Raw genomic sequence first — 48838 nt, forward strand, 5'->3', positions numbered from 1 at the left:
GCAGCCGCCAATAAGCGTGTAAGCAATATATTGGCGAAGAACCCAGCGGATTTACCGGCTCAAATCAATACTGATTTATTAGTCGAAAGCCAAGAGCAGGAACTTTACAAGTTAGTCGCTGCCAAACAAACTGAACTAGCACCTGTATTTGCACAACGTCAATATAGTCAAGCGTTAGCTGCACTTGCGACTTTACGTGAGGCGGTGGATGCATTTTTTGATTCTGTGATGGTTATGGCAGAAGATGAACAAACTAAATTAAACCGTTTGTTATTATTGTCACAACTACGTGCACTATTTTTACAGGTCGCTGATATTTCTGTGCTGCAAAAATAATTGCAGCACTGTCACAGTGGTAAATGGATAGAGTTATGAATACTTTCGCAAAATGTTTGGTTGTTGCTGGTGCGGCGGTCTTGGCCAGTTGTAGCATTACCCCATATCCAGAACAAGTTAAAGTGGATGACCGCTCACAATATTTATATTTGCGCGGCAACTTTACTTGGTGGGATATTGAAGAGCATGCCAAAGTTGAGCGAGTTGAAGGGCAAGTCTACAAAGCGAAAGTTGAGTTGATTGCCGACGGCCAACCATATGAGTTTAAGTTTGCCGATGAAAATTGGAGCTTGGGCGCAAATTGTGGTTATTATGACAAAGCAGACCAGCAGGTCGTTATTGGACAAAAGTCCAATGCTAACTGCAACGCTAAATTTGAGCCGTTTAAATTTACGCCTAAGGTAACAGCGCAATATAACTTCTTTATCGACTTTTCTGATGTAAATTTACCCAAAGTTTGGGTTGAAAAAGCACCAGAAGAAAACCTTATTCAACAGTTAGTTCCTGATTTCTAACCAAGCGTAACCACTACGCTTGTAAGTTTTTACTTGCAAGCGTAGCGGATTTCCTGCCTGCCTGACTTCACTCCAATTCAGTTTTGCTTGCTCCCTGATTAATTTGCAATCGTCGTATCCTAGACTAGTGTTATTAATAGACTAATTGATTTGGATTTATAGATAAATGACCTCTAGTAGCCTCAAGGTTTTGTTTTTAGTATCCGCGATGTGTATCTGTGCCAACTATCTGGCGATTGCACAGGTGCAGGCTGCAACCAAAACTATTGTGCATGCTAAAGCAAATGATCCGAAAGAAAACTTAGTTTCAAACATCTTGAAACTCGCTTTGTCGAAAAGCGGTTCACCAGATACTTATCGTTTTCAAGAGTATCCTGATGGCATCAACGAAGCGCGTCTAATTAGTTTGTTGAAAGATGGCGCAATCACAGTGGCGTGGGCTGGGACGAAAAAGGAGTATGAAGACGAGCTTTTCCCAATTCGAGTGCCAATTTTAAAAGGTTTACTTGGGCATAGAATTTTTATTATTCGTAAAGGCACTCAGCAGATGTTTGACCAAGTTGAAACCTTGGATGATTTGCGCGCGATTAAGTTAGGTCAGGGCAAATTTTGGGGTGATACTACAGTGCTAAAGCACAACAGGATGTCAGTTGTCGATCCGGTCAAATACCCTAATTTGTTCTATATGTTAGAAGGCGGGCGCTTTGATTTTTTCCCCAGAGCTGTGCACGAACCTTGGAGTGAAGTTGCAGCTCGGCCAGAGCTCAATTTAACCGTTGAGAACAATATTCTGCTTATTTACCCGTATGCCATGTACTATTTTGTTGCACCTGAAAACGCTAAATTAGGCCGTTACATTGAGGTTGGTTTTCGTAACGCAATCGATGATGGGAGTTTTAACGAGATGTTTTTTTCTCACCCGCTTATTCGTGATGTCTTGGAAAAATCAGACTTACAAAGCCGCAAAGTGTTTCGTCTGAGCAACCCTAATATGAGCCCTCAAACGCCATTTGATGAAAAGAAACTTTGGTTAGATATTAATAATATTGAACTGTAACAGCAAGATAAGCAAAGCTGACGCGAAAAGCGTCAGCTTTGTTGTTTATTTTTTATTAAGTAAAAATTTGACTAGTGCGACGTACTCTTCTTCAGATTTTACGCTGCCTAATTCAATTTGATATTTACCGTTTACGATAAAAGTCGGCACGCTGCGAATATTAAAGCTACGTTGCTCTGTTTGCATTTGGTTAGCTCGGCCTGCAGCCATAAAGCTATTGTATGCAGAATCGTATTTAGTCGGCTCTACGCCAGCTTTGTTCACGACAACGTCGCGTACTTCAGCCATGCTCGCAAAGCGCTTTTTGTCTTTATGTAAATGATTAAAAATTGCAGCAACACCTGCGTCTTCCGCTTTTAACAACTCAAGTGCTGCTAAGCTTTTGCCTAAACCTTGAGCAACAGGTTTGTTGTTTCGAGGCATAAAATCTACATGGCTTTTTTTGAAGCTTGCGTCTGCTGGTAAGTCTTGCTTTATTTTCGCAACGATAGGCTCAAACGAGTAGCAGTGAGGGCAGTAAAATGAGAAAAACTCTTTTACTTCAGGCTGTGCAGTCGCTGCTTTTGCTAAAACCGTGTAGTGGGTACCTTCTTTAAATTGCTCTGCACAAGCCGCTAGAGGGAATAGCACCAGTGCAAATAATAAAGATGTAAGTTTTTTCATTATTTTTTCCTAGTTTGGACTAAATCTTGTTGATAAGTATAAAATAAATTTGCGTTCAAGTTACCGTATCATAGACCAGACATCAAGCGTAAAGGTTCCTCTTCAAGCGCTGCCAGTTGTTCTTTGAAGGCCAAAATTTGTTGTTCCCAATATCTTTGTTCTGCAAACCAACTAAAGCTGTGCTGAAAAGCTGGATCGGCCCAGCGTTTGGCAATCCATCCCATATAGTGAACCATACGCATTGCGCGCAGTGGCTCAATTAGTTTCAGCTCACGAGGGTCGAAAGATGAAAACTCTTCGTATCCTTCAATCATAGTTTCTAGTTGCAGCAATTGTTGGTTACGTTCACCAGATAACATCATCCAAATATCTTGAATAGCTGGGCCCATACGTGAATCGTCTAAATCAACAAAAAATGGCCCATCGCGCCATAAAATATTGCCAGCATGGCAATCACCGTGAAGGCGCAATTGCGTGTAATCAGCTACTTGATAAGCTTGGCAGCAGCGTTCAACAAGTTGCTGCACAATTGTTTTAAATGGGAGTTCAATACCTGAAGGCAGCATAGGGCACTCTAAAATGACTTTTTGCGCGTCCAATAAGTATTCTTTGGTGCTAATACTGGGGCGATGGGTAAACGCTTGTTGATGACCCACTTGATGAATGCGGCCAATAAATCGACCCATCCACTCAAGGTGGTCTAAATTATCATTCTCAAACGCACGACCACCGACACTCGGGTATAAGGTAAATCGATAGCCTTGGTGATGATGTAAGCTTTGTTGATTGATGATAAGTGGAGCCACCATTGGCACCTCAGCTTCAGCAAGTTGCTGAGCAAAAATATGTTCTTCAACAATCTGTTGGTCGGTCCAACGTTGGGGACGATAAAACTTCACAACATATCGCTTGTTGTCATCGCAGACAAACTGATATACACGATTTTCGTAGCTGTTCAGCGCAATAAGACCAGATTGAGGGTAAATGGATAAAGATTCGATTGCATCTAAAATTAAATCGGGCGTTAAACTGCTAAATGAAAAATCGTCTGACATAGGTGTGATTCCGCTGTGATTAAAACAAGCTAGATTGTTGACTTTGGTTGTCTTGTATCGTTTTTGTTAGTGTATCTGGATACACAGAGTAGCCCAAATGCTTTTTCAGTTCATCTAACCAAATTTGTGCCAGTTGGTGCACTTGGGCATTGTCGGCCGTGTGGATAAATAGGTAAGGCGTTTTACCTTGCTCCAACCAGGTTTTGAAATGTTTGAGCCAAGGTTGAATAAATTTGAGGTTGTCTGCTAATTGACTGCAGCCAATATAACGAACCATCGGCTGCTCAGCAGTCGCAATTAAATGTACTGGCACTTTAGGTTTTTTCTTTTGTGCATCTATGATGGCTTCGCTTGTCGGTGCTTGACTATGAACGGGCCGAGTGTCCATTAAAACTCGGTTTACTTTGCTTGTGATCAATAATTGATTTAGCGCTTTTTCTGTATGCGTTTTATTAAAAAAATCGGGGTGGCGAACTTCTACTGCTAGGTCTAACTCGGCATATTGATGTAAAAAGTGGCGTAAGTTGGCTAAATCAGCATAAGCGAAGTAGGGAGGTAATTGCACAATTATTTGGCCAATTTTATTGCGTTTGAATAACGGGGCCAATGTTTGCAGAAAGGTCTCCATCTCCACATCACTGTGTTTGAGTTTATTTTGGTGAGTGATTTGCTGTGGCAGCTTAAAACAAAATTTAAATTGCTCATCGGTAGTATCAGCCCAGCGCTGCACAGTTTGTGCATTGGGTAGCGCATAAAACGTAGTATTGCCTTCAACACTTGAATAAATTTGACTGTAGAAGGCTAGGTGGTTAGCACTGCTGGTGTTATCAGGGAAAAAATTTTGTTGCCATTGTGGGTGGGTCCACATGGCACAACCTAGATGGATGCGTTTGTCTAACAAAATAATACGACCGTGTTACGCTTGATATCTGTTGCTTGATACATTGAGGTCACACTCTATGATGCAACCTCAACAAAGTTTGTTATTGGTCCTGGTATACGCCTGATTCAACCAATACTCGAGCAAGTTCAACCATTTCAGCTTCGGTATTGTGCTGGTCGTCTTGCCAATCAGTACCGATACGAACGCCATCTTTACCTAGCTCTTCTAACCAAAAATCAAAGTACTCGGCAACTGGAATGCTGGTTGGTTTGTAGTCTGCCCATTCATCAGTGCATGTGGCTTGAGCTGCCTGTTGGCTGCTCCAGACTAATAGTACTTCGGTGTTTTCAAATTCTTGAGAGTCAACAACCACCCAATCTTCTTCTGCCTCATCAGCGGTTAAGCCCCACATGGTTTGGCTTTGTTTTATTTTATTGGCAAATTCGAGTAATGCTTGATGTGTTTCATTCATAATAATCTATACCTTTCAACAGGTTTGTGGTCGTGAATATCCATAGCATAGCGGATAAAAGCTGGCATTTATATTTTTTCCTGCAGTCTGTTGGCTAATATCTTCTAGTTACTTGGTGATTATTGTAAACTTCTGGTTTTTTACTTGGGGCTAAATGATGGCGAGTTTAGGAACTTTATATGTGGTTTCTGCACCGAGTGGTGCGGGAAAATCGAGTTTAATTAAGGCTTATTTAGCTGACCATGGGGATAATGCAAGTGTTTCTGTGTCGCATACAACACGCGCTCCACGTCCGGGTGAAGAAAATGGTGTGCATTATCATTTTGTTAACCACGCTGAGTTCGAAAAGCTAATTGCTCAGGATGCATTTTTTGAATGGGCCGAAGTGTTTGGTAATTATTATGGTACTTCTAAAGCTGCTATCCAGCAGCAGTTAGAGCAGGGGCTCGATGTATTTTTAGATATAGATTGGCAAGGCGCTCGCCAAGTTAAAAAACTTCAACCGAATGCAAAGACCATTTTTATTGCGCCGCCATCGCAAGCTGAATTATTGTCACGTTTACAAAAGCGCGGACAAGATAGTGACGAAGTGATAGCGAAACGGATGCAAGAGGCTCAAAGCGAAATTTCTCATTACGATGAATTCGATTTTATTGTGGTTAATGATGATTTTGCCCAAGCGTTGGCTGATTTGACTGCGATTTTACGAGCGCAACGCTGTACTCAGCAAAAACAAGCGAAAAAACATCAGGCTTTATTTAGTGATCTCTTGGCTTAAGCTTGATCATAAAGTAAACTGTTTGCCCTTTTTTAAATAATTAGCATAAATAGCGGAGTAACTATGGCTCGCGTAACGGTTGAAGATGCGGTTGAACAAGTAGGTAATCGCTTTGATTTAATTTTGGTTGCAGCGCGTCGCGCACGCCAAATTGCCTCAGAAGGTAAAGATCCTTTAGTTGATCCTGATAACGATAAAGCAACAGTGATTGCTTTACGTGAGATTGAAGAAGGTTTAATTAGCTCTGAGATTATGGACGAACAAGAACGTCGTGAAACTCAAGAGCAAGAAGCTGCTGAGATTGCAGCAGTTGCCGCGTTCGCTCAAAACAGAGAATAATCTCGCGCTAATCCCTAGCGTCTAACCATCCCATTTATTACCCCTTGTAATAAATGGGAATGGCTTCAAAAAAATAACTTGCCATTGACGTGTCCGTCGTTCAAATTTGTGGCTAAACTTAAAGTTCGTCTGTCATTTTTAGCGTTGTTTTTATTAAACTCTTTGTTTCGTGGGAAGATTAGGTGGATTTATATCAAGACTTAGGTGAGCTAGTTCGAAGTTATGTGTCACCAGAAGAAGCTGAATTGGTTGAAAAAGCATTTGTGGTTGCCAGAGATGCCCATGAAGGTCAATTTAGGTCAAGTGGTGAACCTTACATTACCCACCCTGTAGCAGTGACTCGTATTTTGGCGCATATGCATTTGGATTATGAAACCTTATGCGCGGCGTTATTGCACGATGTGATTGAAGATACTGATACCACTAAAGATGACCTTGCAGAAACTTTTGGTTCTGTAATCGCCGACTTGGTTGAAGGTGTCAGCAAGCTAGATAAAATTCACTTTAACACTAAACAAGAAGCGCAGGCGGAGAACTTCCGCAAAATGATTATGGCTATGGTGCAAGATATTCGAGTTATCTTGATCAAACTGGCTGATCGCACACATAACATGCGCACCCTCGACTCGTTGCGACCGGATAAGCGCCGGCGTATTGCCACTGAAACTTTAGAAATATATGCACCAATTGCTCATAGATTGGGTATCCACGATACAAAAAATGAGTTGGAGAACCTTGGTTTCAAAGCCATGTACCCAATGCGATACCGCGCATTAGGAGCTGCAGTCAAATCTGCGCGAGGCCATCGTAAAGACGTTATCGAAAAAATTGGTAATGAGATCCGTAAGCGCATTGGTGAAAGCAATATTGAATGTATTGTTAAAGGCCGTGAAAAGCACTTGTATAGCATCTATAAAAAGATGAAAAACAAGGAATTGATGTTCAATGATGTAATGGACATTTATGCGTTTCGAATCATAGTAAAAGACTTAGACACCTGTTATCGCACCTTTGGTATTGTACATAATTTATACAAGCCGATTGAAGGTCGTTTTAAAGATTATATTGCCATTCCTCGTATTAACGGCTACCAGTCTTTGCACACATCTTTAATCGGGCCACATGGTATTCCATTAGAAATTCAGATCCGGACGCATGATATGGAGCTTGCTGCTGATAAAGGTATCGCAGCACATTGGATGTACAAAACCACAGATGATGACGACGAAGATGGCAAGGCGCAGTCCAATATTAGCCAGTTCCAAAAAGAAGCGCAGCTGGTTGCGGGTAGCAAAGAAAAGGAAACTTGGTCATTTAAAGCTGGTGATGGTAGCACAACCGCACAGGTTCGTGCGCAACGTTGGATGAACAGCTTAGTTGAATTGCAACAAAGTGCGGGTAACTCATTTGAGTTTATTGAGAATGTAAAATCAGATTTGTTCCCAGAAGAAATTTACCTGTTTACGCCGAAGGGGCGCATTATTGAGTTACCCAAAGGTGCAACTCCTGTCGATTTTGCTTTTGCACTTCACACTGATATTGGCTTTACCTGTGTAGGCGCGACGGTTAATAATAAACCTATGCCATTAAATCAGCCTTTAGAAAGTGGCCAAACCGTGTATATCGTTACCTCAAAAGGAGCACGGCCCAATGCTAATTGGCTTAATTTTGTTATTACGCCACGAGCTCGGTTAAGAATTCGCAACTACCTGAAAAATCTTAAAGGCGAAGAGTCTGTTGATTTAGGCAAACGTTTATTGAAAGTGGCGTTAGGGGATGTCGATTTAAATGATATTCCTGAAGAAAATATTGCTACAGTTTTAAATGAAACCAAATTGCAAACTGTGCATCAGTTGTTAGCTGAAATTGGCTTAGGCAATTTAATGAGTATCGTAGTTGCACGCAAGTTGCTAAAACGCGACGATGCAGCAACAGCGCAGGGTGGTGAGTCTTATCTCGATAAAAAAGTCTCTATTCGGGGCGCTGAGGGCATGTTGGTAACGTTTGCTAAATGTTGCCGACCAATCCCTGGTGATAGTATTATAGGTCATGTCAGCCCGGGTAAGGGCATAGTGGTCCATATAGACAATTGTCACAATGTTCGAGATGCTGCTACTGAACCGTCTAAATATTTTGATGTGAGTTGGGATAATTCACCCAATGAAGAATTTGCTTGTGCGTTGCGCTTAGAATTACACAATGTTCATGGTGCGTTGGCACGTGTAACGACAGCCATTTCTAAAACAGGCTCAAATATTCAAAGCTTATACTCGGAAGAGAAAGATGACTACATCTATAACGTTGATTTGGTGCTAACAGTCACCGACCGAGTTCATTTAGCTCAAGTGATTAAGAAAGTGCGCCTTATTGAGGACGTACAAAAAGTTGAGCGTCATAAAAAGTAACCCGCGTAGGGTTAGTTAACAGATAAGAGTAGAAAATTTATGTCAAAACAAATTATTAGTACAGATAAAGCACCTTCAGCTATTGGAACTTATAGCCAAGCAGTAAAGGTAGGAACAACGGTTTATTTATCAGGGCAGATCCCATTGATCCCAGAAACTATGGAATTGGTTGATTCTGGGTTTGCAGATGAAGCGCATCAAGTGTTTAAAAACTTAAGTGCAGTTTGTGAAGCTGCAGGTGGGTGTTTAAATGATATGGTTAAGGTCAACATCTTTTTATTAGACTTAGCGAACTTTGCTCAGGTAAACGAGATCATGGCTCAGTATTTTTCTAAGCCTTACCCAGCTCGAGCAGCTATTGGCATCGGTCAATTGCCAAAAGGTGCACAAATTGAAATTGATGGTGTGTTGGAGTTGCCAAGCACTAATTAATCCAAACGCAGGATAACAACCTATTTTCTAAGGCAATTTTCCTTTGAACTTGTTGAATTCGCTAACAGCAGCTGACTACGCTAATTCGCCTTGCGCTCAGAAAAATTGCCCTCTAGAAGAAGCACGCTTGTTATCCATAGTTCAGGTTATTTGACCTGTGATGCCAGCGGTTGATGCAGCTGATGGCAAAATGTTACTAGCTATAAAACCTGCAATAAATATGACGCCAGAAAGACTCGCCCGCATTCAAACCATGTTTAGTAATCGTCAACCGGATTTGACGGTATGTTTAGAAAACGTTCATAAAACACATAATTTATCTGCTGTTGTGCGTACCGCTGACGCCGTGGGTATTCATGATGTACATGCGATTATGCACTTGGATAATCCACTCAAATCAGGGTTAAGAACGGGCACAGCTAAAGGGACTCAAAATTGGGTAAACGTGCATAAACACGATGAGTTAAGCCAAGCTTTAGCTATTTTTAAGCGCCAAGGCATGCAAATTGTTGCGACCAACTTATCTGACAGAGCAGTCAATTACACCGAAATTGATTACACCAAACCAACGGCGTTGATTTTGGGGCAAGAAAAGTATGGTATCTCGCAACAAGCTTTAGCCGCGGCCGATCATCATGTGGTCGTGCCTATGTTGGGGATGGTGCAATCGTTGAATGTATCTGTTGCGGGGGCGCTAATCTTGTACCAAGCACAGCAGCAAAGGTTAGCGGCAGGTATGTATGGTGGTGAATGTAAATTGCCGATTGCTGAGCAACAACGACTGTTATTTGAACGTGGGCATCCTATTTTTGCTGAGGCATGCCGACGCAAGGGGTTACCTTATCCTACAGTGAATCAACAAGGTGAAATTGAAGCTGATGAGCTGTGGTGGCAACAAATGCAAATGACGGACGAGGCTTGGCAGGCAAACCAAGCATAATCGTCCTTAGTGTTAGTTTGCCATATATTGCCGTTCTAGCTGGCTATAACCCAAACCATTATGTTTATTGACGCGTATTTGCACTGGTATGCGTTCTTTTAAGCTGTCTATATGGCTAATGATGCCTATCATTTTGCCACTTGCATTCAGCCTATCTAACGCATCTAACGCCAAATCAAGCGTGTCCGAATCAAGCGTGCCAAACCCTTCATCTAAAAATAAAGATTCAATATTAGTTTTGTGGCTGACCAAATCTGATAGAGCTAGTGCCAGCGCTAGGCTAACTAAAAAACTTTCTCCACCCGATAATGTTTGGGTGTCGCGCTCTACGTCATTTTGCCAAGTGTCGATAATAGCAAGATCTAACCCATCTTGTGATTTGCGAACCAGCTGATACCTGTCGTGGAGGTGTTGTAATTGTTGGTTGGCGAGGTACACCAATTGTTGCAGGGTTAAACCTTGTGCGAATTTGCGGAACTTATCACCTTCGGCAGAGCCTATCAGCTCGTTAAGCAACGCCCAGTTTTGATGTTGTATTTGTGCTTGCTCAATTTGTTTGTTTACCTCGGCAAAGTTTTGTTTTAGCTTTTCAGCATGTTGGTATTGCTGATTAATTTCGCCGAGTTGCTGCAAGCGGTTGGTATAGCTTAGCTCCAAGCTTTGTATCGCTTCAGCCAAAGTTTGTTGGTGATTGATTTGCTCAGTGTCACTGTGATCGAATTGACTGAGCTGCTGGGCAATCGGCTGTTGCGCGAGTAATTGTATCTGCTGGTCTATATTGGCTTGTTGACTTTGATACTTGAGCACATTCTGTTCAATGTTTGTTAATTGATCGGATAACGCATTTAACTCATCTTCGTTTAACAAGGCTTGCTGCCAACTGGAATGATCGCTAAAGCCATGCTCTGCTAATTTTTCATCACGGCTGCTTTTAAGTTGTTTTAGCGTTTGCTCAATTTGAGCTGATGTTTGTTGTTGGTGATTCAACTGGCTGTGTAAGCGTGATAAGTCAATTTGTAATTGACTTAGGTTTTGTTGTTGAGTTTGGAAATTTAACTCCGCTTGAGTTATTTGTGAATCAGATTTGTGCTGAATATTTACGATTGATTCGCCATCAAACCATTTTTGTCTGTCCGCTTTTTGTTGAGTGAGTTGAACTTCAAGCTCCTTAACTTGTTGCTGCAGTTGCTGTAAAACTTGTTCATCTGTTGTTCGCTGTTTAGACAAGTAATCGATTTCAGTCGCGAGTGTTTGCCGTTGTTGCTCCAATGTTTGAAACCTTTGTTGCTGATTTTGGTATTCAGTGATTTGACTGGCTGCATCGGCAATTATTTGGCTTATTGTCGTAAATTCTAGTTCAGTTAACTGTTGTTGTACGCATAACTTGCTATCAACGAGTTGCTGGCGAAGTTGTTCGGTCAGTTGCTGCTGTTTATTATGGGTTTGAGTGTTGTGTTGTTGTAGCTCTTGCTGTTGTTGCGCTAAAGCACTTTGTTGTTGTGCGAGTGAGGCTAGCTCAGCAGACAAATTATTGTTTTGTTGCAGGGTTAATTGGCATTGATGTTGAGCTTGCACAATTTGTTCATCTAGTTGCAGACTGGTGCTTAGTGAATTGAGGTGGTTTTGCAGCTGTTGTTTTACTGTTTCGAGTTGTGTTGTAGCATCCGCTGGCCATTGGTTAAATGCTTGAAGAACAAACTCGGGGCAAATAAGCTCATCAGGCCAATTCGATTTAAGGTCGATGGCTAAGCGTTTGTGTTCAATGTCGTCAAAGTTCTGTTGTTCGTTAGCCAGCTGTTGTAGTAACCAATTTTGTTGATGTTGATGTTTTTCTATTTGCGATTTTAATTCGCTCCCTTTTGCTTCTAATTCTGCTAGTTCGTGGGTTAATGTTTGCTGGCGTTGCTGCTGAGCTTTTAGTGGTTGCGCTATGTTTGGCAAATCTTTGGCAAATGGATGCTCAACCGAGCCACATAAAGGGCAAGGTTCATCTTCTTTGAGGTCATGCCTATGTGCCTCTAACGACATTATGGTCTTTTGTTGCTCAATGATGGTCGTTACATCGGTAAGTTGTTGTTTGCAATTCTTGTACTGCTGACGCAATTCTTCCAACTCGGGGGTGAGCCGGCTAATATGGTGGTTACTGTCTTCTAGTTGCTTTTGTGTTTGGGTTATTTTTTGTTGTTGACTATGTAGTTGCTGGTAAAAAACAACAATTTGCTCAAGTTGGGTAAGCGTTGTTTGTCCTTGCTGCAATAACTGTTTTTTCTGCTCTGCGGTTAAGTCGCTAAATACTTGGATTTGCTGTGCGATTAATTTCTCAATTTGTCTCTGTTGTTCACTCAAGTTATTGGTGAGTTGCTTTTGTTCGCTTTGCTTTTGTTGGTGTAGCTGGGCTAATTGTTGTTGCTGCTCGCTGATAGTTTGTATTTTATGGGTATCGCGGGCACAACTGTGTTTTAGTTCTTCAATCGTTTGTAGTTGGTTTTGCCAATATTCAAGTGTTTGTTGATTGAGGTTGTTCAAGCCAGAATTTTGTTCAAGCCAGCTTTTGCACTTGCTCAACGCTTGTTGGTTTTGTTGTTGTTTATTTTGGCTGTTTGCAAGTGCTTGCTTGTTTTGAGTGGCTGTTTGTTGGTGTTGCGTTAGTGAATGCTCGAGTTGCTGGTGTTGTTGCTCTGTCAATTGAAGCGCTTGTTCAAGTGGCCTGACATGGGTGTCGATATCTTGGTTAATCTTTTGTTGTTGGGCTTTGCTTTCATTCAAGCTGTTTTGTGCTTGAGTGACTTGTTGATGCTGTCGATCAACTTGTGCCTGTGTTTGCTCAACAGCCTGCTTTGAATGGCCAATTTGTTGCTGTATTTGTTGCTGTTGCTCTTGCTGCTCGGCGAGCTTTTCTACCACAGGTTGGCACTGCCGTGCTGCTTGTGCTCGTTCGAGCTGTCGGCTCATATCGCTTGATTGTGCCTTGGCCAATTCAGCTTGCTGTAAATCACTTTGTGCTTGCGCCAGTTGCTGGTGCAGCGAGTGCTTTTGCTCTAGCCAGTGTTGTTTTTGCCTATATTGCGCTAGCGTCGTTTTGTCGTGGTTGCTTTGTTGTTGCAAGCTATGTTTTTGCGCCAACAGCTCAGCCATCTCTTCGTCTGACAGTAAATTTAGATTGCTTTGTTGGTCGGTTAGTTTTTGTAGAGCTTGCTGACTGCTTTTATAATTAGTGAAAACTTGCTTAGATATTTGGCTGTAAATTTCTGTACCAGTGAGCTCCTCTAGCAATTCGGCTTTTTCATTGCTTTTAGCATTTAAAAATTCAGCAAATCGCCCTTGTGACAGTAATATCGATTTAGTAAAGCGCGCAAAATTCAAACCACTTAGCTGCTCTACTTGAGCTTTAACTTCGGGCAGTTTGTCTGCAATCAGCTTTTGCGATTCCAAATGATACAATTCAGCTTTGGGTGGTTGGAGTTTACCTTCGCTATCCCCCCGAGCTCTGCGCTGAAACCAACTAGCTTTATAACTATTATTTTTTATCGCAAATTCGACCTCAGCCAAACAATCTGAGGTATGCCGTGTCATAATCTGATTGTGGTTCGCTGAGACATTTAACCTAGGCGTTTGGTGGTAAAGTGCTAAACAGATGGCGTCTAACAATGTGCTTTTTCCTGCACCGGTTGCGCCGGTAATTACAAATAACCCATTGCTTGCAAAAGGCTCCTGGGTAAAGTCTATTTTCCAATCACCTTTGAGGGCATTGAGGTTTTTTAAGCGCAGGCTAAGAATTTTCATTGTCTAAGGTCAAACTTTGTTGGTAGCTATGTTGAAATAATTCGCTAAGAGCTTGCTGTTGTGCTTCGTCTAGCTCTAGGTTTTCGAGGCGTTGTTTAAATACGTCGTGCGGAGTGAGCTCGTCTAAACTAACGTTTTTTTCTTGTACTTGGGTTTGTAAAACTTTTTTACTGCGACGTACCCTTAATATTTCTAATTGCGAGTCGGCAGTGAGCAGCAGTAGTTTTTGCTGGAGGTCGCTATGGTAATCGTCACTACTGACTTCGATATCTAACCAGATGTTTTGTTGTTGAGTTGCTAGCTCAGTTAATTGCTGTTCTACCTGAGCGATATTTCCTTTTATTTGCGCTATTGCTTGGCTACACGGGATATTGAGTGTGCTAATTTTCAGCTGAGCAGGTGCACCTGACTTTTGTTGGTTTATGTTGGTATCGACCAAAACAACGGACTTTTGTTGGTTTGCTTCGTCAAAACTCATGGCAATCGGTGAACCAGAATAACGTATGTGTTGTTTATTACCGATGACTTGTGGTTGATGGATATGTCCCATGGCCAAATAGTCAAAATCAGGTAGAGCTTCGACGGGGACTGCTTCTAAACTGCCAATATAAATATCGCGCACTGAGTCTGTTACCTTAGCATTGACTATGGTTAAGTGTGCTGTGCCAATGATCGGCAGTTGTTGACCTGTTTGTTGATGTAACTGCTTTTGTTTGTCTAAGGCGATTTGGTATAACTGTTGGTAATGTTGTTGGATAGCAGGCAATAAGCGGTTTTGCGCTTGGTTGTATTCGTCTTTCGACAGCCCTAATAAATCTCTGGGACGTAAATAGGGCACAGCGACCATTATCGCTGCTTCTTTTTTGTTTTTATCATGCAAAATTTGCACTTGCTGTTGGTAATCAGATATTTGTTCTGGCTGAATCGCTTGGCTAATTAACGTGGTATTGAGGGCTTGGTAGAGGTTTTTATTTTCATTAAGAACCGCAACCGAGTCATGATTGCCGCCGAGCAATATTAGCTGGCAACCTAGTTGATTGACTTGAATGACCAATTGATTGAGCAAAGTGCGCGCGTAGCTAGGGGGCGCAGCTGTGTCAAAAATATCCCCAGCTACGATTAAGCCATCTACTTGTTGCTCTTCTATCGTATGCAATAGCCAATTAAAAAAAGCTTGGTGCTCTGCTGCACGGTTTTTGCCGTAAAAATTTTGGCCTAAATGCCAGTCAGAGGTATGAATAAAACGCAAACCAAGCTCCTTGTGTATCGGCCAGAATATTATTTATTTTTTGGGTTAGGTGTGTAAATTGGGTTTGGGAATTGGGTTACTTTGTCACCTAACGAACTTATTTTTGCTGTACCTTGTTTTTTTACTTGGTCGATGCGCAATACATTGTGCATTGGCAAGTAGGTGCTTTCAACTTGCTCAAACTCAGACTTGAGTTTTTCTTCACTGGTATCAACCACTAAAGTACCGTGGTTGTTCCAAACGAAGTCGCCAATTTCAATGAAACCAAACAAATTGCTGGTGGTTAAACGGCGAACATACAGCTCATACTTCTCACCGTTGTTGATAAATTGCACTCGGTAAATTGGATTCTTGTCAGACATAACAACTTAAAGGTTAACTACAAAGGCGGCTATTTTAATCATAGCCATGGCTAATGTCATCTTGCTCAGCTTATCGCCGCGCTTTTTCTAGTAAATCACAATGCATTTGGTAATTCATGTCTAGGTTCAGCCATTTACGTTTATTCAGTTGGGCCTTTTTAAGCACATCACCGTGAAACTTTTCAAATAGCTTGTTAAAGCTGCCATCTGCCAATGTTTGATTTAATCCCTTCAAAATTGCTTGTCCGTAGCTTTCATATGCTTGTTTACTGAGAATAAAGCGCATTTCAGCTTTATAGACAATCATCCAGTTTGGCTCAACAACAAAAGGCTCGTTGGTGTGGTGCTCTAGTTCGATGAAAATTTCAGAGACAGAGCGAGGAAAATAATCCCCATGTCCTTTGAGCAGCATATTGAATAAAGATTCATAACTAGAGGAAGTGGTGATAGGCAAGCCGTGATGCAAATAAAAACGTGTATCAGGCCAATCATGACCCATAATGGCTGTGTACTTATAAAAATCACATGGATGTTCAATTTTACTGAATTCCGCCAGTTGATCTTGGTGGATCAGAATTAGACGGTTGCCAAAAATGCCTTGGTAAATGTCAAAAGGGACCGAGTAGGGATAAGATTCACGTGTTTGATTCATCATGGTCCACATAATATCCACTAAGCCATTTTCAACAGCCCACAGTGCTCGTTGTTGCTGCATGGGGGTATTAGCGGTAACTATCTCAATTTTTTGTTCAGAACGTTCTAATGCTAGTTTGAGTAGTTCAATTGGGTAGTCGTCGCGCATATCTCTTTCATGGCGAGGTTTTGGGTAAATTAGCACTTTATCTGCATAGCTAATGATTGGCGTGAAAGAAATGACTAGAAAAATAGATAATGTCCATCTAGCTACAAACGCTTTTAGCATATCGTTTCCGAACGTGGCCAACACGGTAACTTAAGTTTAGGACAAACTATTCGGCTTTGCTAAAAACCTGAGCTCTGGATTAAAATTTGCTGGTAAGGGCAGAGATTTATCCAGAGTTCAGGTTAAACAGCATAAGCAGCATAAAAACAGCTGTGGTTAATCCGCTTTGGCAAACAAATTACCAATTTTCCAAAAACGACCACTCGATTTATTGCCTTTTTGGTCAACATAACCATGCCATAGTTGAGCTAATGCGTCTCTAGCTTCTAAGCCAAACTCAGGTTGGAGCAAAGCTAAACGAGATTGCTCTACTGATGTGGCGAGTTTTTCTGGTGGATGGCTGATTTGCCATAGCCCCAGCAGCATTGCATAACTGCGCATCAGCAGCTGAGCACAAGTTTCATGCTCTTCCAATTGTAAACGACTGGCTAAGTCTTTTGCTGTGGTGGTTAATGTTTCAAGCAAGCGGTTTTTAAAGTCGAGCAATATTTTTAAGTCAACATTTTGTTCGATAATTGAACTGCTTAAACTTGCCAATTGGAAAAATTGCGGTTGTGTTTCAATGTAGTGACACAAAGCATTGATGATTTCGTCAGCATCTGGCTTTTCTGCGCCGATGGCGCTGCGAATGTCACTAAACCAAGCGGTATAGTGTTTCTCGAGCAGTGCTAAAAATATCTCTTCTTTACTTTTAAAATATAAATAAACAGTGCCTTTGGCGATCCCCGATTGATTCGCGATGGCAGCAGCGGTTGGTAATGCTTCTGGACTTTCATCAAATAGTTCAGCGGCAGTTTGTAAAATAAGATCGCGCTTAAGAGATTTATCTTCGGCAGAGCGGGCTCGTTTTGCTGATTTGATCATGGGTAACTCCTTTCCTTGGTTATGACTTAGTGTCATCGAGAGTGGTGAATTTAACAAATCATTTGATTTCATTGTAGAACTGTAAATTACACTTGGTCAATTAATAAACTAAAACAAGATGCTATACTAAACATACTTTTGGTTATTAAGATAATTAGACATCAAGTAATTGTTCAGACTTATGCTTGCGAGTATTTATCTTTGTCTCCTAACCAGCGCTTGATTAATTGTTCGGTCACTTGATGCTGCTGTAATAGCTTACGCGCGCACTTTCTTGCTGGGCTAATGAGCTGGCTATCACGCAATAGGTCTGCAACTTTAAACGACATTTCGCCTGTTTGTCTGGTGCCTAATAATTCACCTGGACCACGTATTTCTAAATCTTTTTGCGCAATATAAAACCCATCGGTACTTTCTCGCATGACCGCAAGACGCTTTTGACCCGTTTTTGATAATGGTGATTTGTACATTAATAAACAATGGCTTGCAATGGCACCACGACCAACTCGCCCCCTTAGTTGGTGAAGCTGAGCCAGTCCTAAACGTTCAGGGTTTTCGATTATCATAAGACTAGCATTGGGGACATCAACTCCAACTTCTATCACTGTCGTAGCAACGAGCAAGTCGGTATCACCTTGTTTAAAACCTTGCATGACTTGCTGTTTTTCGCCAGCTTTCATTCGGCCATGCACCAAGCCTATACTTAAATCAGGCAAAGCTTGTTGTAATTGGGTGGCGGTATCTTCTGCTGCTTGGCATTGTAGCGCTTCAGATTCTTCAATTAAGGTACATACCCAATAGGCTTGGCGTTGTTCTTGTTTACAAGCTTGATAAACTCGTTGAATGACCTCGTCTCGGCGGCTGTCCGGCAACACGACAGTTTTGACTGGCGTCCGTCCTGGTGGTAACTCGTCAATAACGGATGTGGTTAAATCAGCGTACGCTGTCATTGCTAGTGTACGTGGAATTGGTGTTGCTGTCATAATAAGTTGATGTGGATACAATCCACTATTAATTCCTTTATCTCGCAAACTCATGCGCTGGTGAACACCGAATCTATGTTGCTCATCAATTATCACTAAGGCCAACTTGGCAAATTCAACATCTTGTTGAAACAATGCGTGTGTACCAACAACCATTTGGCTGTCGCCGTTCGCTATGCGCTCTTGAGCTTCGCGCTTTTGTTTGCCTGTAAGTTTGCCAGCCAGCCAATCGACTTTAAAACCGAGAGGTGAAAGCCAATTGGCAAAGTTTATCGCGTGTTGTTCTGCCAAAATCTCGGTTGGTGCCATTAGTGCAACTTGCAAACCCTGCTCTAGTGCTGATAGCGCTGCAAGTGCGGCAACGAGTGTTTTACCCGAGCCAACATCGCCTTGCACTAGCCGCATCATAGGATGTGGCTGTTGCATATCTTGTTGTATTTCGTGAACAACTCTTGTTTGCGCATTTGTAGGCTGAAACGGCAAACTAGCAATAAAGTTATTTAACAATGTCTGTGCGGGGGCAATTGCTACTGAAGGGTATTGTTGAGTTTGTTGACGCAGCTTTTGCATACTTAAATTATGTGCAACCAGTTCTTCAAAAGCCAACCTTTGTTGAGCAGGGTGGGTACCTGCTTCTAGTTCTGCAAGAGATACATCTGGCGCGGGTCTGTGCAGTGTTTGGATGGCCTTGGCTAACGTGTATTGTGTGGCAATGTCTGCAAGTGGAATTAGTTCGGCAATTTCGGCGGTTTTTAGTCGCTCGAGCGCTTGGTCGGTTAAGCTACGCAACGTATTTTGTTTTAAACCTTCAGTGGTCGGATAGATTGGTGTAAAGGCTTCTTCTACGTGTTGCAAGCTATCGAGATCTCCTACCTTATATTCAGGGTGGACAATTTCATAGCCGTATTTTCCACGCTTAATTTCACCGAAAGCTTTAACGTGTTTGCCAACCGAGAATTGATTCTTTTGCGCTGCAGAAAAATTAAAAAACCTTAAGGTTAAACTCTGCTGTCCGTCGGTAATTTTACAGATCAGCATGCGTTTACGACCAAACACAATCTGACAATTTTCGACTTCACCGATTACAGTCGCTGTGATTTCAGGTAATAAATCATTGATGGCATAAATTCGCGTGCGATCTTGATAGCGAAGTGGAAAGTGAAACAGCAGATCTTCAACTGAATGAACGTGTATTTGGGTTAACTTTTGCGCGACTTTGGCACCCACGCCTTTAAGTGTTGTTACCGATTGTGATGCGAGCCGCGATAAAGACATACAAATTAATATACTGTTGAAATTAACAGTATATTAAGTCGACACTTTTGCTAATTGCAAGTACTTTTCAGTTTAACGGTTAAATGCTGAAAAATCAGGCTCTAGATTATGACGCGCAGAGGTATCGACTGATGGTTAGGATCAGCTTGTTTTTATCTAGAGGCTTACTGACATAGTCTGTCATGCCTGCTTGCAGGCATTTTTCTTTATCGCCAGACATTGCATTGGCGGTTAAAGCGATAATTGGGAGGTTTTTGTGTTTATCGCCGACTGCGCCTTGGCGAATCTTTTCTGTGGTTTGGTATCCGTCTAATTCAGGCATTTGGCAATCCATTAAAATTAAGTCGAATGAAACCTCTTCATCTGTTAATTGATTCAGCGCAACTAAGCCGTTGCTTGCTATGGTAAATTTTAGATCTAATTGTGAGAGTATTTCGGCGATGACCAGTTGGTTAATTTCGTTATCTTCAACCACTAAGATGTGTTGGAAAGAAAACTTTTGTGGCAATTGGGATTGTTTCGAGCGATTAGCAGAACCATTGGCATTGGGGCTAAAGACATTGTGTAAGCTGTTGAGCAGGTCGCTCGCCAACAAGGGTTTATTTAAATAAGCACTATATCCAACTTGTTGTGCTTGATGGCGAATTTCTGCTGAAGAAAGAGAAGACGACATGATAAATTGTGTCTTGTGAGCTGGATATGCTTGTTTAAATTGTCTCAAAAACTCGATGCCGTCCATTTCTGGCATTTGCATGTCTACAATTGCCAAATCAAATACTGTCTGGCTATTTCTGACGATTTCTAGCGCAACTATTGGGCTAAGCGCCTGCTGGCTGTTTATTTCCCAGATAGCCAGCTGGTTGCGCAGTATCTCTAGGTTGGTTGCATTATCATCAACTAATAGTGCTTTTAACCCTGCCAACCTTTTATGTTGAGCGAGTGTTGGCTCGGTTGAACGAACACTTAAAGGGTATTCGAATTTAAAACTACTTCCATAGCCATATTGGCTGGTAAACCATATGTTGCCCCCCATTATTTGACATAACTTTTTACAAATAGTTAGGCCCAAACCCGTACCTCCAAATTTTCGAGTCGTGGAGGTGTCGGCTTGACTGAATGATTGAAACAAAGTTTCCTTTTGTTCTTCTTTTATCCCAATGCCAGTATCGGTGACAGCGCACTCTATCCACCATTGTTGTTGCCTTTTAATTTGTTTCACGCTGACAACGATTTCGCCCTTGGCGGTAAATTTTATTGCATTTCCGACTAAATTAAGCAGAATTTGCCGAAAACGGGTAGGATCGCCAGTAACTAATGGGTGTTTTATGCCAGTTGTATCAACGATAAACTCTAGCTGTTTTTGTGCAGCTTGCGGTTGTAATGCATTGGCGCTCTCTTCAACAATAGCTTGTAGGTTAAATGCGATCTTTTCTATGTTGAGTTTGTTGGCCTCTATTTTTGAAAAGTCGAGTATGTCGTTAATAATCGCCAATAAACCTTGAGCTGAACTATAGGCTATATTGAGTTTGTGAGTTTGCTCTTTACTGAGCTCGGTTGTTTTTAATAACTCTAACATGCCTAATATGCCATTCATCGGCGTGCGAATTTCATGCGACATATTTGCTAAAAACTCGCTTTTTGCTTTGCTGGCAGCAATCGCTTTGTGAGCTAAATCAAGAGCAGATTGTTCTGCATTAATTAGTCTAGCTTCAAAACGGTTTAGCGCTATGGCGGCCAGTGTCAAATACAATATTAGATTGAGGATGTTGCCAACGAAAAAACCAATGTTTAACCAAGTTGGATAGTTAAGCGCAATTGGAAAGGTTGACCAGTGAATTACAAAAATAATGCAGGTAGACATCAACAACAAAGACCAGCAGTGGTGTAGGCTTTTTTTGTTTCGCCAAATCACCATTGCGCTTAAACATAAGCAAGCGCATTGCACACAGGTGAGCAAAACAGCGTTATAAGTTGCAGATAAACTTGCCTGATAAACTATAAAATAGCCCAAGCAAAAAACACCACAGGTCAGCAACATATGTTTTTTGTATATTTGCCAATTGTCGTTGAAAAATAAGCATAAACCTACAACCACAAATGTTTTTTCTGCTGTTAATAAAGCCGCATAGATAACAGGTGCTGAGCCAGTGGGCAAATAATCAGGTAGCAGATAAAGCGTTACTCGCCCCATCAATGTGCCAATATTGGCGGCCAACCACCATATCGCCCCCGTACGCGCTTTTGCAACCAGTACCACCCAACTAAATAATAACAGCAGCAGAATGTACGCGGTTAAGCCAACAATGTGCACAACATCGGCTTGATGCATTTAGAAACCCCAACTCAAAGTTAAGCCATATCGTCGGGGTGGGCTCCATATGCCGATAATACCTGGGCCAATCACATAAGAATGGCTGACATATCGGTTATTTGTGAGGTTTTTTCCCCAAAACGAGATCTGCCAATTATTGTTAGCGCTGTGCCAGGTTACATTCGCATTCCAGTATTTCTGTTGGTCAATAATTGTATTTTGGTTAAGGTAGTCACTAATTTGCTCATCTATAAATTGCCAGCTTATGTGGCCATCTAAATGACCGCGACCTTCAGATAACGCGAATTGGTAATGCGCGATCACATTGGCAGAGTGCTTGGGTGATTGGCGTAATTCGGAGCCGGTCAGGTCGACTTCTCCGGCAAAAGCCGCCAGTTTAAATGCTTTTATTTCGCTATCTAGGTAGGCGTAGTGTCCAGACAATTCGAAATGATTATTGATGATCCAATTCGCTTCAAGCTCCACTCCTGAAATAACAGATTGGTCAATATTTGTTGTTAAAAAGGTACCAAAATCACTGTCTTGCGGCGAAGGGCCAAAGCGGGTAATTTGTAGGTTTTGATAGTCAGTGTAAAACAGACTGGTATTGAGTCTGAGTTTGTCTGCAATTTGCAGTTTGTGACCCAGTTCATAGCTTGTTGCTGTTTCGGGTTTAATTGGTGTCGTTGCGACACTTTCAACGCCTGGGGCGCCTGCAAACCCACCACTCTTAAATCCTTTACTAATGCTGATATAGATCATGCTTGAATCACTTAGGTATTGCAGCGCTATTTTAGGTGATAAATTGTTCCAGCTATGTTGGCCTGTCGCCTGAAAAGACTTTTGCATAATCGACAGACTTGCATTGCCAACGTCACACAAAGGGTTGTTGTTGACTAGGGCATTTTCCTGTTGTCCACAGTTTAAGCTGGTTGACTGAGTTTGTTTGTTGTCTTTGGTGTAACGAATGCCAGTCACTAGGTTCCAGCGTTTATCAATCGCCCACTCACTTTGGATATAACTGGCATAACTTTTGGTTGTATTATGTTGGTCGGCAACTTCGTTACCTACTGTTTGCTGGCCATTGGTGGTTGAGTTATTGTCGAGCTTAAATTGCTCGACACGTTCGGTTTGTTCATTTAGGTAATATAGGCCAACAACATACTTAAAGTTTTCACTCGGAGTACTCAACCAACGAAGCTCGGCTGAATGTTGTTGTATATCTTCCAATATATCGTCGTTAACGTCTAAACCTAAGTTGCCTGCAGATAGGTCATAATTGCCGCCTAATGGCGCTCCAACACTCGCCATTTCCCAATCGGTAGATGCCTGCCGGTAAGCAAAAATGCTTTGTAGTTGGCCTCCCCAAAGTTTATGTTTGTTGGATAGGCTAATGCCCATATTGTCTCGCTTGGAGAAGCCATCAATCGGCGAAGTTGAAACACCCGTTTTTCCTCCAAGATCTTGCCAAACTTGAATATAGTCGAAGTTGCCATTCTGATAAGGAAAGCGACCCATATCCGCTCTGTCATCTGCGGAATAGTCTGCGGTTAACAGCCAATGACCGTTACTGTTGTCGAACAATAGTTGCGCTCTTATCGCATGAGAGGTGAGATCTTGCTGCTGGGTATTCAACAATGCGTTGTGCACATAGCCGTCATGAGCACGGTAATTATAGCTAACTCTTGCTGCGATGCTGTCCGACAACTCGCGGTTGACCACAGCTTTTAGTTGTTGGTTTTGATAGTTGCCAAATGATGTTTTAATTAAATTGGTTTGACTAAACTGAGGTAACTCACTGGTTAAGCTGATTGCACCGCCAATGGTATTTCGGCCAAACAAAGTACCTTGTGGACCCCTTAATACCTCAACTCTAGACAAGTCGAGTAGGTCAAAGTTTATGTTGGCTTGTCGGCCGATGTAGACGCCATCTAAAAATACTGCAACAGAATTGTCCATCCCAGCACCGTCGTCAGCTGAAATTATCCCTCTTATTGATGTCAAACTTTGCCCAGGTGCAAATTCAGCATAGCTCATACCAGGTGTTGCCAGAGCAATGTCGTATTGGTCGATTATGCGCTGTTGCTCTAATGCTTCGAACGAAATAACCGTAGCAGAAACGGGTACTTGTTGTAGGTTTTGTTCAAAGTATTGGCTGGTTACTTTGATAACTTCAAGCTCTGTCGCTTTAGTGGCAGCGGAGGTGAATAAAGCAGCTAACACAATTGTATAATATGGTCGTAAATTGGTTGAAGCTCGCATAATCTGCATAAATTGCTCACTGAAGCTATTAAATTAATAGTGTTAAGTCTTGCCTAGTTTGTCGATTTTTCAAGCAAATTGGCTGATTGATACCAATGTTTAAGAGTTTGCTCTAACAGTTGTTTATTGATGGGTTTGACCAAATAATCGTCCATGCCGGCTGCCAAACATTTTTCTTTATCACCTTTCATTGCATTGGCTGTCATTGCTATGATTGGAATATTTTTATTGTGTTCACCACAGTCGCCTTGCCTGACTCTTTGCGTTGTTTGATAGCCATCTAGATGTGGCATTTGACAGTCCATTAATATTAAATCATAGCGCATGCCAGATTGTGCTGAAGCCACTAGTATATCGAGCGCTTCTAAGCCATCATTAGCTGTGTCTAACTGCTCGGTGTAAGGGGCTAACAAGGTTTGCGCCACTAATTGGTTTATCTCGTTGTCTTCTACTAACAGCACGCGGTTAAATTTGATATTTAGTTGAGTATCTGTAGTAGATAAAGCGTGTTTGTTTTGAGCATGATGTGTAGATAAGTTGGTAAAGGTGTGGATTAGCTCTAACGTGGTAATTGGATAAGACAACAGTTTTATATTCGGTGCAATCAGTTCTTTTAGTTCTTCGTTTGAATAGTTGACCGGATGTATAACCAAACAGGCACACTGTTTGGCGTACTGGTCTATTTCGCTTTCAAGGTTCGCGGCGCTAATAGCTGCGGTCATTAAATCGGTGAATACAATTGCCTCTACATCTTCAAACTTCGCCGTTGCTAGCTCAACTGTGGTGTGCAGGTTATGGGTTACCCGAACCAAAGGGCGCAGCTGCTTTTCTAGGTAGTGTTTATAAGCGTTTTCTTCACCGATTAAAATAACTGACTGTTGCAGTGATTGTTTTGCCTCTAAAGGAAAGTTTTGCGCCACTGGTACGGGCCCGCAGTCTATATTTATGCTAAATGTACTGCCTTTGTTATATTCGCTTGTTACAGCAATATCGCCATGTAATAGATTGGCCAGTTGTTTGCTAATGGCCAAGCCGAGTCCAGTGCCACCAAATTTTCGAGTGGTTGAGGTGTCTACTTGCGTAAACGCGGAAAACAGAGAATCAAATTTGTTTGAGTCTATGCCAATACCAGTATCTTGCACATTGACTTGCAAGCGTATTTGTTGTGTTGTTGGCAACAACTGGCTATTTGCACTGATAGTGACTGAGCCTTGTTCAGTAAATTTGATTGCATTGCCAACCAAATTGGTGAGAATTTGTCGGAAACGAGTTGGGTCAGTTAATATTTGAATTTGCTCCAACTCAGTCGTGTCGACTAAGAGCGCTAAGCCTTTTTCAAAGGCTTTTATAGAATAGGTCTGGGCAACATTTTCTATTAACTCCTGAATATTGGTTGGCACTGTTTCTATATCTATTTTGCCCGCTTCAATTTTGGAAAAGTCTAGTATGTCGTTAATTAACACTAATAAAGAATTGGCACTGTGTTGTGCGAGTTTGGCATAGTGTTGTTGGCGTGAACTTAAATCTGTGCTTTGGAGAATGTTTAACATCCCAAGCACACCATTCATCGGCGTTCTAATTTCATGCGACATACTGGCTAAAAATGCCGATTTTAGTCGTGCTGATTCTTGTGCTTTTTCTAACGCTTGTTCTCGTTGTTTAACAGCTGTTTTAAGTTTATTTTCAGCTAGAATTTGATTGGTGACATCATTTTGTATGCCAAGAAAGTGTGTGAGTTTATTGTGGCTGTCAAAAACAGGTGTAATAGAGAGTTGATTGTAAAACTCTTTACCCTGCTTGGTGTAATTTATAATTGTGGTTGAAATAGCTTGCTCAGAACGGATCGCTTGGCTGATTTGTTGAATGATGCGTTTATCAGATTTTTCACCTTGCAAGAACTTGCAGTTTTTACCCAGCACCTCATTTTTTCCGTAGCCTGTAATATGTTCAAAAGCTGGGTTAACGTAAATAATGGGTTGATGCACAATGCTCGCGTCTACAATTATTATACCTGAGGGGGCCGTTTCGATTGCGCGGTCGCGTATACGAAGTTCTCGGTCGATACTTTTTTGCAGGGTGATATCTATTCCCACCAAAACAATACCAGCTAATTGACCATCAGAGGTTAAGTAGCGCGTTCGATGCCAATGAATGAAAGTTTGCTGATAATTGTTATATTCGTCAGGTAAGTGGTACAAACTTTCGAATTCGTATTGGTCACTTTCTAGATTAAATACCGCTGCTCTATGCTCTTTTTCTATGATATTGATTGTCGGTATGCCGTTATCAAGTACTTTATTTTTAAATTCGTCAAAAGTGTTGTTGTGCAATAAACAACGGCCGTTCAGGTCAAATACCGCTAAAGACTCTGCTATTGAGTTGATAACACTCTGGAATTGTTCTTTAGATACATTGGTTGCAAATAATTCTTCAAGTAAGCCATCAAATTGATTACGCAATTGCGTCATTTCGTATAATTGTGGGCCTTGGTGTAAGTTAGTTGATGGTGTGTTTTTTCGGTCGTGGCCTTCAATTGCGTTAACAAACTGGTGCAAAGTTTGTGACGCAAAGTTTGCGGCTAAACTGATGCTATAAGTGGTGGCAATAACGAGCCCAACAAGTGCAACAATTAATACGATAATGAACATAATAACTTGTTGATAGGCATATTCAGTTTTTTGCAAAATATAGATTGTGCTGAGGTCATCAAATGGTTGTAGTAAATACTTGTATTCTTCTAGTTGTGCTAGCTTAAATTGGTTGTTTGATTGGGGAATAGAGGCTGATTTAAACAAGATGTTATTTTGTTGGTCGGTGTAAACTATCTCTGTTTTGAGCAAGTTGATTTCAAGCAAAGGTTGCACTTGTTGCAATGGAATATGCGCATAAATTGCGCCTTCAGGTAGCTGCCCATATCGAATTGGCGCAACGAATATCCAGCCTTGGCTGGTCAGTTGCTGATACGTTTTGCCGTTTTGTAAAACTTTGTCAAACCATTGTGCACGGTTAAGCAATGGACGTGTAGCTTGGTTGTTGGTAATTATTTGCCCTTCAAAATCTAACAGGCTTAACTGACTGTTCTGGATCCCTGCAAATACGAAAGAATTAAATAGCAATTCAATATACTGCCGCCGTCCTTCGACATCGATTAAACTGTTAATGATTAAGTCATTTTGCGCGAGATTCTCGACTTCAGCTTTCAGAGTATTGGTGGTTTTTGTCAATATGTGGCTAAATTGTTCGGCTATTTCTTGCTGATGGTCCTGAATTTCGTGTTCAACTAACCTTTGGGCGTAAACAACGACCAAAAAACTGACAACAACTAACATTGTCAAAACCTTAGGTAGGGTTTTACGGGTTATGTATTGGTGTAGGGTCGGCGTATTATTTTGGTCCATGCTAGTCAATTCACACCTTACTCGATAAGTTTAGCAGCGTGCACTGAACTGGGAATATTTGTTAAGTTACCCAACATATCAAAGGTTAACATTCGGTAATCTTCTGGTGTTAGCGCGTCATGCCGAGTTGGAGTAAAAGCGCGCTGATAATTTTTAACCAGTCCATGATATTCAGGGAGTTTTTCAAGTGCATCTCGAATGACCGCTCTGTCGGTCGATTGTGCTTGTTTGACCGCTGTGGCTAACAAGTGTACTAAGTCATACGCATGGGCTACCCCAACAGCCGATGGTATAGCGTGGGCTGTATAGTTTGTTTGATATTTCTGGTTATATTGTTGGAGCACTTGTTTTGCCAATTGCTGGTTGTGTGCGTTAAAAAATGAAAAAGTTTGAATGACGCGAATATCTGCTTGGCGCAATATTTCTAATCCAACTGATTCTACAAAATGACCAGACGTAATACCCCAATGGGAAATAATGGGTTTATGCATACTCTTTGGCAGGCGATGCATGGCTTTTACTATTTCAGCCCCTTCTGGTGCGTTGGAAACTAAAATCATTGCTTGTGGCTGCGTAGCTAATGCATTCGCGACCTTGTTGTGTAGTTCCGAATCGCGCCAGTTGAACCACTCGATATGCGTGATGTGAATGTCGAGCGCTCTGGCGGCTTGTTCTAACGACAACTTATTCGAACGTCCCCAACTTGTATGTTCCAGCATCAAAGCGACTTGAGTTAGCTTGTGTTGTTTTGCATGTTTCAACAACACTATTGCGGCATCTTGATCACGCAGTGAAACTCGAAAAACGTAATTGGGTGAATAACCGTTGTCAACAATGGGCGTGCCAGCAGCCCAAGGCGCTAAATAAATCACTTTATGTTTGTGAATGACAGGCAGTTCTGTCATGGCAACTGGGGTGTGAATGCCTCCAAGAACTGCTAGTAGGTTGTTTATTTTTGCGAACTGCTCAATATTGCGTTTTCCTCGCGCAGGGTTTCCACGATGGTCTTTAGAAATTAACTTGAGTGATTTACCTAATAGACCGCCTTGTTGGTTGATTTCATCAATTGCAAGCTCTGCGCCGCGTTGAATTGCGATACCACCTTCTGCTGAAACGGCGGATAAGTCAGCGTCTAGGCCAATAAAAAGTTCGTCAGCATTAACTGGTGACAGATAAAAAGTGAGCCCTAGCAAGCCCATAACAAATTTTTGCATTTAGGATAGTTTATTTGCTAACAGGTTCGATGTGACTAAGTATAGTCTACCGTTTAACGATTGACAGGTGAGGAGATGAAAATAACAAATTCTTTTATACGGCAAAGCGAAGTCATCCAATGACGACTTCGTCGGTCTTGATGACTTGATTAAGGAAGGAGTTGTTCGCCTTTCCACAAATCGGTTAATTGTTCGCGCTCGCGCACCACATAAGGTTTGTTGCCATCTACCATAATTTCAACGGCACGTACTCGCGAGTTGTAGTTTGAGGCCATAGTAAACCCATAAGCACCGCTAGATCGTACGGCAAGTAGGTCGCCTGCGGCTATTGGGAGTTTTCGGTCTTTACCCAAGAAGTCGCCTGTTTCGCAGATCGGCCCAACCACATCATAAACCGCAGCTTCGCGCGTTAAGCTTGCATCGACAGGCACAATATTTTGCCAAGCTGAATATAAACTCGGGCGGATTAAATCATTCATTGCCGCATCAACAATCGCGAAATTTTTCTCTTCGCCATTTTTGATAAATTCTACTTTGGTGATCAAAATCCCAGCATTGGCCATTATTGAACGGCCCGGCTCAAAAATGAGTTTTAAATCAGCTCGGTCGGTCAATTTAGCTTTTAATGCTGCAACATACTCTTCAGTTGCAGGTGGTTTTTCATCGGCATAAGTTACACCTAAACCACCACCGACATCTAAGTGGCTAATTGCAATACCTGCTGCTTTTAACTCATCAATTAGGGCTAAAACTTTATCAAGTGCATCGATAAACGGTTGAATTTCGGTTAATTGAGAGCCGATATGGCAGTCGATCCCTTGTACATTGAGGTGCGACAACGAAGCTGCATATTTGTACACTTCGAGGGCACGCTCTCGTTCAATACCAAACTTATTCGCTTTTAAACCAGTTGAAATATACGGATGAGTTTTGGCATCTACATCTGGATTTACCCGAATCGAAATTGGCGCTTGTTTATCCAGCTCGGCGGCTACTTTGTTGATGCGATCAAGCTCGGGTTCAGATTCAACATTGAAACAATAGATGCCAGCCTCTAATGCGTATTCTATTTCAGCTTCTGTTTTACCAACACCAGAAAAAACAACTTTGGCAGGATCACCGCCAGCTTCGATAACACGGGCCAGTTCACCGCCTGAAACAATGTCGAAACCTGAGCCTAAGCGTGCCATAACATTGAGCACACCTAAGTTTGAGTTTGCTTTTACCGCATAACAGACTAAGTGAGGGTGTTCACCTGCTGCTGTGTCAAAAGCTTGCCAATGGCGTTCAATTGCCGCGCGCGAGTATATGTATGCCGGAGTGTTAAACTGGGCAGCTATGTCGGCAACATTTACATCTTCTGCAAATAATTGGTCTTGTTTGTAATTAAAAAAATCCACGCTGATTCAACCTATTGTTTTGTAGCATTTTGTTGGGTATTGTGTGTTTGAGCATTTTTATCTGCAGGCTTTGGCATTGTTAGTGGACCTCGCTGCCCACAGGCAGTTACAAGGAAAATACAGCAAACTAGCGCAGAAAAAGTTTTAAATCTCATCACAATTCTTAAATTCTTTGTTCGAATGCGGGTATAATCGCATTCATTGTTAGAAAATCAAGTGAAAGACATGAGCCAATTAACTGAAACTCAATATCACCAACTCGTTGACGACATTCTACTGCAAATTGAGCAAAAGCTCGAAGAAATCGAAGATGATCTCGATATAGATTATGAAAATTTTGGTGGCAAGTTAGATATAGAATTTGCCGATCGCAGTAAAATTATTTTGAATACACAAGAGCCTTTGTTGCAATTGTGGGTTGCCACTAAATATAACGGTTATCATTTTAACTACCAAGATGGACAATGGATTGATGAACGTTTTGGCGACGAGTTCTGGCACTTTATTGAAGAAGCTGTTTCAAAACAAGCCGGAACAAAAGTTACTTTTAACCGTTAAATTGCTGGTTTATTAAACAAAATAATGTTAGAAAATAGACCTAGCCAAATTTAACCCAAGGGTGAAGATGTATCTTCGCCCTTTTTGTTAGCGGGCAAAACGAGAAAGACAACGGAGAATTTATGACAGAGCAGCTCTCGTACATTGATGTAAACCCACAAGGGGAAGTAAAATCATTAGTTGTATGGATGCATGGCCTAGGTGACTCGGGTCACGGTTTTGCCCCATTGGTACCGGAACTTAACTTGCCTGACAACCTTGGAATTCGGTTTGTATTTCCACATGCGCCTGTTAGGCCAATTACCATTAATAATGGTTTGCCGATGCGTGGTTGGTACGACATAGTTTCATTTGATATGAATAATCGCGCCGATGAAAAAGGTGTGCTTACGTCGGCAGAGCAACTACAAGCGCTGATTGATAGTGAATTAGCTAAACACAATTTAACCCATGATAAACTGGTAATTGCTGGTTTTTCACAAGGTGGGGTAATGGCTTATCATTTGGGCTGCCGACAGCCTGAAGCGCCTGCTGGTATTTTATCTTTGTCAGCGTATTTATCTATGCCAACTAAATTAGCAGCAGAGGCAACTGAAGCTGCCAAGACAGCGCCGGTGTTGGCTATGCATGGTGTTAATGACGAAATTATTCCTGTGGCGCTTGGTAAACAATCAGCTGAAGTTATTAAGCAAGCAGGCTTTGAGGTAACTTGGCAAGATTACCCGATGCAGCACAATGTATGTGCTGAACAAATAGGGGAAATTTCTAAATGGTTGCAAGCGGTATTAACCAGCAAGTCGCCTGCTTAAATTTCTAGCCTAAATGTCATCGGACCATCGTTAGTTAGGCTGACTTTCATGTCAGCCTGGAATTGGCCAGTTTGCACCCTGATTCCCTGTAGCTCGATTTGTTGGGCAAAATATAAATATAACTGGTTAGCCAAATCAGGCGCCGCTGCATTGGAAAAACTTGGACGCATACCTTTTTTGGTATCTGCCGCCAAAGTAAATTGCGACACCACCAAAATTTCACCAGCCACATCTTTAACACTTAAATTGGTTTTACCATTTTCATCTTCAAATATTCGATAACCGGCAACTCGTTCAGCTAAACGTTTGGCTTTGGCTTCGTCATCCCCTTTTTCAACGCCAAGTAAGACTAAAATACCTTGGTTGATGTTGGATATAACTTGGTTGTTAACTGTTACGCTAGCTTGGCTAACTCTTTGTAATAATGCGATCATTTGTGGTTAACTCATGTATTGCGACTGCGTCGGAGTGATAATTTTCACAAAGACGCTGTAAATACATCCTTATACGCTTCGCTTTTTCATCCCTGAAAAAGAGACTTTGCGCTAAATTATCACTCCAACACTGCCAGGTATATTGGTCGTTGGAACTATCTTAGTTGGTGTTTTCTTGTAAAAAACGCGCAATTTTATTGGCTGCGTTTAAAAATGCTTCAGCCATAAAAGGTTCACCTAAAGAGTGACCTGAGTTTGGCACTATATATAGGCGGCTATTTTGCCATTTTTCAGCTAATTGCCAAGCTTGGCTTACATCACAAACAGCATCGTAGCGCCCATGAATTATGGTAGCGGGGATGTTTTGTAACTTATCCATGTTTTGCAAAATTTGATTTTCTTCAATAAAACTGGCTTGGGTAAAATAATGGCATTCCATAAGTGCCATGGTCTTATTGGCGTGCATATCATCCACGTTTTCGCGCGATTCTAAATGATGTAATACTGATATCCTATTTTCCCAATTGCACCAATGTTTAGCTGCGGCTATTTGGCTAAATTGATTGCTGCTTGTAAGCTGCGCCAAATAACTTGCCGCTAATTGTTGGTGAGTTATCGGTTCATCATCTGCTAAATTGGCCGCACGAATAAATTCTTGGTAATAATCTGGGAAGAGACGGGCTGCGCCATCAGGTTCGTACAACCATTTTAAATCTTGCTCACGTGCTAAAAAAATGCCTCGCAACAACATAGCCGACACATGTTGTGGATACTGTTGTGCATACAATAGCGCCAGTGTTGTCCCCCAACTGCCGCCGGCTAATACCATTTTTTTTATACTTAGGTGTTTACGAATGTGTTCGATATCCGCCAACAAATGGGCCGTGGTGTTGTTTGTTAACGATAAACTAGGGGTCGACTGACCACAGCCGCGTTGGTCAAATAACACGATACGATAATAATTTGGATCAAAAAAACGGCGGAAAAAGCCACTAGTGCTTCCACCTGGGCCGCCATGGCAATAAACAACGGGGTAACCCGTTGGGTTGCCTGATTCTTCTATATAAATTGAGTGACCATCGCCTACATCGAGTTGGTAGGTTTGATTTGGTTGAATGTCAGGATAAAGCATGTTGTTCGGCCTTTAATTCGTCTAGTACGCAGGTAAATTCTGCGCCAAGTAATACTACCAACCAATTAAAATACACCCAAACACAAAAAATTGGGATGGCCGCAAGTGAACCATAAATAAATTGATAGGTTGGAAAAGCGCTAATATACCAGCTAAATACATACTTACAGATTTCAAATAGCACTGCAGTCACCCCAGCGCCTAACATGGCTACTTGGCTACTTGGCCGTTTTGCTGGAACTAGTCGGTACAATAACAAAAAATATAAGAATGAAAAAACCAGTGGGATCCCCGCGTTTAGCATGTTACCAGGAAACCAGCTCGCAACTTGTTGAATCCACTCTATGGCTAAAAATGCACTAGTTGCCAATAAGCTGATACCAATTAACACCGGGCCTAAGATAATCACCATTAGGTAGATAATTAAATCTTGCCAAAATGGGCGCTTTTTATTGGTGACAAAAATTCGATTAAGCTCTTTGTCTATATTTTTTAGCAACATCACCGCGACGACAAATAATGCGGCTGTGCTCAATCCAGTGGCATCGCCTAAGTTATTGATAAATTTTACTAGGTGCTTTTGCACTTCGGCACTGGCTTCTGGAACAAAGTGGTGTAGTAGGTAGCTTTCAATGCTAGCCTGTGCCTGTTCAAAAATGCCAAAATTACTCATGACACTCATTATCACAGTGACAAAAGGCACAAAACTGAGCAATGTCACAAAAGCTAAATTGCCAGAGATGATCGTGACTTCATCTTGTTGGCATTTTTTTATATATCTAACGACGAATAGACCGAGTGTTTGCATTATGTTTTTCCTTGCAGTAAACACATGGTTTTAGGTTGACCATATCACACTTACATGTGCTATAACTATTTGAGATTAATATAAATGACAGGCTAAGCCAATGACACAATTTCCGCAATTATTTCAGCCGCTCAAATTAAAACATCATACATTAAAAAACCGTATTATTATGGGTTCGATGCACACTAATCTTGAGGAGTCGGCTGATGGATTTGATGCGTTAGCTGAGTTTTACCGGCATAGAGCGGAAAATGACGTCGCACTGATTGTTACCGGCGGTATATCACCTAACGCCTCTGGTGTATTAGCGCCAAAACAAGCCATGATGACAAGCCAAGCGGATGTTGAGCAGCATAAACAAATAACCCAAGTTGTGCACAAGGCAGGTGGCAAAGTCTGTATGCAGTTGTTACATGCGGGTCGATATGGTTTTCACCCTGATGTTGTTGCACCTTCTGCTATTCAAGCGCCAATTAGCCCATTTAAACCTAAAGCGCTAACCGATAAAGAAATTAATCAACAGATTAAAGATTTTATCAACGCGGCGGTTTTAGCTGAACAAGCCGGTTATGATGGTGTGGAAATCATGGGCTCGGAAGGTTATTTAATCAATCAGTTTATTGCCAAGCGCACTAACCATAGGTCGGATAGATGGGGTGGCAGCCTCGAAAACCGTTGTCGCTTTGCGCTTGAGGTTGTAAAAGGCATTCGCGCCAAATTAGCTGAAAACTTTGTAATTTTGTTTAGATTATCAGTGCTTGACTTGGTTGAGCAGGGCAGCGATAAAACGGAAGTTTTACAACTGGCTAAATGGTTAGAAGATGCAGGTGTAGATATTATTAACACTGGCATTGGTTGGCATGAAGCGCGAGTGCCAACCATAGCTGCTATGGTGCCAAATGCGGTGTTTAGCCAAGCGAGCCAGTTAATCAAACAGCATGTAGATATTCCTGTGGTGGCGGTTAACCGCATTAATATGCCAGATACCGCAGAACAAATACTGCAAGACGGCCATGCTGATTTAATCTCCATGGCGCGGCCATTTTTAGCCGACAGTGCTTGGGTGAACAAAGCGCAAAATGGCAAAGTAGATGAAATTAATACCTGCATTGCCTGTAACCAAGCTTGTTTAGATAAAGTATTTTTAGGCCACACCGCCAGTTGTTTAGTTAACCCTGTGGCTTGCCGTGAAACTGAACTTAAATTTAACCCAGCTGCGGTTGTTAAAAATGTTGCTGTGATTGGTGCGGGTGTCGCTGGTATGGCTGCTGCTGTTTATTGTTCACTGCGTGGCCACAAGGTCAGTCTATTTGAAAAGCGCAGCGAAATTGGCGGCCAAGTTAACTTCGCTAAAAATATTCCGGGTAAAAGTGAGTTTTCTCAACTGCTTAGATATTTTAAAACTATGTTGGCGAAGCACAATGTTGATATTCATTTGCATACCGATGTCGCAGCGGAACATTTAACGCATTTTGATGAAGTCATTGTTGCTTCTGGTGTACAACCAAGGTACCCAGATATTCCAGGTTTAGAGGATTTTATTGGCTCTAAAGTATTTGATTACCAACAGGTGTTGTCTGGTAACGTGAGTTTAATGGGGCCAAGTGCGATTGTTGGTGCGGGTGGCATTGGTGTTGATGTGGCAGTGTTTTTAACTGAGCAATTGAGTTTGGAAGATAGCTGCAGCAAAAGTGATGCCGAGCTTTATTGCCAGCAGTGGGGCATAGATCTTACCTTGGAACATACAGCCGGATTAACTCAACCCAAGGTTAGTGCAAATTCGGATATTTATTTGTTGCAGCGCAAAGCTGAGCCTATTGGTAAAAACTTGGCGAAAACCACGGGGTGGATCCATAAGGCGCATTTGCAGCAACATAAAGTGCATATGTTGTCGGGTGTGAGTTACCAAGAGATTAATCAGCAAGGTTTAGTAATTGAGCAGTATGGGCAAACTAGGCTGCTTGAGGTGAATAATATTGTGATTTGCAGTGGTCAGGAGTCGGTTATCCCTTCATGGATAGTGCAGTTAAAGCAGAAAGTGCATTTTATTGGTGGCGCAGCTAAAGCGGCGGAGTTAGATGCTGAAAGAGCGATTTATCAAGCTGCAAAAATAGCCAATGTTATTTAAGTTGTTTATTGAAGAGAGTCGCTGGTGAATGTGTCGCTGCTCGAACAGTGCATTCAAGCCTATTCGAAGCTTAATTTGTATTTTCAAATAAAACCACCAAGGGTTAGCAAACGAGTGATTACAGTAGGCTGGTATTAGGGGCTTGTGATTTACACGGGCAATGATATTAACGAAGAGCCGGATGCGGTGTTATTTTTAACATTAGGGCACGTCCAGAGCTGTATGAGGCGGCTCAGTAATAGGCCGTTCTACCATGACTATTTTTAGTGGACACTTGTTGCGCAACGCGCTACACTTTGCTAATGATCAAAACATTTAAACATAAAGGCTTGAAAAAGTTCTTCGAGACTGGAAGTAAAGTCGGAATTCAAGCTAAACATGAACGCCGTTTGAGAATGCAACTGGCCGCTATTGATACCGCTTCAGTTATTGAAGATATCGATTTACCCGGATTTAAGTTGCACCAATTAAAAGGTAATCGAGATGGTATTTGGTCAATAACTGTAAATGGTAATTGGCGAGTAACATTTGAATTCAAAGATGGTAACGCCTACATATTAAACTACGAGGATTATCACTAATGGCTATGCATAATCCACCGCATCCGGGTGAATTTATTTCCGATGTATATATGGAACCTTTTGGTTACAGCTGTAGATTTGTCGCAAAACAATTGGATGTCTCAGCCTCGACTCTTAACAGAGTCCTTAAAGGGCAGAGTTCTATTACTCCGGAAATGGCATTGAGATTGTCTAAGGCTTTGGGTAGAAGTCCGGAAAGTTGGCTATCTATGCAGGACAATTACAATCTTTGGCAAGCTAAAAAAAACGTTAATTTGACCAAAGTTCACCCTATAAATTTCGCCGCAGCGTAATGTGTATATGCAGTACCAGAAGATGGACCACCATCTCATTTATTACCAAAAAACTATAAGTTTATGGTGATTTGAAAATATAATAAATAAGGGTATGTTGCGCGAAGCCGCAACTTAATCTTATTGTTGGGTCGTTCTTCTGCATCCTGCAGTCACGGCATTAGTGCATCCTTGCACGTCACAAGCCCGGTGCAGAGTTCTGCTCCTTTCAATTTGTTTAGTATTTTGGCGGCCCATCATCCATGCAGCAAGCCAATATTGCGACAGCGACGAAACCCTTTGGTAAGGTGTGTTTGATAACTTGAATATAATGCACCATGCTATCAGCGGCAATGAATCCAAACTTGGGAACTGTCCGTTTATCCAGTATACTGCGCGCAGTTTTAAAAAATGCGAAGGTCGAATGCATGGATATTCATGGTTTAATTGATGGGTTAAATGACAAACAGCGTGAGGCAGTTGCCGCGCCTCAACAATCAATGTTGTTACTTGCAGGTGCCGGCAGTGGTAAAACACGTGTACTAGTGCAACGGATAGCATGGCTAATACAAGCCGAAAATATCTCGCCCCATTCAATTTTAGCGGTAACTTTTACCAATAAAGCGGCGGCAGAAATGCGCCACAGGGTGGAAGACTTATTGCAAACCTCAGTGCAAAGCATGTGGATAGGCACATTCCATGGATTGGCCCACCGCATGTTGCGCTTGCATTATGCTGATGCTGGTTTGCCAGAGGGTTTTCAAATACTCGATGCAGACGACCAATTACGTTTAATAAAACGCGTAGTCCGCGCACTCGATTTAGACGAAAAAAAATGGCCACCAAAACAAGCTATGTGGTACATCAATGGGCAAAAGGATGAAGGTTTACGCCCGCATCACATTGAAACTTGGGGCAATCAACAAGACGAAATTTACAAACGCATTTATCAAGCTTATCAAGAAACTTGCGACCGCTCAGGGCTAGTCGATTTTGCTGAGCTATTATTACGTGCGCACGAACTATGGCTAAAACATCCACACTTGTTGCGCCATTACCAACAAAGATTTAAACATGTTTTAGTCGACGAATTTCAAGATACCAACAGCATTCAATATGCATGGTTAAGATTATTGGCCGATGCCGATAATTTTATCAGTATAGTGGGTGATGATGACCAATCTATCTACGGTTGGCGTGGTGCAAAAGTGGAAAATATCCAACGCTTTTTAGACGATTTTCCAGACGCGCACATGATCCGCCTAGAACAAAACTATCGTTCAAGCGGTACTATTTTGAAAGCCGCCAATGCGGTTATTGCGCATAATTCAGGTCGATTAGGCAAAAACTTATGGACACAAGCTGGTGATGGTGAGCCAATCAAACTTTATTCGGCTTTTAATGAACTTGATGAAGCAAGATTTATTGTTGGTCGCATTAAAGAGTGGTTAGAACAAGGCAATGCGTTAAAAGACAGTGCCATTTTGTATCGAAGTAACGCGCAATCACGTGTGCTGGAAGAAGCATTAATTACCGAACAAATACCTTATCGAATTTATGGCGGTTTGCGTTTCTTCGAACGCCAAGAAATTAAAGATGCATTGGCCTATTTACGTTTGTTGAACAACCGTCAAGACGATGCCGCATTTGAACGTATTATCAATACACCAACGCGTGGGATAGGTGAAAAATCATTACAGCAAATTCGCCAATATGCGCGTGAACACCAACAAACCATGTGGCAGGCAGCCGAGAATTTAATTGCAGAAAAATTATTAGCTGGGCGTGCGGCCAATTCTGTTCGTAGCTTTGTAAACAAAATAAATGAACTCGAACACGAAATTGAAGACTTAGTTTTATACCGTCAGTGTGATGTGGTAATTAAATCTTCTGGTTTACACTTTATGTATCAATCAGAAAAAGGCGAAAAAGCACAAGCGCGTATTGAAAACTTAGAAGAATTGGTAACAGCTTGCCGCCAGTTTGAAAATACTGAACCCGAGTTATCTGATTTAAGTGCGTTTTTATCGCATGCAGCGCTGGAATCGGGCGAAAATCAAGCTGAGCGCAATCAAGATGCAGTGCAAATGATGACCTTACACAGTGCCAAAGGTTTGGAGTTTCCACTAGTGTTTATTGGTGGTGTTGAAGAGGGCATGTTTCCGAGTTTACAAACCACCGAAGAATCAGGCCGCATGGAAGAAGAACGAAGATTGTGTTATGTCGGCATGACAAGGGCAAAACAGCAGCTATATTTAACTTATGCAGAATCGCGTCGCATTTATGGTAAAGATCAATATCATGCGCCCAGCCGGTTTATTCGTGAAATACCGGCCGGTTGTGTCAGCGAAATTCGGTTAAATAGCCAAATTAGTCGACCAGCCGCAGTAGGTCGCTTTAGTGCCAGCGTAGTGGAAGATAGTTTTAACCAAACTGGTTTACAGCTTGGCCAACGAGTGATGCATGCAAAATTTGGTGAAGGGACTATTCTTAATTACGAAGGCAGTGGGCAGAATAGCCGCGTTCAAGTGAACTTTGACCAAGTAGGCAGTAAATGGTTGGTGGTGGCTTTTGCGCGCTTAGAAGTTATTTGAGGTAAGAGTTGGAACAATACAAGCTGTTAATTGTTGAAGACAGTCGGCCGATATCAACATTGGTTGAATATGTCGCAAAAGAAGCTGGTTATCAAAGCGTTATTGTTGAAACACTTGCTGAATGCAAACAAGTGTTGGCGCAAGAAGATAACTTTTATCTAGCCTCGGTTGATTACAGCTTACCGGATGGTCCAGATGGTGAAGCCATTGATGAAGTTATAAAAAAGGGCATTCCAGCCATTGTAATGACAGGCCATTTAGATAGCGAAATTCGCGATCACATCCTCAGCAAAGCTGTTTCTGATTATATCCCCAAAGAAAGTTCTGAAGCTTTTGCTTACTTAGCTAAGCAATTTCATCGATTTAAACACAACCCTAATTTTAAGGTATTGGTGGTCGATGATTCTGCTTCAACTCGCTCCTATGTACGAAATTTGCTCGAGCGTAACCTTTATGAAGTCATTGAAGCTGAAAATGGGCAACAAGGGTTAGCTTTATTGGCCGCCAACCCTGATACTCAACTCATTATTACCGATTACGAAATGCCTGTTATGAATGGGGTGCGTTTTGTCAGCGAGGTTCGTAAAACGTATGCAAAAGAATCGGTGTGTATTATCGGACTATCGGGTGGAGGGGCAACTTCGTTGTCAGCTCGTTTTATTCATAACGGTGCCAATGACTTTTTACAAAAACCTTTCTGTTTAGAAGAGTTTTATTGTCGAATTTATCAGAGTATTGAACACCTTGAGCATATGGCTAAGCTAAAGCAGCTAGCCGATGTAGATTCGATGACTGGGTTGTATAACCGTTATGCCTTTTTTAATAAAGCAAACCAGTTAGGCGGCAAAATTGAAAGTAGTCAATACGCAGTTGCAATGATTGATATCGATCACTTTAAAAAGATTAATGATGAATTTGGACATGACATGGGTGATGAAGTTATTCAGAACTTAGCACTGTCATTACAACAAGAGTTCGATCGAGAGATATTGTGCCGTATGGGAGGCGAAGAGTTTGTGGTTTGGTTTATAGATGGCAGTGCGCAAAGCCATTGTCATTTATTGGATGCTTTTCGTGAGCGGGTCGGCGAACAGCTAGTGCGCTGTGGGAATTATGAGACGCATTATAGTATCAGTATTGGTTATGCCTGTGCCCCAGACAATATCGAACAAGTGATTCAATATGCCGACCAAGCCTTATATCAAAGTAAAACCCAAGGAAGAAATCAGCTTACCCTGTATTCAACCCAAGGCGTATAAATAGGATAGTGCATGAATAACCGAGTATTGATTGTTGAAGACCACAAAACAACAGCAGAAATTCTGACTAAAATAGCCCAGAAACTTGGTTTTGAAGTCGAGGTAATGTCTAGTTTGGCTGATTTAACCGCAAGCCTGATTGAAGACAAAGCATACTTTTGTGCTTGTGTTGATTTTCATTTGCCCGATGCACACCACGGGGAAGCGATTGACCAAACGGTTGCGGCGAAAATTCCTACTTTTGTGTTAACAGGCCGCCTTGATGAGCAAGTCCGTCAAAAAGTGATGACCAAGGCAGTTGTCGACTTTATTTTAAAAGAAACGGTGCATTCCTTTGATTATGTTGGAAAATTACTCACTCGACTAAAACGAAATATGCAAGTCAACATATTGGTTGTTGACGACTCATTGTCTGTGCGCAAGTATTTACGTACTTTGTTAGAGCGACAAAATTTTACCGTAATTGAGGCAGTAGATGGATTAGATGCTCTGGCGCTATTGGCTGAAACCCCACAAATTAAGGTTGTGATAACCGACTATGAAATGCCAAATATGTCGGGCGTGGAACTTACCTCAAAAATCCGGCGGAAGCACCCGCATGAAAAAATAGCGATAGTTGCGATTTCGAGCAGCAACAATGCAATGTTAACTGCCCGATTCTTAAAAAATGGGGCGAATGACGCCTTGAATAAACCTTTTGACGCTGAGGAGTTTTACACGCGGATTTTTCGAAATCTTGAGTATATCGAGCAAATTGAAGAAATTGAATTTGCGGCAAATCACGATTATTTAACTAAAATTAAGAATCGTCGCTGTTTTTTTGAATTATCCAACCAAGCGCTTAAAACCGCAAACAAACCTAGTGCATTAGCGTTGCTCGATTTAGACCATTTTAAAGCAATTAACGATACTTACGGGCATGAAGCCGGTGATATCATTTTGGTTCAGGCCGCTCAGCGTATGGCTGCTCATTTTAAAGATGGTATAGTCGCACGATTAGGTGGCGAAGAGTTTTGTGTATTGTTGCCTGAAACATCCATTGATGAAGCATTGGGGCGTTTTGAATTTTTGTGCCACCACTTTGATAGTTTTGAGTTTAAAGTGTTAACTCAATCACTCAATGTCACAACAAGTATAGGCTTGGTTGAAATTAGCCAACAAGATTTATCGACTGCGTTAAAACAAGCTGACGAAGCGCTATACGCTGCAAAAGAGCATGGCCGTAATCAAGTTGTCCAGTATGGTCAATCAATCTAACTTGTCAGTTAGCTATTAATCATTATAATACCGCCTCTTTTTTGAGCAAATCAGCTCATGTCTAATCTTCAACGCTGGTTGTATAAGGTGTAGCAAGTTGTTACCTGCGGTTAAAAACTCTCCTTGGTTGTTTATTTCTTTAAGTGTATTAACTGGATTGATCGGTTCGTTCGTATATCCGCTGATGAGCTTGTTTCTAGTACAAGATCTCGATGTTCAGCCTATATTTATTGGTGTGTATACTGTTAGTGTAACTGTATCAGGTTTGCTGATAAGCCAGTGGTTAGGTAAAAAAGCCGACACAGGTGTGAGTGCACGCAAGATGTATATTTTTTCAGTTGTGGCCATGGCGATAGGCTTGTTTATTTATGCGAATGCTGCTTCATTTTGGTTGGTGTTGGCCGCGGGCATTGCGTTTGTCGCTGTGGGTAATGCGGCAATACCACAAATGTTGACGGTTTCTAGGCAGTGGGCAAATCAGACTAATAAAGTTGATATTGCACAGTTTAACGCCAAGCTACGTGCTGCTATTTCATTGGCATGGATGGCCGGCCCTGCGATCGGGTTTGCACTTGCATCAGCATTAGGTTTTTTTGCCTCCTTTTATATGTCTGCTGTTTGTGCCCTTATTGCTGCTATATTTGCTTTTAAATTTATTCCAGATATTCGTGCAAATAATGCAAGTTTAAACGCAGATAAATCCCAAACGGCAGGCTGGCCGTTTTGGTTATTAACTGCTTCTGTCACTTTAGGCTCGGTTGCTAATACCTTGTATTCATCATCAATGCCGCTATACACCATCCGAGAGCTTGGGTTCGAGCAATATACCCCAGGTTTGTTTATGGGTTTGGTTGCCTGTTTAGAGATCCCCGTGATGCTATTGTCGAGCCGGCTTAGTCGGCGTGTGAGTAAAACTACCTTGGTTGCGATAGCCTATGTTTTTGCCATGGTATTTTATGTTGGGATTTATTTCGCAGAGCAGGTTTGGCAATTCATAGGTTTGCAATTTATCAATGCTATTTTTTATGGGTTATTTGCAGGGCTAACGCTTACTTTACTGCAGCAAGAATTACCGCAGCGTGTCGGTTTTACCTCAGCATGCTATTCGAATGCGATAAAAACTGGTGTAATGTTAGGCAGTACATTAACTGGTTTTATTGGTCAATTTTTGTCATTTAGGTTGGCTAATTTAGGCGCATTTGTTGCCATTTTTTCAGCGCTATTATGCTTGTGCGCTTTTGTTTGGCTTAATACTAAACGTACTCGTGCTACAACAGCGGAATTGACTTTGTCGACTCAGGCTATTTAAGTTTACTCATTATTTTAAGAGGTCAAAAGAACAATGACACACCCAACTTTTCCATTAGCTTTAAATGATCAAGGTGCCGCGATTATTATAACGCCATGCCCAGGCACCAAAGGTTTACCGTTAGCTGAATCAATCGCACAATTAAAAGCTGAAGGCGCCAGTGCTGTGCTCACTTTTATGCAGCAATATGAACTCGAAAAAAATGATGTCACCGCAATTAAAGACTTGTGCGAGCAAAACGATATTTTATGGTTTCACCTACCTATTCACGATGACCAAGCACCAGAACAAGCATTTCAATCCGCTTGGCAACAAGCAAGAGATACTGTGCATAAGCTATTAGACGATAACAAAAAAATAGCCGTGCATTGTAAAGGCGGCACCGGCCGTACGGGGTTGGTATCAGCACAAATACTGTTAGAGCGCGGTTGGTCACTGGCAGATGCAAGTGTGGCAATTAAAGCCCTTAGACCGAATAGTTTAACCTTGCCACCGCATGTGGCGTATTTGAATGAGTTGGAGAAGTCGCTGGCCAAAAAAAGCTGATCGTGATTTTTAGTTGAGCGACCAAGTGTAATAGTAGACGAAGGGCGTTTTAATTTTGACTAGTGTAAAGTGTGTTGTTTGGGGAGATTGAAAATATAGTCTCCTCGCCCTTGCTGATAGAGTTCAACTGAATATTTATCATTGGTTTGTTTGCGTATCGACACTGCTATTTATAATAGTTGGGAATTTTTCCAGATTTTATTCTGTTTAAATCTTCAAATACCTTAACCAACCCTTTTTTAGTTTGTTCTGATTCGAAAGAATCTCGACGAATTGTCCACATTAAAGTAAGCCATGTAAAATTTTTATAAATGTCTGGGTTGTTCCGTTGAGTTTGAACTGTTGATATTAGTGTTCGGAATTGCAAACCTATTTCCAACACCATAGATTTGTATACTTCGTATAGATATTTTTCATTATAAATGCCATGCAAAATAGCATTACCTGCACGTTCCCAGGTGTTTAAAACGTACATTATATGTTTTCTTTCTTTAGAGCCGTTAAAGCGAGGATCCATGTATGAATGAATTGGAGTATTGTGACGATTGTTTATTATTTTGAAAACAGTGCTTATGGCTTCTTTGTACTCCTCATCATCTTGTAGTGATTTTTGGAAATTAAGAGAGTTTGTGTCAGTAAAAGCGTGCTTGTTTGATTTTATAGTGATGGTTGCAGCAGTTAGGGCTGCAATGGTTGAAATTAGAACGCACATGGGTGCATAAAAATCTTTACCTAACTTGTAAGCAAAGAAAGATAGTAGAGATATAGTGGAGCAAGATATTAGGAGTATATAACGATAGCGAATTTTTGTAATCATCCTTAAATCCTTGAGTATAAACAAAAAAAGAGCCATAAGGCTCTTTAATTATAAAAACTAATGCTGGTTAAAATCCCCAGTCTTCTTCGCTTATTAGAAAATTAAAAATAATCATCATTAGCTCCTTCTCGTTGTAGCCATTTAGCTAATTGCTACGTAATTATATTAATTCAGAAGTTGGGGAAGTTCTAATAACTTTTAGTTATAGGTGCAACAATGAATAAAAATAAATAACATAAATGTAACATTGTAATGGGCGTTTAAGTATTTTAACCACAAAAAGTACCTTAGCTATTACTTTACAGTTGCCTTAAATTGCGAATATCACTCAAATTTCTGCTCGCGTCCTAACAAAGCTGATGTGATACCAATGGTCTAGTTGATATCAACGTCTATTCTTCCTACTAGATTAACATTACTGAAATAGGTTATATTCCATCCGATAAGCGCTACTGTAAAGCTATAATAACTTGGTTATGCCTATGTTTTAATGATTTGTGTATATTGTTAACTGTTGAGTGTTGTTTTTGGTTGTGTGAAAATTGCCAGTCGTTCAACTATAAAATCAAACAATTCAAGGAATTGAACGTGAATAATGTACTTAAACCTGTAGTGCTAGCTCTATCTTTAGCTTCACTAGATATATACGCAGTTTCTGCCCCTACGGCTCCATCATCAGATGATGATGGAAATTTCACAGTGTCGTGGTCAACATCTGAATCAGGACTAATAATATTTGAAGAATACAACTCAAACCAAGGAACTTGGGTTTATCCTCTTGGCGGATACCCTGTGAGTGCATCAGGAACTTATAATGCTGTAAGTTATCCACAAGGCCAATACAAGTATCGCCTTAGGCATGTATATTGGGATCCAATGGGTAATACCCATAATGAATTAAGCGATGAAGCTATTGTTACAGTGGGAAATCCAGTCCCCGCCCCCGAGCCTGCACCTTCTCCTGAACCTGAAAGACAAACTGTATACATTTATACAGACATATTAGGCAGTGCGGTTGCTGAATCTAAATAGGATTTTTAAATAATGAACAACGTAAACATAAAAAATGTAACTTTCGCAATGCTATTTATATTGCCTTGTTTGGCCGGTGCGTCTTTTGCCAAAGATTCATTCAAAAAAACACCTTTTCACAATGAAATGTTGGCAGATTTAGACAATATTCATTCAAAGTTGAAAGATAAAGATGATCAATCCACCAAACAAAAAAAAGCAGACAAATCAGACAAATCAGACAAAGTTGCAGCTAAAAGGCTTTTTGCTGAATACGAAAAATACCAAAAAAAACAAATGAACAAAGTGGGTAATGGCAAAGCTCGTAAACATAAACGTGAGCTTAAAATTGCTAACGGCAAGGAGCTTAAGCGTAAAATTGTTGAGTTTAAGGGGAAAAAACATGCTCAATAGTATATTAAAATTTAGTAAGTTAATCACGTTTTTATGTTTATCTTCAATATCATTTTTTGTGTACTCATTGGAGCGAGAAGAAGTTAAATCTGAAAAGTACATTGAACTAGACCTATCTAATGGTGAAAGTATTAGTACGTGGGATCGTACTTTGTCATGGCATACCCAAGATCTATACATACCAGGAAATGGTTTGTCGATTTCATTAGGGCGGACTTATTCACCCCGTGTGCATAGTGCATATGTTAAAAAAATGGTAGGAGAAAAATGGCATTTAGACGTTCCTCGTATACGAGTTGACTTAAAATGGCGAACCATTGGGGTTTTAGACCATACAACTCTCAATGCACCAGCTTACGCAGTAAATGCTATGCGAGAACGCAAGCTAGATTGGTATAGTGGTCAAGTTTACAATGAACAAAACCCAACTTGTAATTTTAATTTTGGTAGTCCAGCACTGTATTCTTTTATCCAAAGTATAAATATTCCCGGTGTAAGTGGATTTAAGCAGGTGGCTGCAGATCCATCGATACCTTATCCGGACTATTTTATTGCGGCATTTGAAAATAACTGGGTTTTATTGTGTAAAGAAGTTGTTTCTACAGCAAAGGTTGACGGTTTAGAGCAGAGTGTTGAATATCCCCAAGGCTATTTATCTCCTGTTCTTGTGTCACCTTCAGGCACTCAATATATTTTTGGTGTAAGCAGTGGCAGCAGTCCATTGTGGGTAGATGGTGAAAGTAACTTACTCTATGGAAATTCACCGCACGGCGAACTGACCTATTTACTCATGGATTATTATGTTACTGATATTATTGATATTCATGGCAATAAAATTAACTATGATTATAAAAGATTAGCGCGCCATAATTACGCTACGTTAAAAAATAGTGGTTCATCAATTCATCCCAAATTTTTTGATATAGACCGAAGCTACCCCTACGATCGCTATTGGTTGTCCAATAATTTTATTGAATGGGAAACTGGTTTATTACTTGAACGTATTCACGCAAGTGACAACAGAGAGGTTGAGCTTTCATATATCAACAATAAGCTTGACTATATTGAATATACTGGCGACAGCACATCCACTGAAGCAAAAAGAAGAATTAACTATATTTATGACCCAGACAACCCTAAAGCATTAAAGCAAGTTAAGCTTCCAAATGGACAGTACTGGGAATACAGCTACTATGGTATTTGGTCTAATGGCTATGGTGAATATGAGCCAGGTTATTCAGAAGAGCTTAAAAGTGTTACAACGCCTACAGGTACAGTAATAACTTACGATTATGAAGTAAACGGAACAAAAAACCCAGTTTGCCAAAGCCAATTTACAAACCTAAAAAATGAGCAAATCGAAGGTTACATAGGGCTCTATCAATGGGTTGCAAGTGGGGCTGTGGAACACTACAGGCCTATGAATGAAATTGAGTCTTCAAACAATGAATATTTAAATGAAATTGCGAATCATTCATCAGGCGGAGCATATTACCCTTATACACCCCCTATTAAAAGTGCTTATATAAAACAGCGAACTGTTGCAAATGCTGATAAAAATTACACGCAAAATTTTTATTCATCATACGATGATTTCAAGCCGTATGACGGGTACAAAGACACGTATCAGTGGGTGTATACATATGTTGACGATTCTGAATCAGTAAGAGAATATCGTTCGTTGTGTGTACCACCGTCGAATCTTTATGCATACATTGACGGTTATCACCCAGGGTTCGATTATATAGTTGACTTAAATGGCCAGTTAATGAGCACTAGTGTTTACGATAGAGCTGATTTTTGGGCTGGTGGCGAGCCGTCATATCATGAAGAATATGAGTATGCATTGGTAAGCGACAATATTAGCTACCTAAGTTCAATTACTGAACCCAGAACCATGTTCAAATATGATGGCTTCAATGTTACGTGGTATCCATTTTTGCAAACTGCAAATAGTCGAGTCATTCGGGCAAAAACAACAATCACTACTAACGAGCAAGATGAATATGGTAATGCTGGATTGAAAAACAAGTTTTACAGTTTTGTGTCTGAAACCGACCCGTTAGGTAATCCCGTCGAAATATTAGATTCAAATGACGCCACAGGTATGATTAAGCAAACCATTAAAAATTATGAATATATAAGTGGCCCATCTCTGTGGCTAGTCAGTTTGCCGAGCCGAACTTTAATCCGAGATGATTTATCTAAACCTTTAGAGGCTATCAGTTCAACTGTATACCATAGCGATATTGACGGAAACCCAGCTTACGATTTAAAAGGTTTAGTTTACGAGCAGAAAAAATTTGGTGTTTGGCAGAGTCGAAATACTGAATACCACTCCGACGGAACGCTGAAAAAAGTTTTGTTTAACAAGACAGCATCAAATGACTCTAGTTATTTGTTTGAAAAGTATGAAAATTATAAATTGGGCACAGCGCAATCCATTTCAAAATATGACGTCAATTCAACAAATATCATAGGCGCCAGCAAAGTAGTTGATTCGTTTGGTCAAATTAAACAAATAACTGATTTCAAAGGCAATACAATTAACTTCGGCTATGATAATGCAGGAAGACAGCTTTATGTTGATTACCTTGATAGTTTTTGGGAAGACACTTTAATTTCGTACATTGATTCCAGCGATGGAACGACTATCAAGCAGCAAAAATGTAAATTATCATCAGATAAAACTTATTGTGCTACGCCCCCCAAACTAACAATTGAAACAACCAAAGATACCTTAGGTAATACGTTGTTAAACCAATTGACAGATGAAACTGGTTTGTTAGACCCAATCTATACTGTTTATGATTACGACAAATTCGGGCGAATAAATTTTGAATCTTACCCATCATTTAATGAGTTTGAGCAAAATGGTCAGCACTTAGATTACGATGAGCTCGGTCGGGTAATAAGCATTTCAGAAAATCGTAAAGGTGGGCTCGAGACAATTACAATTGAATATCTTAACAACAACCGCAAGAAAACTACCGATGCCAAAAATAATCAGA

General features: G+C 41.1%; 41 protein-coding genes. 21 read left to right on the plus strand and 20 right to left on the minus strand.

The window, feature by feature from the left end; all coding sequences use genetic code 11:
• The 3 genes from DS2_RS14935 to DS2_RS14945 all read left to right on the plus strand — a co-directional run.
• On the plus strand, positions 1 to 336 hold a 336-nt coding region (locus tag DS2_RS14935), incomplete at its 5' end, for a DALR anticodon-binding domain-containing protein (protein WP_035015634.1).
• Between the two features lie 35 nt (positions 337 to 371).
• A complete protein-coding gene (locus DS2_RS14940; RefSeq protein ID WP_035015635.1) occupies positions 372 to 851 on the plus strand; it encodes a hypothetical protein in 480 nt (159 codons plus the stop codon).
• 166 nt (positions 852 to 1017) lie between these two features.
• The gene (locus DS2_RS14945) at positions 1018 to 1908 is read left to right on the plus strand and encodes a hypothetical protein (RefSeq protein ID WP_035015636.1); all 891 of its coding nucleotides are present in this window, start codon (positions 1018 to 1020) and stop codon (positions 1906 to 1908) included.
• Between the two features lie 45 nt (positions 1909 to 1953).
• Here DS2_RS14945 and DS2_RS14950 read toward each other — a convergent pair whose 3' ends face one another.
• The 4 genes from DS2_RS14950 to DS2_RS14965 form a co-directional block, all read right to left on the minus strand.
• The gene (locus DS2_RS14950; protein ID WP_035015637.1) at positions 1954 to 2571 is read right to left on the minus strand and encodes a thiol:disulfide interchange protein DsbA/DsbL; all 618 of its coding nucleotides are present in this window, start codon (positions 2569 to 2571) and stop codon (positions 1954 to 1956) included.
• A gap of 68 nt (positions 2572 to 2639) precedes the next feature.
• Complete coding sequence (locus DS2_RS14955; protein WP_035015638.1) at positions 2640 to 3626, minus strand: serine/threonine protein kinase; 987 nt, start codon at positions 3624 to 3626, stop codon at positions 2640 to 2642.
• Positions 3627 to 3645: 19 nt separating this feature from the next.
• A complete protein-coding gene (locus DS2_RS14960; protein ID WP_035015639.1) occupies positions 3646 to 4494 on the minus strand; it encodes a DUF72 domain-containing protein in 849 nt (282 codons plus the stop codon).
• A gap of 115 nt (positions 4495 to 4609) precedes the next feature.
• Positions 4610 to 4981 (minus strand): DUF2750 domain-containing protein, encoded by a 372-nt coding sequence (locus tag DS2_RS14965; protein ID WP_035015640.1) that lies wholly within the window; start codon positions 4979 to 4981, stop codon positions 4610 to 4612.
• A 154-nt stretch (positions 4982 to 5135) separates the two neighbouring features.
• Here DS2_RS14965 and gmk point away from each other — a divergent pair, with 154 nt between their 5' ends.
• From gmk to trmH, 5 genes are all read left to right on the plus strand, one after another.
• A complete protein-coding gene (gene gmk / locus DS2_RS14970; protein ID WP_035015641.1) occupies positions 5136 to 5759 on the plus strand; it encodes a guanylate kinase in 624 nt (207 codons plus the stop codon).
• Positions 5760 to 5822: 63 nt separating this feature from the next.
• Positions 5823 to 6098 carry a DNA-directed RNA polymerase subunit omega gene (rpoZ, locus tag DS2_RS14975; RefSeq protein WP_035015642.1) on the plus strand — a complete coding sequence of 92 codons (276 nt, stop codon included), beginning with the start codon at positions 5823 to 5825 and terminating at the stop codon, positions 6096 to 6098.
• Positions 6099 to 6280: 182 nt separating this feature from the next.
• Positions 6281 to 8503, plus strand: a complete 2223-nt coding sequence (locus DS2_RS14980) for a RelA/SpoT family protein (protein WP_035015643.1) — start codon at positions 6281 to 6283, stop codon at positions 8501 to 8503.
• A gap of 39 nt (positions 8504 to 8542) precedes the next feature.
• Positions 8543 to 8935 carry a RidA family protein gene (locus DS2_RS14985; protein ID WP_035015644.1) on the plus strand — a complete coding sequence of 131 codons (393 nt, stop codon included), beginning with the start codon at positions 8543 to 8545 and terminating at the stop codon, positions 8933 to 8935.
• Positions 8936 to 9155: 220 nt separating this feature from the next.
• Positions 9156 to 9875: a tRNA (guanosine(18)-2'-O)-methyltransferase TrmH gene (trmH, locus tag DS2_RS14990; RefSeq protein ID WP_035015671.1), complete on the plus strand. Its 720-nt coding sequence runs from the start codon at positions 9156 to 9158 to the stop codon at positions 9873 to 9875.
• Positions 9876 to 9887: 12 nt separating this feature from the next.
• On the opposite strand, the gene DS2_RS14995 is transcribed toward trmH, so the two are convergent.
• From DS2_RS14995 to lptM, 12 genes are all read right to left on the minus strand, one after another.
• A complete protein-coding gene (locus tag DS2_RS14995) occupies positions 9888 to 13658 on the minus strand; it encodes an AAA family ATPase (RefSeq protein ID WP_035015645.1) in 3771 nt (1256 codons plus the stop codon).
• Positions 13645 to 14907: an exonuclease subunit SbcD gene (gene sbcD, locus DS2_RS15000; RefSeq protein ID WP_035015646.1), complete on the minus strand. Its 1263-nt coding sequence runs from the start codon at positions 14905 to 14907 to the stop codon at positions 13645 to 13647. Before sbcD ends, DS2_RS14995 begins: the two co-directional genes overlap by 14 nt.
• A gap of 29 nt (positions 14908 to 14936) precedes the next feature.
• Positions 14937 to 15269: a DUF1820 family protein gene (locus tag DS2_RS15005; RefSeq protein ID WP_035015647.1), complete on the minus strand. Its 333-nt coding sequence runs from the start codon at positions 15267 to 15269 to the stop codon at positions 14937 to 14939.
• A 70-nt stretch (positions 15270 to 15339) separates the two neighbouring features.
• The gene (locus DS2_RS15010; protein WP_035015648.1) at positions 15340 to 16191 is read right to left on the minus strand and encodes a hypothetical protein; all 852 of its coding nucleotides are present in this window, start codon (positions 16189 to 16191) and stop codon (positions 15340 to 15342) included.
• 156 nt (positions 16192 to 16347) lie between these two features.
• Positions 16348 to 17055, minus strand: coding sequence for a TetR/AcrR family transcriptional regulator (locus tag DS2_RS15015; RefSeq protein WP_035015649.1), 708 nt, complete (start codon positions 17053 to 17055; stop codon positions 16348 to 16350).
• A gap of 179 nt (positions 17056 to 17234) precedes the next feature.
• Positions 17235 to 19313: an ATP-dependent DNA helicase RecG gene (gene recG, locus DS2_RS15020; RefSeq protein WP_035015650.1), complete on the minus strand. Its 2079-nt coding sequence runs from the start codon at positions 19311 to 19313 to the stop codon at positions 17235 to 17237.
• Positions 19314 to 19419: 106 nt separating this feature from the next.
• On the minus strand, positions 19420 to 21642 hold the full coding sequence (locus DS2_RS15025) for a response regulator (RefSeq protein WP_051479920.1): 2223 nt from the start codon (positions 21640 to 21642) through the stop codon (positions 19420 to 19422).
• Positions 21643 to 23895 carry a TonB-dependent receptor gene (locus DS2_RS15030; RefSeq protein ID WP_051479921.1) on the minus strand — a complete coding sequence of 751 codons (2253 nt, stop codon included), beginning with the start codon at positions 23893 to 23895 and terminating at the stop codon, positions 21643 to 21645.
• A 44-nt stretch (positions 23896 to 23939) separates the two neighbouring features.
• Positions 23940 to 27215, minus strand: a complete 3276-nt coding sequence (locus DS2_RS20005; protein WP_051479922.1) for an ATP-binding protein — start codon at positions 27213 to 27215, stop codon at positions 23940 to 23942.
• 86 nt (positions 27216 to 27301) lie between these two features.
• A complete protein-coding gene (locus DS2_RS15040) occupies positions 27302 to 28498 on the minus strand; it encodes an ABC transporter substrate-binding protein (protein ID WP_035015651.1) in 1197 nt (398 codons plus the stop codon).
• Between the two features lie 149 nt (positions 28499 to 28647).
• Positions 28648 to 29898 carry a diaminopimelate decarboxylase gene (lysA, locus tag DS2_RS15045; protein ID WP_035015652.1) on the minus strand — a complete coding sequence of 417 codons (1251 nt, stop codon included), beginning with the start codon at positions 29896 to 29898 and terminating at the stop codon, positions 28648 to 28650.
• An 11-nt stretch (positions 29899 to 29909) separates the two neighbouring features.
• A complete protein-coding gene (lptM, locus tag DS2_RS21060) occupies positions 29910 to 30053 on the minus strand; it encodes an LPS translocon maturation chaperone LptM (protein ID WP_152537622.1) in 144 nt (47 codons plus the stop codon).
• 70 nt (positions 30054 to 30123) lie between these two features.
• On the opposite strand from lptM, the gene cyaY reads away from it, so the two are divergent.
• Positions 30124 to 30456 carry an iron donor protein CyaY gene (cyaY, locus tag DS2_RS15050; protein WP_035015653.1) on the plus strand — a complete coding sequence of 111 codons (333 nt, stop codon included), beginning with the start codon at positions 30124 to 30126 and terminating at the stop codon, positions 30454 to 30456.
• A 122-nt stretch (positions 30457 to 30578) separates the two neighbouring features.
• Positions 30579 to 31265 carry an alpha/beta hydrolase gene (locus DS2_RS15055; protein WP_035015654.1) on the plus strand — a complete coding sequence of 229 codons (687 nt, stop codon included), beginning with the start codon at positions 30579 to 30581 and terminating at the stop codon, positions 31263 to 31265.
• On the opposite strand, the gene dtd is transcribed toward DS2_RS15055, so the two are convergent.
• The 3 genes from dtd to DS2_RS15070 all read right to left on the minus strand — a co-directional run bounded on the left by dtd (position 31262) and on the right by DS2_RS15070 (position 33639).
• Positions 31262 to 31699, minus strand: coding sequence for a D-aminoacyl-tRNA deacylase (gene dtd / locus DS2_RS15060; protein ID WP_035015655.1), 438 nt, complete (start codon positions 31697 to 31699; stop codon positions 31262 to 31264). The genes DS2_RS15055 and dtd overlap by 4 nt on opposite strands.
• 160 nt (positions 31700 to 31859) lie before the next feature.
• The gene (gene pip / locus DS2_RS15065) at positions 31860 to 32831 is read right to left on the minus strand and encodes a prolyl aminopeptidase (RefSeq protein WP_035015656.1); all 972 of its coding nucleotides are present in this window, start codon (positions 32829 to 32831) and stop codon (positions 31860 to 31862) included.
• Positions 32818 to 33639: a YihY family inner membrane protein gene (locus tag DS2_RS15070; RefSeq protein WP_035015657.1), complete on the minus strand. Its 822-nt coding sequence runs from the start codon at positions 33637 to 33639 to the stop codon at positions 32818 to 32820. Before DS2_RS15070 ends, pip begins: the two co-directional genes overlap by 14 nt.
• A 100-nt stretch (positions 33640 to 33739) precedes the next feature.
• Here DS2_RS15070 and DS2_RS15075 point away from each other — a divergent pair, with 100 nt between their 5' ends.
• The 8 genes from DS2_RS15075 to DS2_RS15115 all read left to right on the plus strand — a co-directional run bounded on the left by DS2_RS15075 (position 33740) and on the right by DS2_RS15115 (position 43585).
• The gene (locus DS2_RS15075; protein WP_035015658.1) at positions 33740 to 35767 is read left to right on the plus strand and encodes an NADPH-dependent 2,4-dienoyl-CoA reductase; all 2028 of its coding nucleotides are present in this window, start codon (positions 33740 to 33742) and stop codon (positions 35765 to 35767) included.
• A 302-nt stretch (positions 35768 to 36069) separates the two neighbouring features.
• Positions 36070 to 36348, plus strand: a complete 279-nt coding sequence (locus tag DS2_RS15080; protein ID WP_035015659.1) for a type II toxin-antitoxin system RelE/ParE family toxin — start codon at positions 36070 to 36072, stop codon at positions 36346 to 36348.
• Positions 36348 to 36641 (plus strand): HigA family addiction module antitoxin, encoded by a 294-nt coding sequence (locus DS2_RS15085; RefSeq protein ID WP_035015660.1) that lies wholly within the window; start codon positions 36348 to 36350, stop codon positions 36639 to 36641. Before DS2_RS15080 ends, DS2_RS15085 begins: the two co-directional genes overlap by 1 nt.
• A gap of 407 nt (positions 36642 to 37048) precedes the next feature.
• Positions 37049 to 39214, plus strand: a complete 2166-nt coding sequence (uvrD, locus tag DS2_RS15095; RefSeq protein WP_035015662.1) for a DNA helicase II — start codon at positions 37049 to 37051, stop codon at positions 39212 to 39214.
• A gap of 8 nt (positions 39215 to 39222) precedes the next feature.
• On the plus strand, positions 39223 to 40473 hold the full coding sequence (locus DS2_RS15100) for a diguanylate cyclase (RefSeq protein WP_035015663.1): 1251 nt from the start codon (positions 39223 to 39225) through the stop codon (positions 40471 to 40473).
• Positions 40474 to 40485: 12 nt separating this feature from the next.
• Complete coding sequence (locus tag DS2_RS15105; protein ID WP_035015664.1) at positions 40486 to 41730, plus strand: diguanylate cyclase domain-containing protein; 1245 nt, start codon at positions 40486 to 40488, stop codon at positions 41728 to 41730.
• Positions 41731 to 41827: 97 nt separating this feature from the next.
• Entirely contained in the window at positions 41828 to 43039 is a 1212-nt protein-coding gene (locus DS2_RS15110; protein WP_035015665.1) for a sugar efflux transporter, read from the plus strand.
• A 33-nt stretch (positions 43040 to 43072) separates the two neighbouring features.
• On the plus strand, positions 43073 to 43585 hold the full coding sequence (locus DS2_RS15115; RefSeq protein ID WP_035015666.1) for a dual specificity protein phosphatase family protein: 513 nt from the start codon (positions 43073 to 43075) through the stop codon (positions 43583 to 43585).
• Positions 43586 to 43751: 166 nt separating this feature from the next.
• Here the strand turns inward: DS2_RS15115 and DS2_RS15120 are convergent, their stop codons facing one another.
• On the minus strand, positions 43752 to 44402 hold the full coding sequence (locus DS2_RS15120; RefSeq protein WP_035015667.1) for a DUF4760 domain-containing protein: 651 nt from the start codon (positions 44400 to 44402) through the stop codon (positions 43752 to 43754).
• A gap of 588 nt (positions 44403 to 44990) precedes the next feature.
• On the opposite strand from DS2_RS15120, the gene DS2_RS15125 reads away from it, so the two are divergent.
• From DS2_RS15125 to DS2_RS15135, 3 genes are all read left to right on the plus strand, one after another.
• On the plus strand, positions 44991 to 45434 hold the full coding sequence (locus DS2_RS15125; RefSeq protein ID WP_035015668.1) for a hypothetical protein: 444 nt from the start codon (positions 44991 to 44993) through the stop codon (positions 45432 to 45434).
• A gap of 12 nt (positions 45435 to 45446) precedes the next feature.
• Positions 45447 to 45827 carry a hypothetical protein gene (locus DS2_RS15130; RefSeq protein ID WP_035015669.1) on the plus strand — a complete coding sequence of 127 codons (381 nt, stop codon included), beginning with the start codon at positions 45447 to 45449 and terminating at the stop codon, positions 45825 to 45827.
• Positions 45817 to 48838: hypothetical protein (locus tag DS2_RS15135; protein ID WP_035015670.1), on the plus strand; the 3022-nt coding region annotated here is incomplete at its 3' end. The genes DS2_RS15130 and DS2_RS15135, both read left to right, overlap by 11 nt.

The sequence above is a fragment of the Catenovulum agarivorans DS-2 genome, from assembly GCF_000568405.1.
GTDB classification, from domain to species: Bacteria; Pseudomonadota; Gammaproteobacteria; order Enterobacterales; family Alteromonadaceae; genus Catenovulum; species Catenovulum agarivorans_A.

Coding starts and splice junctions, on each gene's coding strand:
- pip (WP_035015656.1), bottom strand. CDS start 32,831: ATGCTTTATCCTGACATTCAACCAAATCAAACCTACCAACTCGATGTA.
- DS2_RS14965 (WP_035015640.1), bottom strand. CDS start 4,981: ATGAATGAAACACATCAAGCATTACTCGAATTTGCCAATAAAATAAAA.
- gmk (WP_035015641.1), top strand. CDS start 5,136: ATGATGGCGAGTTTAGGAACTTTATATGTGGTTTCTGCACCGAGTGGT.
- uvrD (WP_035015662.1), top strand. CDS start 37,049: ATGGATATTCATGGTTTAATTGATGGGTTAAATGACAAACAGCGTGAG.
- DS2_RS15130 (WP_035015669.1), top strand. CDS start 45,447: ATGAACAACGTAAACATAAAAAATGTAACTTTCGCAATGCTATTTATA.
- DS2_RS14940 (WP_035015635.1), top strand. CDS start 372: ATGAATACTTTCGCAAAATGTTTGGTTGTTGCTGGTGCGGCGGTCTTG.
- DS2_RS15005 (WP_035015647.1), bottom strand. CDS start 15,269: ATGTCTGACAAGAATCCAATTTACCGAGTGCAATTTATCAACAACGGT.
- DS2_RS14950 (WP_035015637.1), bottom strand. CDS start 2,571: ATGAAAAAACTTACATCTTTATTATTTGCACTGGTGCTATTCCCTCTA.
- recG (WP_035015650.1), bottom strand. CDS start 19,313: ATGTCTTTATCGCGGCTCGCATCACAATCGGTAACAACACTTAAAGGC.
- rpoZ (WP_035015642.1), top strand. CDS start 5,823: ATGGCTCGCGTAACGGTTGAAGATGCGGTTGAACAAGTAGGTAATCGC.
- DS2_RS15040 (WP_035015651.1), bottom strand. CDS start 28,498: ATGCAAAAATTTGTTATGGGCTTGCTAGGGCTCACTTTTTATCTGTCA.
- DS2_RS14960 (WP_035015639.1), bottom strand. CDS start 4,494: ATGTGGACCCACCCACAATGGCAACAAAATTTTTTCCCTGATAACACC.
- DS2_RS14955 (WP_035015638.1), bottom strand. CDS start 3,626: ATGTCAGACGATTTTTCATTTAGCAGTTTAACGCCCGATTTAATTTTA.
- DS2_RS15030 (WP_051479921.1), bottom strand. CDS start 23,895: ATGCAGATTATGCGAGCTTCAACCAATTTACGACCATATTATACAATT.
- DS2_RS15115 (WP_035015666.1), top strand. CDS start 43,073: ATGACACACCCAACTTTTCCATTAGCTTTAAATGATCAAGGTGCCGCG.
- DS2_RS15055 (WP_035015654.1), top strand. CDS start 30,579: ATGACAGAGCAGCTCTCGTACATTGATGTAAACCCACAAGGGGAAGTA.
- cyaY (WP_035015653.1), top strand. CDS start 30,124: ATGAGCCAATTAACTGAAACTCAATATCACCAACTCGTTGACGACATT.
- DS2_RS15015 (WP_035015649.1), bottom strand. CDS start 17,055: ATGATCAAATCAGCAAAACGAGCCCGCTCTGCCGAAGATAAATCTCTT.
- lptM (WP_152537622.1), bottom strand. CDS start 30,053: ATGAGATTTAAAACTTTTTCTGCGCTAGTTTGCTGTATTTTCCTTGTA.
- DS2_RS14985 (WP_035015644.1), top strand. CDS start 8,543: ATGTCAAAACAAATTATTAGTACAGATAAAGCACCTTCAGCTATTGGA.
- DS2_RS15105 (WP_035015664.1), top strand. CDS start 40,486: ATGAATAACCGAGTATTGATTGTTGAAGACCACAAAACAACAGCAGAA.
- DS2_RS15080 (WP_035015659.1), top strand. CDS start 36,070: ATGATCAAAACATTTAAACATAAAGGCTTGAAAAAGTTCTTCGAGACT.
- DS2_RS20005 (WP_051479922.1), bottom strand. CDS start 27,215: ATGTTAGTTGTTGTCAGTTTTTTGGTCGTTGTTTACGCCCAAAGGTTA.
- DS2_RS15075 (WP_035015658.1), top strand. CDS start 33,740: ATGACACAATTTCCGCAATTATTTCAGCCGCTCAAATTAAAACATCAT.
- DS2_RS14945 (WP_035015636.1), top strand. CDS start 1,018: ATGACCTCTAGTAGCCTCAAGGTTTTGTTTTTAGTATCCGCGATGTGT.
- DS2_RS15025 (WP_051479920.1), bottom strand. CDS start 21,642: ATGCATCAAGCCGATGTTGTGCACATTGTTGGCTTAACCGCGTACATT.
- DS2_RS15120 (WP_035015667.1), bottom strand. CDS start 44,402: ATGATTACAAAAATTCGCTATCGTTATATACTCCTAATATCTTGCTCC.
- DS2_RS14995 (WP_035015645.1), bottom strand. CDS start 13,658: ATGAAAATTCTTAGCCTGCGCTTAAAAAACCTCAATGCCCTCAAAGGT.
- DS2_RS15070 (WP_035015657.1), bottom strand. CDS start 33,639: ATGCAAACACTCGGTCTATTCGTCGTTAGATATATAAAAAAATGCCAA.
- trmH (WP_035015671.1), top strand. CDS start 9,156: ATGACGCCAGAAAGACTCGCCCGCATTCAAACCATGTTTAGTAATCGT.
- DS2_RS15085 (WP_035015660.1), top strand. CDS start 36,348: ATGGCTATGCATAATCCACCGCATCCGGGTGAATTTATTTCCGATGTA.
- dtd (WP_035015655.1), bottom strand. CDS start 31,699: ATGATCGCATTATTACAAAGAGTTAGCCAAGCTAGCGTAACAGTTAAC.
- DS2_RS15010 (WP_035015648.1), bottom strand. CDS start 16,191: ATGCTAAAAGCGTTTGTAGCTAGATGGACATTATCTATTTTTCTAGTC.